The organism is Microbacterium sp. Marseille-Q6965 (genome assembly GCF_946151065.1).
In the GTDB taxonomy this organism is placed as follows: Bacteria; Actinomycetota; Actinomycetes; order Actinomycetales; family Microbacteriaceae; genus Microbacterium.
In genome coordinates this window covers 285,308-333,096 of record NZ_CAMGZA010000004.1, presented here as the reverse complement: position 1 = coordinate 333,096, position 47,789 = coordinate 285,308, and the positions used below count along the sequence as shown (strand labels likewise).

Below are 47,789 nucleotides of genomic sequence, written 5' to 3'. Positions count from 1 at the left end.
CTCGCGGGTTGCGCAACCATGGGGCCAACTACGAATACTCATCGACCCCTATGGATGTCGGTGACCGGCGACGGGACGTATATGCGTAGACACACCAGGCGGGTCGCGGCGGCGCGCGGATCCGGGGGGCGGCGAGCACCGGCGGGCCCCCCCGGCCCGGGCCCCCCCCCCGGGCCCCCCCCTCCCCCCCCCGGGGGGGGCGCCGCCCCCGCCGGCGCCGCCCCCCGCCCATGCATCCCCGCCCCCCCCCGCCCCGACGGGCCCCGCCTGCTCGGCCCTCAGGTGCTCGACCTCCTCGGTCGATTCCCCAACGTGATCGCCTGGGTCAACGGCCACAGTCACCGCAACACCATCACGGCGCGCCCCGGCCCCACGGCCGACCGCGGGTTCTGGGAGATCAACACCGCCTCGCACGTCGACGCCCCGCAGCTGGCCCGCGTCATCGAGCTGGCGCACAACCATGACGGCACGCTGTCGCTGTTCACCACGCTCATCGAATCGGACGCGCCCGCCCGCGTGGGATACGACGATCTCACGCCCGCGGGACTGGCCTCGCTCTACCGCGAGCTCGCGTTCAACGACCTGCACGCCCGCCCCGCCGCCGTCGGAGAGGCGGTGGACCGCAACGCCGAGCTGCTGCTCGTCGATCCGCGGCGCTGAGGGGCCCCTCAGCCGATCATGAGCTGGGCGACACGGGCGACCTCGGCGACGCAGTCGAGCTCGCGCTCGCGGTCGGGCGTGCGTGCGAGCACCGCCCGCGTCGCCGCCGCGTCCCACGTGGCCACGAGCAGGCGCGCGGCGCTGCGAGGGTCGATCCGCAGCGGCAGCCGGCGCACGCGCACCACGTCCTCGATGATCGCCGCGATCTCGTCGAGCAGCCGCGCCTCCTGCTCCACGAGCGCCGTCCCGAACGCCTCGTCGCGCATCCCGCGGATGCGGATCTCCGCGTGGAGCATGAGACCGTTCCGGTCCTGCACGAGCGAGTCGAGCACGCGCGTGAGCGAGGCGAAGTCGTCCTCCTCCCGGAAGGAGGGATCCTTCTCCAGCTCGGCCACGCGGCCGCGCACCTGGGCGATCTGCTGCCCGGCGAACTGTCCGGCCAGCTCGAGGAAGAGCTCGTCCTTACTGTCGAAGTTCGAGTAGAAGGCCCCCCGGGTGAATCCCGCGCGCTCGCAGATCGTCTCCACCGATGCCCCGCCGAGTCCCACCTCGGCGAACACCTGCGCCGCCGCGTCGAGGAGGCGCGCGCGGGTGTTCTCGCGGCTGCGCGCCGTGGGCTGCTGAGACTCCGTGGTCACGGCGGTCCTTTCCCGGGTGATGTTCAGACGCAGGTCCGATCGCGCCCACTACGATACACATACGTATCGGATACAGCGTTGTATCGAAGTCCCTGCTCCCCCCGTCCGGAGGCGCCTGTGTCCACTCTGCTCTACTCGCTCGGCCGCTGGTCTTTCCGCCACCCCTGGCGCGTCCTCGTGTCGTGGATCCTGCTGCTGCTCGCGGTCGGTGCGGGGGCGCTCGGGCTGAACAAGGGCTTCGACAACTCCTTCTCGATCCCGGGGACCGAGTCACAGGAGGGCTTGGAGCAGCTGAGCCGCACCTTCCCGCAGGTGGCGGGCACCTCCGCTCAGGGGATCGTCGTCGCCGCCGAGGGCGACGACATCCAGGACGATGCGTACCGCGGGCCGATCGAGGATCTCGTCGCCGAGATCGAGGAGATCGACGACGTCGCGGCCATCACCTCCCCGTACGACGACAACGTCGACGGCACGATCTCGGACGACGGCACGGCGGCGATCGTCCAGGTGCAGCTCGACGGCCAGGCCACGACGCTGGACGAATCCGTCAGCGAGGCGATCGAGCGGGCGTTCCACGACCTGCGCGGCGAGCTGCCCGAGGGCGCCACGGTGGCGCTCGGCGGCGAGCTGTACGCCACGGAGCTGCCCACCGTGACGATCACGGAGGCCTTCGGCGTGATCGTCGCCCTCATCGTGCTCATCGTCGCCTTCCGCGCGATCGCGATGGCCGGCGTGCCGCTCGGCGTCGCGCTGCTCGGCGTGGGCGTCTCGATGCTCGGTATCGTCGCGGCCACGGGCTTCGCCACGGTGAGCGCCACGACGCCCATGCTGGCCCTCATGCTGGGCCTGGCGGTCGGCATCGACTACTCCCTCTTCATCGGCGCGCGCCACCAGGATCAGGTGCGCGACGGCGTGCCCCTCGAGGAGTCCGCGGCGCGGGCCACGGGGACCGCCGGGTCCGCCGTCGTCTTCGCCGGCGTCACGGTGCTCATCGCGCTCATCGGCCTCGGCTTCGCCGGCATCCCGTTCCTCACGACGATGGGCATCGCGGCCGCCGTCGCCGTCGCGATCGCGGTGGCGATCGCCGTCACGCTCACCCCGGCGTTCCTCGGCTTCGTCGGCGCCCGCGCGGCCGGTCGCCCCCGGCGCGCCGCCAAGGGCGGCCCACGTGCCGGATTCTCGCGACGCTGGGTCGAGGCCGTCACGCGCCACCCCGTCGTCACCACCGTGGCGGTCGTGCTGGGCCTCGGCATCATCGCCGTCCCCGCGGCGCAGCTCCAGCTCGCGCTGCCCAACGCCGGCGTGCTGCCGGAGGAGAGCGAGGCCCGGCAGGCCTACGACCTCACCGGCGAGCACTTCGGCGAGGGGTTCAACGGCCCGCTGATCCTCACCGGCACCATCGTCACGTCCGACGATCCGCTCGCCCTCATGGAGGACCTCGGCGAGGAGGTCGAGAGGATCGACGGCGTCGCCGAGGTCGCGCTCGCGGCGCCGAACGAGACCATCGACACCGGCATCGTGCAGATCATCCCCGAGACCGGCCCGTCCGACCCGGCCACGGCCGACCTCGTCCGCGAGCTGCGCGCCCACCACGACGAGTGGCTCGACGAGTACGACATCGACCTGAAGGTCACCGGGTTCACGGCGGTGTCGATCGACATCTCCGACCAGCTGGCCGGCGCCCTGCTGCCGTTCGGGGTCTTCGTCGTCGGCCTGTCGTTCCTGCTGCTGATGGTCGTGTTCCGCTCGGTCTGGGTGCCCCTCAAGGCGGCGCTGGGCTACCTGCTGTCGATCCTGGCGGCGTTCGGCGTCGTGACGATGGTGTTCGAGTGGGGGTGGGGCGCCGACCTGCTGCACGTGGCCAAGACCGGCCCCGTGATCGCCTTCATGCCCATCGTCGTCATGGGCGTGCTGTTCGGCCTCGCGATGGACTACGAGGTGTTCCTCGTCTCGCGCATGCGCGAGGACTTCGTGCACGCCGCCAAGCGGCGCGGGCTGCTGGGCCGCGTCGCCCGCGCCGACGCGCGGGAGGCCGCGAACGAGACCGCGCTGGAGGCGGTGCGCAGCGGCTACACCGCCTCGGCGCGCGTCGTCACCGCGGCCGCCGTGATCATGTTCGCGGTCTTCGCGGCGTTCGTGCCGGAGGGTGACAGCAACATCAAGCCCATCGCGCTCGCGCTGGCCGTCGGCATCGCCGTGGACGCGTTCCTCATCCGCATGACGCTCGTGCCCGCGGTCATGGCGCTGCTGGGCCGCCACGCCTGGTGGATGCCGGCGTGGCTGGAGCGGATCCTGCCCCACTTCGACATCGAGGGGGAGGCCGTGGAGCGCGAGCGCGCGCTGGCCGACTGGCCGGAGCCCGGCTCCACCGCCGTCGTGGCTGCCGACGGCCTGGCGGTCGCCGCCGGCGACGTCGTGCTCGCCTCCGGCGTGGACCTGCGGGTGGAGCCCGGCGAGGCGATCGTGCTGAGCTCGAGCGACCCGCGCGCGTCGCGGGCCGTCGCCCTGGCCATCGCCGGCCGCGCCGCCCCCGCCGACGGGCTGCTGCGCGTGGCGGGGCACCTGCTGCCCGCACGCGCGGCGTGGGTGCGCACGCACGTGGGTCTCGGCCTGCTGTCCTCGGACGACGACCCGGTCGCGGCCGCGCGCCACGCGCTCGACGGCCGCCCCGCCGCCGCCGTCCTCGACGGGCTCGAGCGCCTTTCCGCCGCCGAGCGCGACCAGGTCGCCGCCGTGCTGCGCGACGCCGCGTACGTGTCCGATCCGGACCGCCCGCTCGCGCTCGTCGTCACGAGCGCCGATGCGGCGGCGGCCCGGTCCCTGCTCTCCGACGCCGGGTGGACCACCGTCCACCGCGTCGACGTGACCAACGAAATCCGCGAGGTGAACGCATGACGATCCTGGAATCCGCGCTCTCGCGCAAGCCCGTCGGCTGGCTGACGGTGCTGGGCGTGCTGCTGCTGCCCGCCGTGATCGGCGGTGTGCTCGTCGCGGCACTGTACAACCCGACCGAACGCCTCGAGAACATGTCGGCGGCCATCGTCAACCTCGACGAGCCCGTCACGATCGACGGACAGTACACGCCGCTGGGTCGTCAGCTGGCGGCCGGACTCGTGGACGGGTCGGACGACCTGGACAGCAATCTGACCTGGGTGCTGTCGAACGAGGACGACGCGAGCGAGGGCCTGCGTAACGGCACCTACCAGGCGGTCGTGACGATCCCCGAGGAGTTCTCGGCCGCGGCGACATCGTCCGGTCAGGCGCTCTCCGGCGCGCAGGAGACCGCCGAGCGGGCGACGATCGAGGTGACCACGGCGCCGGACGCGCTCGTCGTCGACCAGGCGATCACGACGCAGGTGGCCAACGTCGCCGCCGCCACCATGGGCGACATGCTGTCGGAGGCGACGCTGTCGAACCTGCTCATCGGCTTCACCACCATGGGCGATCAGCTCGGCGACGCGGCCGACGGCGCGCGACAGCTCGCGAGCGGCGCCGGTGAGGCCCGAACGGGTGCGGATCAGCTGGCCGACGGCGCCACCCAGGCCGCCGATGGCGTGGCCCAGCTGGGCGACGGCGTCTCGCAGCTTGCCACGGGCGCCGCGGCCTCCGCCGGCGGGGCACACCAGCTCGCGGGCGGCGCGACGGCGCTCGCCCAGGGCCTGCGCGGTGACGGCAGCGGCACCGGTCTGGCCGATGGGGCGCAGCAGCTGGCCGGCGGGGCACAGAGCCTCGCCGACGGTCTGCGGGCGGGCGCGGCGCAGGCGGAGCAGGGACTCGTTCCGGCGGAGCTGACGAATGCGACCGGCGGCGCGCTCCGCCGCTCGGCCGAACTGGCCACGCTCGTCGGGGACCAGTGCACCTACGATCCTGCTGACCCGCTCGACGTGCCCGATGCCGACCTCTGCTCGGCGCTGAGCTCGTTCGTCGACCCGGAGAACCAGAACTCGCTCCTCGTCCTCACCGGCACCGCCGACGGGTACGCCCAGGGCCTTGCCGAGAACCTGCCGGGCCAGGTCGCTGCGGGCTACCGCGACGCCGCGACCGGCGCGCAGTCCCTCGCGGACGGCGCCTCCGGCCTCGCGGACGGCGCCGCCCAGAGCGCCGCCGGCGCCGATGAACTCGCCGCGGGCGCGAGCGCGCTGGGCTCGGGGCTCGACCAGCTCGCCTCCGGTGCGCAGCAGGCCGCGGCGGGGGTGCCCCCGCTGCACGACGGCGTCTCGCAGCTCGCGACGGGGGTGGGCGCTCTCGGCGACGGGATCGGCGAGCTCGCGGGCGGTGCCAATGAGCTCGCGGGAGGCCTCGAGCAGGCCGTCGACGCGGTGCCCTCGTATGGCGAGCGCGAGGCGCAGGACCTCGCCTCGGTGGTGGCCGATCCGGTCGGCACGTCCGGCACCGAGGAGTCCCTCTTCGGCGCATCGGCCGTCCCGCTGCTGGCCACCGCGGTGCTGTGGTTCGGCGCGCTGGGCACGTTCCTCGCCCTGCGAGCGGTATCGGCCCGCGCCCTCACCTCGCGGCGCGCGTCGGTGCTGCTGGCCGGCGGCACCCTGCTCCCGGCCGCCGTCATCGGCGCCCTCCAGGGCGCCCTGGTCGCTGGCGTCCTGCAGCTGGCGGGCGGCTACGAGGCGGGCACGTTCTGGGGCCTGCTCGGGGTCTCGGTCCTCACGGGCGTGGCGTTCGCGGCGGTGCACCAGGCGCTCATGGCCGTCTTCGGCGGCGGTGGCCGTTGGGTCGCCGCGATCGTGGGCGCCGTCGCGATCGCGGCGAGCATCGTCTCGACGATCCCGCGGGAACTGACGGGGGTGAAGGCGGTGCTGCCGACCACGCCGGCGTTCGACGCCTTCCTCGCCGTCATCGCCGGCACAGGGGCCGGCGGCGCAGCGATCGCCGGTCTCGTGATCTGGGCGGTGCTGGCGTTCCTCGTCTCGACGCTCGCCGTGACGCGCCGCCGCTCGGTCTCGGCGAAGGAGCTCCTCGAACCGGCCCTCGCCTGACGCGGGCGAAGCCGGGGCCGCGGGTGACGCGCGGCCCCGGCGAAGCGGGCGCCCGCGCCTCGGAACCGCGGCGGCGCACCGCGCTGCAGAATGCGCTGTGTATCCGGGCGCGGCGGCCCCCGCCCGCCCCCGGACTCCTAGGCTCGGTGGATGGCTACCACCGAGATCACGAAGGACAACCTGAACGACACGATCGGCCAGGACGGCATCGTCCTGCTCGACTTCTGGGCCGACTGGTGCGGGCCGTGCAAGCAGTTCGCCCCCGTGTTCGAGAAGGCCTCCGAGGAGAACAGCGACATCACCTTCGGCAAGGTCGACACGGAGGACCAGCGAGAGCTCGCCGCCGCGTTCCAGATCACGTCGATCCCGACCATCATGGCCTTCCGCGACGGCATCGGCGTGTTCGCCCAGCCGGGCGCGCTGCCCGAGCAGAGCCTGAACCAGCTCATCACCGCCGTGCGCGGGCTCGACATGGACGACGTCCGCCGTCAGGTGGCGCAGCAGCAGGCGGCCGCCGAGGGCTGATCCCGCGAGGCCGACGCCGGCGCGGCGCCGCACCCGGCGCGGCGCCGCGCAAGCTGGGGAGAATCTGAGCATTCGGGCCAGCACGCGGCGGGATCGTGCGCGGACTGGCCCCTCCGGCATACGCTCCGGGACATGTTCCGTCGTTCTCTACGCCTCCCGTCGGGCGCGCAGTACGCCCTCACATGGGCCGTCGAGGACGAGTGGGGCGGCATGACGTCGGCGATGCTGCATCGCAGCGCGGCCTTCGCCCGCCTGACGGGAGAGCCGGTGACCGTGCTCACGCTCGACCCCGATCCGCACTACCCGGCGCGCATCGAACGCCTCCGGGCGGATGGCCGGCTCCCCGACGGCGTCACGCTGGTGAACATGTGGGACTGGCTGCGCGAGCATCCCCTCCCCCACGGCCGGCTGCGACTCGACCGTCACGCGTTCACCCCGCTCGCCGAACTGCCGCCCCAGCCTGCGGAACGCACCGAGGAGCGCGTGCGCGATGGGCGGGTGCTCAGCCGCGCCCGCCTGGCCGCCGACGGCGAGATCCTCCAGACCGACCACTTCCGGCGCGACGGCAGCCTGCTGCTGTCGGAGCGACGCGATACCGAGGAGCGCGGACGGCTGGGCGGCAAGTCGGTCGTCCTGTGTGACGAGAAGGGTGCGCCGGTGCGATCGTGGGGTCGCATCGCGCATCTGTACCACGCGTGGCTCGACGCGCTCACCGCGCGCAAGCGGTCGTTCGTCATCGTGGACAGCAAGACGACCGCGCGCTGGGCGATCGAGTACCGCCGGCGGCACGCGGTCATGATGCACGTCGTGCACGCGTCGCACCTCGTCGGCACCGAACGGCCGCACGGGCGCCTGCGCGAGTCCCGCCGGCGCGTCTTCGAGGACCTCGACGGCTTCGACGCCGTGGTGCTCCTCACACCGCGCCAGCGCGACGACGTCGTGGCGCTGCTCGGCCCGCATGCCGGCCTCGAGGTGATCCCGAACAGCCGCGACCTGCCCGCCGCGCCGCCGCTGCGCGGCCGCGCGCCCGGCCACGGCGTCGTGCTGGCGAGCCTGACGCGCCGCAAGCGCGTCGACCACGCCATGCGCGCCGTGATTGCGGCCGCCGCCCAGGGGGTCGACGTGACGCTCGACGTGTGGGGCGAGGGTGAGGAGCATGCCCGGCTGGCCGCTCTCACCGGCGACCGCGTGCGCCTGCGCGGCTACTCACCCGACGCGGCGAGAACGCTCGAGGAGGCGTCGTTCCTGCTCTCGACGTCGACGTCCGAGGGCTTTCCGCTCGTGCTCGTGGAGGCGATGGCGGCGGGTTGCCTGCCGATCGCGTACGACGTGCCCTACGGACCGGCCGACATCATCCGCGACGGGGAGAACGGCTTCCTCGTACCCGCCGGCGATGAGCGCTCCCTCGCCGCGGCGATCACGCGGCTCGCCGGCCTGCCCGAACGGGAGAGGGCGCGCATGCGGCGCGCCGCCGTCGCGACCGCCCGACGCTACTCCGACGAAGAGGTCACGCGCGCGTGGGCGCGGGCGATGCGCCGCGCCCGCCGCCGGAAGTCGGACTGAACAGCGCCGCCACGCGCGATCCCACCGCCCGGGCGGCGCGATGCGCCGGCCGCTCCACCACGTGGAAGAAGGCCCACGCGGCCGCGAGGCTCAGCGGCACACCGACGAGGGCCACGAGCATCCAGTGATCGTCGCCCCACGAGAACGCCAGAGTGGCGAGGATCGGGGCGTGCACGAGGTAGAGGCTGAACGACACGTCGCCGAGCCAGCGGGGCACGCGCGCCTCGAGCACCCGTGCCGCCAGGGGCGAGGCGATCGCCACGACGATGAGGCCGGCGGCACCCGCGCCCGCGAGCCCCCACAGGGCGTGCCCGAGGTCGCTCGTCGACGCGACGAAGGGCCGCGTCCACCACGCGGCGATGAGCACGAGCGCCGAACCCACCGTTGCCCCGAGCCACAGCAGCGGGCGACGGCGCTGACCGGCCCAGCGCTGCAGATCGGGCAACCGCACGGCGATGAGACAACCGATGAAGAACGTGGGCAGGTAGACGAGCGCCTCCAGGTCGAAGGGCCGCTCGTCGAACACGCGTCCCGCCACCATCGCGAGCACGCAGGCGACCGCGGCCGGCCACGCCCAACGGCGCAACAGCAGGGCCACCGCGACGAAGACCGGCAGGAGGATGCTGAACAACAGCTCCCAGCGCAGCGACCACAGCACGTTCACGGTGTCGTACGACGCGGGGATGAGCGTCGCCTCGCGCAGCGCGAGCTCCACGTCGGGGAAGAGGATGTTCGCGTTCACGATCCACGCGTCGGGAGTGACGTCGGCGGCCTCGCGCGGGAACACGATCACCAGGAGCAGGGCCAGCAGGATCGCCGCCCACACCGGCAGATACAGGCGAAGGAGGCGCGAGACGGCATAACCGGGCCACGAGAAGCCGTCGCGCAGCGCGGGCAGCGTGACCACGAGCCCCGAAAGGACGAAGAACACCTGCACCGCCTCGGTTCCCGCGAAACCCAGCTTCAGGGGGGTCTCGGTCGCGGTCTCCCACACGAGGCGCGCGGTGCCGTCGTCGGCGAACGGCTTCGCGATGAGGCTCGCGTGGTACAGCACGACGACGAGCGCCGCCACCCCGCGCACGCCGTCGAGCGCGCGCAGCCGGCGTGAGGCGGGTGCGGTCGGAGGCGCGCCCTGCGGGTCGCGAGGCGGATCCAGCGGCTTCACGGGCCTCAGCTCAGGCCGCTGTAGGCGTGCAGCCCGTCGAAGAAGGTGTTGACGATCGTGAAGTTGAACAGGACAGCGGCGAAGCCGACGATCGACAGCCACGCCGAGCGGCTGCCGCGCCAGCCGCGCGTCGCGCGCGCGTGGATGTAGCCGGCGTACAGCACCCAGACGATGAAGGTCCAGACCTCCTTCACGTCGAAGCCCCAGTAGCGCCCCCAGGCGTCCTGCGCCCAGATGGCGCCGGCGATGAGCGTGAAGGTCCAGAAGATGAAGCCGATGATCGCGAAGCGGTACGCCAGCCCCTCGAGCGCCTCGGACGAGGGGATGGTGCGCAGCATGGACCGACGGGGCGCCGCGTCGGGCGACTCGAGCGCCGTGCGCTCGCGGCGGCTCTGCAGCAGCTGCAGCACGCTGAGCGCGAAGGCGAGGGCGAGGAACGCGGTCGCCAGCGACGCGACGAAGACGTGGATGACGAGCCACACCGACTTGAGCGGGTCCATCAGCGGCACGATCTCGACGTAGAACGTCGACGAGGCGCCGAGCAGCACCGTGACGAGCCCGGTCATGAAGGTGCCGAGGAACCGCAGGTCGCGGAAGAACAGCACGCCCAGGTACACCGCCGTGATGAGGAGCGTGCCCGTCATGGCGAACTCCCACATGTTCGACCACGGCACGCGCTGCGCCGCGATGCCGCGCAGCACGGTGCCGCCCAGGTGGAAGAGGAACGCCAGAGCGGTGAGGACCGTGCCGATCCGTCCGAACACCGCGCGCTTTCCGGCCCCCGCCGGCACGTCGGCCTCGGGAGCCGTCTCGCCGTCGAGCGCGACCGAGCCGCCGCGCGCACCCGGCGCCGCGACGCCGACCGTCTCGCGCCGCCGCTCGGCGTCCTTCACCTCGATCGACTGCTGCGAGCGCTTCGCCAGGTCCACCGCGTACGCGATGAAGGCGAGGGCGTAGATCGCGATCGCGGTCCAGATCAGGATGACGGAGGAGGTGTCGAGCTGGGCGACGTCGGGCATGCGCTCATCCTACGTTTCGCCCCTCGGGGGCTGGCTGAGAGTCGCCGACCACCCTGGTCAGTCGGCGGCGCGCACCGCGGCGAGATGCTTCTCGGCGAGCTGGTCGACTGCGGCCCCCAGACCGGGGTCCTCCCCGCGGGCGAGGCCGGCGTACTCGAGCCGCACGGTGTCGCCCTCGACGGTGGCCTTGACCCACACGCGGCGTCGCGGCACGAACAGGGCGGTCAGCAGGCCCAGCACGGCGAGCACCGCGAAGACGAGCACCCACACCGCCGAGGCGTCGTGGTGGATCTGCAGCGAGGCGAACCGCTTGACCGATTCGGTCAGGCCCAGCGCCGGATCGAAGTCCTCGGGGGTCTCGTCGACGAACTCGATGGTGCCCCAGCCGTTCGGCAGCTCCTGCGTCTGGCCGGGCGTGAGCTGGATGGACTCCACGCCCGTGTCGCCGCCCGTCAGCCTGTCCATGCCGGTGGGGTCGAGCGTGTAGACGTTGCGGGGCGTGCCGTCGTCGATCCCGAGGTCGCCGGCGTAGACGTCGAGCGTGAGCACCGGGTTGAGCAGGTCACCGTAGATCGAGGTGAGGGCCCCCGTGGTGAGCTCCCCCACCGTGGGGTAGAAGAAGCCGACCATGCCGAGCTGCTCGGGCAGCCCGTCGGCGACCTTCACCACCCCCTGCGATGTGAGGTTGTTGTCCTGCGGCAGGAACGCCACGGAATCGTGGAACACGACCTCGCCGTCGGCGTTCGTGATCCGGATGGTCGGCGCGTAGCCGTTGCCCAGCAGGTAGACGCTGTCGCCGCCGACCTCGAGCGGGTCGTTCACCCGCACCGATCCCTCGGTCGCCTCGTCCTCGCCCGGGTAGCGCACCGAGACGTTGGCCGAGAAGTCGCCGGCCTGACCCGCGCCGTTCGTCCCCGGGGGCTGGTACGTGACGTCGAACGAGTCGAGCGTCATGGCGTAAGGGGTGAGCGCGTCGTCGGAGACCCAGCGGCCACGGTTCATGGACGAGTAGTCCAGCAGCGAGTTGACGAAGGTGGTGCCCTCGACCACGACGCGCTGGCCCGTGTAAGCGAAGCCGCCGCCCACGCCGACCGCCACGAGCACGCCGACGAGCGACGCGTGGAAGAGCAGGTTGCCGGTCTCGCGCAGGTAGCCGCGCTCGGCGGAGACCGACCGAGTGCCGCGTCGGTCGTCGTCGTACCGCTCCACCCGGTAGCCGGCGGCACGCAGCTGTCGCTCCGCGAGGGCGACCGCGTCGGCGGCGTCGGTCCCGGCGATCGTCTCGGCGCGGTGATCGGCGAGCCGCGACAGGCGTGCCGGCGTGCGGGGCGGCCGCGCGCGCAGCGCCTTGGCGTGATGCTTCGTGCGCGGCAGGATGCACCCGATCAGCGAGACGAACAGCAGCAGGTAGATCGCCGAGAACCAGGCCGACTGGTACACGTCGAACATCTGGATCGCGTCGAGCACGGGGAACAGATCGGGGTTCTCCGCCTCCCACTGCACGACGCCGTTGGGGTCGGCCATCCGCTGCGGGAAGATCGAGCCGGGCACGGCGGCGATCGCCAGCAGGAGCAGGAGCACGAGGGCCGTGCGCATGCTCGTGAGCTGTCGCCACCCCCAGCGCAGCCAGCCGACGGCGCCGAGCGCCGGCTGGTTCACCGGCTCGTCGGCGTCGACGTGATCGGCCGGGCGGAGCGGATCGGCCTGCACGTCAGAGCGGGAGCGGGACACTCGTCAGCACCCCCTGAAGTCGCGACATGATCGTGGTCCACACGCCGGTGACCATCAGCAGGCCGAGGATCACCAGCAGCACGCCGCCCACGATGTTCACCACGCGGATGTGGCGGCGCAGGAAAGCGAGCGAGCGCGTCGCCCAGCCGAGGCCGAGGGCGACGAGCAGGAACGGGATGCCGAGGCCCAGCGAATACGCCACGCCGAGCAGCGCGGCGCGCCCCGCATCGCCCGTGGTCCAGGCGATCGACATGATGGCCGACAGGGTCGGACCGATGCAGGGCGCCCACCCCAGGCCGAGCGCCACGCCCAGCAGCGGCGCGCCGACGAGACCGAGGCCGCTGCGCACCTGCGGGCGGGCGATCCGCTGCGCGAAACCGAAAAGGCCGATGAACACCAGGCCCATCGCGATGACCACGACACCGAGGATGCGCGTGATGAGGTCGCCCCACTGCAGGCTGAACCGTTGCATCGCGCCGCCCGCAAGGCCGCCGAGCACGATGACGGCCACGAACACGAGCGTGAAGCCGAGGATGAACAGCAGCACGCCGCCGACGAGCCGGCCGCGCGGCGCCTCCGCGGGCGCGGTGCCGCGCGGGGCCGACGCCGGCGAGACGGCGCCGGCGACGAAGCCGAGGTAGCCCGGCACGAGCGGCAACACGCAGGGCGAGAGGAAGGAGATCAGGCCCGCGAGCAGCGCGATCGGCAGCGCCGCCCACAGCGCGCCGTCGAAGACGAGGGAGCCGGCGTTCACGCGCGGCCCGATCCGGGCGCCGGGGTCACGATTCCGCCAGCGTGTCGCGGACGATGGTGGAGAGGATCGAGGCCCCCTCGAGCTGCCCGATGATGCGTGCCGCGACGCGCCCCTCACGGTCGAGGACGAGCGTGGTGGGCGTGGCCTGGATGGGCGTGGCGGCGGCGAACGCGAGCTTCACGTCACCGGTGTTCACGTCGATGATGCTCGGGTACGTCACGCCGTTGTCCGCGGCGAAGGCGCGCGCCGTGTCAGCCTGGTCGTACGTGTTCACGCCCACGAACGAGACGCCCTCGCCCTCGTACTCCTGCCAGACGGCCTCGAGGTCGGGCGCCTCCACGATGCACGGGCCGCACGCGGCGTACCAGAAGTTCACGACGACGACGTCGCCCGCGACGTCGTCGCTCGACAGCTCCTCGCCGGTCTCGGTCACTCCCGCCCACTCCACGGGCTCGCCGCGCTGGTCCGGCGCGATCTCCTCCACACGGAACTCGCTCGAGATGAAGCCCTTGTTCTCGCCGTTCAGCCAGTCCTCGGTGACGGGATCGGGCGCGCACGCCGCGAGAGTCGCGAGCGCCAGCAGGGCGGCTGCGGCGGCGGCGATCCGGCGGGGGCGAGTCACGCGACCATCCTACGTTTCGCCCTCTGGGCGGCCTGTGTGAAGCCCGAAAGCCCGCGCGCCGGCTACACCGCGCCCACGTCGACCGCGCGGTCGTGGGTCGCCGGCTCGGCGTAGTCGACCTCGCGCCAGACATCGCCCACCCGCTCGAACGACGTCACGCTCGACAGCGCACACCGGCGCGTGCGGGGGTCGTGCCGCAGGGGCAACCCCGCCACGGAGAGGTGAGCGATCCAGATCGGCGCCTGATGCGAGACGATCACGACGTCGTCGTCGTGCTCGTGCCAGAGCTCGTCCATGGCCTCGCGCATGCGCGCGGCGATCGCCGCGTACGGCTCGCCCCAGCTGGGCACGGAGGGCCGCATGAGGTGATGCCAGTTCCAGGGCCGCAGCACGGCCCGCCGCATCACCTTGCCGGCGAACGCGTTCCACGGTTCGACGACGCGCTCGTCGGGCTGCGCCACGAGGCCGAAGATCTCGGCGAACGGCTCGGCGGACTCCCGGGTGCGCTCGAGCGGTGAGCACACGAGGGCCGACACGGGGCGCCCGAGGGACTGGACGTGCTTGGCCGCGACGCGCGCCATCAGTCGCCCGGCCTCGCTGAGCCGGTACCCCGCGATGCGCTCGTAGAGCACCCGCTTCGGGTTGTGCACCTCGCCGTGGCGCACGAGGTGGATGCGCGCTGCCGTCACGCCCTCAGTCTAGGAGCCGCCGCGTCAGACGGGATCGACGCGGAACGTGCACGCGACGGCTTCGGGGCTGTTCGTCGCGTCGATCGCCGAGCGCTCAGACCCGGCGTACTTGCGCTTCACCTCGGCCGAGATCGCCGCCTGCACCGGATCGTCCGCCGGCACGGGCGTGAGGGTCACGCGCTCGCGCGGCAGCTCGAGGGCGCCCGCGCGGTCGCGCTCGGCGAGCGACCCGTCGCCCAGGACGAAGGCCACCGGCCGCCCGGCCACCACGTGCTTGTACCACCACGACCGCTCGCCGTAGGCCGAGCGGACATAGGGGACCCCGTCCACGACCATCGACCAGATCGCCGTCGCCGCCGGCTCACCGCCGCGCCGCGTCGTCACGATCGCCACGACCTGCGTCTCGTCGAGCACCGTCACCACGTCGTCGTACGCCATGGAACGACGCTATCGCGATCCGCCGCGGCGGGCACCGTACGCTCGAGGGATGATGCGTTACCCGTGGGCGGCCGCGTTCCTCATCGACGCGCTTCTCGTCATCGTGTTCTCGTGGATCGGGCTCGTGCAGCACCACGGCGGGGCGACGCTTCCGGCCCTGGCCGAGACGGCGTGGCCCTTCCTCGTCGCGATGGCCATCGGCTGGGTCGTCTCGCTCGCGTGGCGCGCGCCGGCGAAGCCGCTGCGCGTGGGGCTGCCGGTGTGGGCGATCACGGTCGCGGTCGGCATGGTGCTGCGCGCGCTCGCGGGGGGCGGCACCGCGGCGCCGTTCGTCATCGTCGCGGCGGTGACGCTGCTGCTGTTCCTCGTCGGCTGGCGCACGGTCGCCGCCCTGATCCGGCTTCGCGCCCGCCGCTCGTCCCGCCGCCCCTGACGGCGCCCGGCGGACCCGCGCGGGACGCCGCGGGACGCCGCGGGACGCCGCGGGACGCCGCGGGACGCCGCGGGACGCCGCGGGACGCCGCGGGACGCCGCGGGACGCCCGCCCCTCCGGGCGGGCGTCCCGCGGTCGAAGGGGACCGATCAGCCGGCGCGGAGGTCGACGTGGCCGGCCGCGACGCGCACCTCGACCGTCCGCGGCGCACCGAAGTCCCGCTGCAGGTTGTTCATGTCGACCTGTCCCGCCTCCTCCTCGGTCGTCACGGCGTAGGAGGAGTCGGGCAGCGTCAGGTCCAGGGCGCCGGCGCTCACGTCGACCTCGACGGTATCGGGGGCCTCCCCCGTGAGCGTGCCCGTGGCATGGCCGGCCGACAGGTCGAACGACACGTCCCGCACGTCGGCCAGCTCGACGATCGCCTGGCCCGCGCCCACGGTGACGTCGAGGGCGTCGGCCGTGCCCTCGATCTCGGCCACGCCCGCGCTGACGTCGAGCCCGACCTCGCCGAACACGCCCTCGGCCAGCACCTGTCCGGCGCCCAGGACCACATCGAGGTCGGTGCCCTCGAGACTCGCGGGCAGCGTCAGGGTGGCGGAGTTCTCCTGGCCGATCCAGTCCCAGCTCCATCCGATGCGCCAGTCGAACGGCGCCGAGTCGGAGATGACGAGCCGGTCGCCGTCGCGCTCGAGGCGCCACTCCGTGCCGGCGCTCGAGTGCGATTCGAGTTCCACCTCGTCGCCCTCGCCGAAGGTGATCCGCAGGTCACCGCGCGACGTGTCGACGTCGATACCCGCGATGCCGTCGACGTTGCCGAGCGACTGGATCACCGGGTCGGGGCGCGTGGCCTGTCGCACCGTCGAGATCGACGTGAAGATCGCCGACAGCACCAGTCCCAGCGCGCCGAGCACGGCGACCGTGATCGCGAGCGCGCGCGTGCCCGTCCGGGCCGTCTCGGACTGCGGCGCCGGACCCTGCGGCGTCACGGGAGGAGGGGTCAGTTGCGTGGTCATCGTTCCGTTCCTGTCCGTCCGCGCTCCGGGGCGGGTCCCACGGGACCGGTCGCTCCGTTCGCTTCGATGTGGGCGAGCACCGCCAACACGCGGCGGTTGCCCTGCTCGTCCTGGTCGAGGTCGAGCTTTTGGAAGATCGAGGTGATGTGCTTCTCGACCGCACCCGCGCTGATGAAGAGCAGGCGTGAGATGGCGGCGTTGTTGCGTCCCTCGGCGATGAGCGAGAGCACCTGGCGCTCGCGCTCGGTGAGACGCTGCATCTTCTCGTCGCGCGCCCGCCGCGTCAGCAGCTGCGCCACGACCTCGGGATCGAGCACGGTCGCGCCCTCGGCGATGCGATCGAGCGACTCGAGGAAGTCGGCCACGTCGGTGACGCGGTCCTTCAGCAGGTAGCCGACGGCGCCGCCGGGCTGGGCGATGAGGTCGCTCGCGTAGCGCTCCTCGACGTACTGCGAGAAGACGAGCACGGCGAGCTTCGGGTCGCGCCGCCGCAGGTCGAGCGCGGCGCGGATGCCCTCGTCCGTGAAGGTGGGCGGGAGCCGGACGTCGAGGATGCACAGGTCGGGTTCGGTCCGGTCCACCTCCTCCACGACGTCGCGGGCGTCGGTGAGCGCGGCGGCGACCTCGTGGCCGGCGTCCTCGAGCAGACGCACGAGGCCCTCGCGCAGCAGGACGGAGTCTTCGACGATCAGGATGCGCATGGCACGCTCACCTCCAGCGACGTGGGGCCGCCCTGCGGGCTGTCGAGCCGCGCGGTGCCGCCGAGTGCGGTGATCCGGTTGCTGATGCCGTCGAGACCGCCGCCGGGGACGACGCGTGCGCCGCCGATCCCGTTGTCCTCGACGCGCGCCCACAGCACGCCCTGCTCGGGACGGGAACGCACCACCACCCGGGCCTCCGTGGCGCGCGAGTGCTTCGCCGCGTTCGTGAGGCTTTCGGCGATGGCGAAGTACACGGCGGCCTCGGCGTCGCGCCCCGCGCGCACGTCCATGCGCACATCGAGGTGCACGGGGATGTGCGACCGCGACGCGAGGGCCGACAGCGCGGCGTCGAGACCGCGGTCGTCCAGGACCGAGGCGTGGATGCCGCGGGCGAGCTGGCGCAGCTCGGTGATGGCCGCCTTGGTGGAGGTGTGCGCCTCGGAGATGAGCTGCTTGGCCGCGTCCGGGTCGGTGTCGATCTTCGTCTGGGCCATGCCGAGGGTCATGCCCACGGACACGAGTCGCGGCTGGACGCCGTCGTGCAGGTCGCGCTCGATGCGGGTGCGCTCGAGCTCGCCCGCCCGGATCGCGCCCTGCCGCTGCGTGGCGGCGTCGCGTGCCTGCGCGGTGAGCTGCGCCTCCCGGATGGGGGCGATCAGCACTCGCGAGATCACGCCGTGCAAGAGGCCCAGACCCACGAGAATCGCGAGGGAGAGCAGCGCGAGCAGGATGCCGGCAAGCGGCGTCCAGGCGACGTCGAAGCTCCAGCGATCGATCTCGACGGCGCCGTCGGTCACGTATAGCGGCGCGAACGCTCCCGTCACGGCGGCGACGAGCAGCCCGAAGGCCGCCCACGTGATCCAGCCGAGGATCGAGGCGATGACGAGGTGGGCGATCGCGCGCCACATGCCACCGTCGATGAACTGCAGCCAGACGGTGTGCAGGAAGCCGCCGAAGCCGTGCTTGGGCGAGCGGCGGGACTTCAGCATGGGCAGCCCGAAGCCGTACAGGCCCTCCACCCTGGCCGTCTCGAGGAACGCCGCGGCATAGAGGCCGTACACGACGCCGAGCAGCAGCAGCGCGCCGACGAGGACGACGAGGGTCGCCACGCCGGCGGCGAGCAGGACCGAGAGCACGCTGAAGACGACCGCGCCCCAGAAGCCGATGAACGCGAGGTGGGTGATGGCGCCGAGGACGGCGAGCGGGGAGGCGATCGAGCGCGGCGCGGGGGCCGTCGGCACGGCGCCGGTGACCGGCGCGGGCGCCGGAGGGACGGGCGGCGCGGCGGGGGCGCCGGCGTCGCCGGATGGCGTGCTGGTGGAGATCATGGTTCCACGCTAGAGATCGCGAGGCCCCCGCACAGCGGGGCGCTCCGCCCGATGGGGCGGGGGATAACCCCCTTCGCGCCCCCGACCCGCGGCGGCGCGGCCTCAGACCTCGTCGACGGGGTGACGGGCGAGGAGCCGCGCCGCGAGTGCCAGCGTGTCACCCGCGGGGGCGTTCGCCCCCTCCCCGCCGCCCGTCCGGGTGCGCCACGCCTCCTCGATCCCGACGATCGTGCGTTGGAACGCCGCGGGATCCGGCTCGCCCCGGCCCTCCGCCACCTCCGCGAGCCATGCTGCCCACGCCTCCCATCGGGGCAGGTAGAGATCCCGGATGAGGCCCGACCAGTGGCGGCCCGAGTAATCGTGGAGCCCGCTGTGCTGATGACCCCACACCGACACCAGGCTGCGCGCGTCGCGCTCCATGACGTCCGCCTCCGCCGGCGTGCTCCCCCAGGCCCGCGCTGCCGCGATCCAGCCGGCGGCACGCGACTCGGGTCGCGTGGCGCACACTGCCTCCAGCTCGAGCAGGTCCCGCCGGAGTCGGGCCGCATGCGCGCGGATGCCCGGCGCGTCGCGTCGCCCGAACGCGGCGAGGATGCCGCGGATGTGATGGCGTGTTCCCTGCGCCAGCACGTGGCCCGTGATCTCCGCCACATCGTGCGCGAGCACGTCTCGACCGTGCGGGCTCGCCGCAGGGGCCGCGTCGACGAGCATGCTGCCGGCTGCCGCGAGGCGCGGCAGATCGCCGAGCACCGCCGGGTCGTTCTCGGCGTCGATGTTGGCCGAGATCCGCACGGGCTCCCCCGGGGCGGGCTGCGGCAGCGCCTCACCCGCGAGCCGCTGCGTCGCGAACGGCGCCGCAGCCTCCCACGGGCGGGCGATCACCGGGGAGGGGATGGAACGGGTGCGCCCCGGCGCATACAGGGTGTCGCCCAGGGTCCGCCAGGCATCGCGGTACGCAGGATGATCGCTCCCATAGCGCTGCGCCGCGAAACGGTCGAGCCAGTCCTCGGGGTCGACATCGCGCCACACGAGGTCGCCGAACAACTCCGCGAAGACGCTGTTGCTGCGGATCGCCTCCGGGGCGAGCCCGATGCCCTCCAGCCGCGAGCCGAGCGGTGAGCCGTCACGAGCGAGCGCACGCAGCTCCGCGACGTCGCGTGCGAGCCCCCGCAGGTCACCGAAAAGCGCGAACCGCCCGCCGAAGTCGTGGATGGCGGTCCAGATCCACCGGCGCCCGTGCATGCCGTCGCGCCACATGGGGGCATGCTCCCCCCACAGGTCGATGAGCAGCAGTCGCTCGTGCGGCACGCGCGAGAGGAAGGCAGCGACGCGCTCCTGCGTCCAGAAGTCGCGTTGATAGTGGAACGGCCACCCCTGCAGCAGCCAGGTCGCCTCCGGGTGCACGGCGGCGATCGCGTCGGAGATGCCCTGCCCGGCGGCCGCCAGGGCGGCGAGGTCACCGCTCGGCGGAATCGACTCGATGTACGGGTCGACGGCGTACACCGCAGAGGGCGGCGGATCGCCGAGGAGCTCTCGCTGCACGGCGAGGAAGTCGGCGGCGAACGACCGGTAGGCGGGACCGGCGAGGTCCATCACCGGCGTACGCCACCCCTGCCACTCGATCTCGGCGGCGCCGGGGCCGGCGAGGCGGGAGGGCACGTGGCCTCCCGTCATGGGCAGCACCGGTGTCATGCCGAGCTCGCGTGCGCGCGCGAGCACCGTGCGCGCGAGCCCGACCCGCCGGGGCCCCCAGTCGGCGGGCAACGGCCCTCCGAACGAGTGCATGCCGCCCATCGCGAGCCACGGCACATGCGCCGCGCTGCCGATCCACCGCCATGCCTCGTCGGCCGGCAGGCCGCGACGGATGAGCGTCTCGGCCAGCACGACCTCGTAGCCGATGGCGATGAGCGGATGGGTGATGCCGTGCAGTGCCATCCAGTCCAGCTCGGCGAGCCACTCCTCCTCGCCCCAGAACGGTGAGGTGTAGCCGATCGTGCAGAAGTTCAGGTCGTACCGGATCGCGAACGGCGTCTCGATCCGCACCGGCGAGGCGTCCGCCCACCCCTCCAGCGGCGGGTCGATGACGCGCGTCTCCCACGTGATCCGCCGGCCATGGGTCTGCAGGTAGCGATGCAGCGCGCTGGCCGCGGCCGGCGCATCCGTGGCGCGGATCACGAGCTCGCCGTCGCGCGCCCACGCCTCGGCAGCCACCCCGACGCTCTCCAGAGGCTCGACCCGCAGCCGCGGAGCGTCGCCCCCGAGTCGCGCGGCCAGCGCCTGTATCGCTCCGGCGAAGGCGGCCTCGCCCGTCACGCCGGCCCCGCAGCGGCGCCCTCGTCGGGCACGTCGAGGTCCAGACCGGCCACCCACTCGCCGAAATCGACGCGCGCACCGCTCACGCGCGACTGCTCTGCCGCGAACGCCATGAGGTGGGCGTCGAGCGCCGTCGAGAAGGAGAGCTGCCCGCGACCCACCGTCTCTTCGCGCACGGCGCGCACGAACGCCGCCATGAGCCCCGCATCCCCGCCGGCGTGACCGGCGTGGTCACCGAGATCCGTCGCCGGCGGCACCACCCTGACGCGGTGGCGCATGTGCCCGAGGGGCGGGAGGGCGGCGGTGTCGTGCTCGGCGAGCTCGAGGTCGGGTGGGAGCGTCGCGCCCGGCGAGAACAGGTCCACGGTGAGCGTGCCGCGTTCCATGTGCCCCGTCAGCTGCCCGGCGCTGCCGGTGATGCCGAGGGTGCGGGTGTTCTCCGCCGTGAAGGCCGATGCCGTGAGCGTGGCCGTGAGACCGTCGGGAAACTCCATCGTCGTCTGCTGGTGGTCGACGACGTCGTTGTCGCTGCGGTACACGCAGCGACCATAGTCGCCCGTGGCGAGCGCGCGCAGCCGCCCCTCTATCGAGGTGTCGGCGCCGAGCAGGGTCACGGGGTGTCCGTGCGTCTCGGCGAGCGCCTCGACGTAGTAGCGCGGGGCATAGAACGGGCACGTCGCGGCGGCGGGGCAGCCGTCGAGACAGAACGCGGGAGCGCCCGCGGGGGCGTTCTCCTCCCGGAACCAGCTGAGCGACCCGATGCTGTAGATCGTGGCCGGCGCCGATCCGGCGATCCACCGGATCAGGTCGAGGTCGTGGGAGGTCTTGGCGAGCACCATGGGGCTCGACTCCGCGGAGTTGCGCCAGTTCCCGCGCACGTACGAGTGGGCGAAGTGCCAGAACCCGATGTTCTCGCGCACTTCGATCGTCATGAGCCGTCCGATGGCGCCCGACTCGCAGATGCGCTTGATGGCGCGCCAGAACGGCGTGAACCGCAGCACGTGCCCAATCGCCAGCCGTGCCGAGACGCTGCCGACGTGCGCGGCCAGCCGCGCCAGCTCCGCGAGAGCGGGCGCGGCCGGCTTCTCGAGCAGGAACGGCAGGCCGGCGTCGGCGACGGCGATCGCGGCGTCCACGTGCAGCGCGTCGGGCAGGGCGATCACCACCGCGTCCGCCCCGATCACGCGCAGATCGGCGACGAGGGCGCGCCAGTCGTCGTACTCGCGCACGCCCGCGGCGCGTGCGGCGAGCACCGCGCGTCGGGCGGCGTCCGGATCGGCGACGGCGACGATCCGCGCGTCGTCGGGGTGCGCGATCGCCCAGCCGCCGTAGGCGTCTCGCCCCCGCCCGCCGGCGCCGAGGATCGCGATCCGTATCGGTGGGCGCGCCGCGCCCGCCGGAGCGTGCCCCGCATCGGCCATCATCGTCATTTCTCCGCTCCCGCCGTCAGGCCGTCTACGAGGTATCTCTGGGCGATGTAAAAGAGGACCACCACGGGCACGGTCACGGCGAGCGATCCGGCGAGCAGCGCGGTCACGGGCACGTTCATGTCGGTCAACTGGGAGATCCCCAGAGGCGCGGTCCACAGGGCGCGGTCGCGCACGAGGAACAGCAGGGCGTAGAAGTACTCGTTCCACGCGATCATGAACACGTAGATCGCCGTCGCGATGACGCCGGGCAGGGCCACCGGGAGGACGATGCTCCGCAGCATGCGCGGCAGCGACGCGCCGTCGATGAGCGCCGCCTCCTCGATGCTCTCGGGCAGGGCGAGGAAGTAGTTGCGCATCATGTACAGCGCCACCGGCACCGTCGTGGCCACGTAGACGAAGAACAGTCCGACCAGCGAGCCGGTCAGCCCCGCGCGCGCGAGGATGACGAACAGCGGCACCGACAGCACGATCCCCGGGAAGAGATAGATGCCGAGGATGATGGCGTTGACGACCGCGCGGCCCTTGTAGCGCAAGCGCGCGGCGGCGTAGGCGCCGAGCACCGACACGAGGATCGACAGCACGACCGTTCCGAGCGCGACGACGAGGGAGTTCACGACGAAGCGGCCGAGCCCGTACCCGCCCTGCGACGCATCGAGCATGGCGGTCGTATAGCCCGAGAAGTCCAGCTCTCCGAAGGCCGGGACGAGGTCGAGGGGGTTCTGGACCACCGAGGAGTACGGGCGCAGCGACACGAGGAGGCCGTACGCGACGGGGCCGACGGCGCAGACCAGTGCGACGGCGACGATCATCCACCGGCCGATCCTGGCGGGCAAGGACGGGGCGAGCGGCGATCTGCGGCTCATTCGACGTCCACCCTCTTCCGCGACAGCACGACGTAGACGACGAGGAGGGCCACGAGCACGACCGACATGAGCAGGCCGTACGCGGCGGCGCTGCCGATGTCGAGGCGCTGCACCAGCTCGGTGTAGACCTTCAGCGCCATCACCTGCGTGCCGCCGGCGCCCTCGGTGAGCAGGTACACCTCGTTGAAGCTCTGGAACGTCCAGATGAACCGGAGCAGGCACAGCAGCAGGATGACCCCGCGCAGCTGCGGCAGCACGATCTTCGTCAGCACCTGGCGTCCGCTGGCGCCGTCGAGCGCCGCCGCCTCCTCGATCGACGGCGCGACGCTCTGCAGACGCGCGGTGAGGAAAAGGAAGGACAGCGGCGCGCTCGTCCAGATCTCGAACAGCACGACGACGAGCAGAGACAGCGGGATGGGGATGCCCCACACGTCGAGGGTGGTGGTCGAGAGGAACCCGACGGCGCTGGGCCAGCCGAGGAACTGCGTCCCGATCGCGTTGACGATGCCGTATTGCGGGTTCAGCATCGTCTGCCAGATCGTCACGGCGGCGATGATCGGCAGCACGTAGGGCACGAGCAACAGGGCCCTGACGACGCCCCTCCCGGGGAACGGACGCCGCAGGGCGAGCGCGAGGACGAGACCCACGCCGACGGACCCGACCATCGTCAGGGTCGCGTACAGCACGGTGGTGCCCAGCGCCTGCCAGAACGACGCATTCGTCAGCGCGCGCTCGAAGTTGCCGAGGGACCAGTCGATCGGCTCGGCGAACAGCCGGGGGATGTCGACCAGCCGGACCTCGCTGAAGGCGAAGACGACGACGAGGACGAGCGGCAGGATCGAGGCCACGACGATGACGAGGAACGTCGGTGCCGTGAGCAGCAGTCCGTTGCGATTGTCACGGCCGGACCGGCTGAGCTGCCGACCGGTTCCCCGAGGGGACGTCCCGCTCGCGGGGGTCCCCTCGGAGATTGTCACGGGTGCGAGCGACGTCACAGTCCGGCCTGGACCTCCTCGACCGCCTGCTTCATGGCGGCCGTGACCTCCTCGGCGCTGGCGCCGTTGTAGAGCTGCTCGATCTGAGCGGCGAGCACGCCCTGGCTCGAGACGAGGCCCGCCAGCGTCGTGTCACCGGTGCCCATGCCCCACAGGTACACCGAGTTGATGCCCTCGCCCATCTCGGCCACGAACTCCTCGCCGTAGACCTCGGCCGTGGTGGCGGCGCCGTCGACGCCGATGCCGAGATCGCCCCACGCGTCGATGTACTCCGTCGGCGACTCCGCCGTGCCGTTGCGCAGCGGGATGCGCCCCTCGGCCGCGGCCGAGAGGGACTCGATGTAGCCGGAGCTCATCGCGTACTCGATGAACTGCTGGGCCGCCTCGCTCTGGGCGCCCGTCGGCACGACGTAGCTGAGGATGGCACCGTACTGACGCGGGTTGTCCTCGTCGATCACGGTGAGGAACTTCGAGTTCTTCGCGAGGAACTGCGGGTCGCCGGCACACTCGCCGCAGGTGACGGGCGTCGCCTCCGCCAGCCCGTTCAGCTCGTCCAGGATGTGGGTCGAGAACAGCAGCATCGCGGCGTCGCCGGCCAGGTAGGCGGCCTGCGCGGCGGGCACGTCCATGTCGCCCTGGGTCGACGAGTTGCGCAGCGTCAGGAAGTGCTCGGCGGCCTCGACACAGGCCGGCGAGTCGATCGTCACCGTGCCGTCCTCGACCAGCTCGCAGCCGGCGCTCTGGAAGATGGACTGGACGCCCTCCGTCGCGCTGGCGGTGCCGGGCTGGGTGCCGAAGGCGAGCCCGGTGATGCCCAGCTGCTCCTTGATCGTCGTGGCCGCCGCGGCCAGCTCGGCGACGCTCGTGGGTGCCTCGACACCCGCCTGCTCCAGGAGGTCCGCGCGGTAGGCGACGAGGTGCGTCCAACCGTCGCTCGGCACCGCGGAGACCGTGCCGTCGAGCGTCACGGCCTCGAGCGCGTGCTCGTTGAAGGTCTCGGCGCCGAGCGATTCGACGGCGGCGGCAGCGGCGGCGGTGTCGATGAGGCCCTGCGCGTTCCAGGCGCTCACCTGCGGGGAGGCCAGCAGGACCACGTCCGGGACATCGCCCGAGGCCGCGCCCGTCGCGATCGCCTGGTCGGCGTCGGCGCCGGCCATCGGAACGACCTCGACGGCGATTCCGGTCTCGTCCTCGAACGCCGCCGCGACCGATTCCTGCACGGCGAGCCGCTCGGGGGTGGTCTGCGGCGTCCAGAAGGTCAGCGACTCGGCCGACGCGCCGTCGCCTTGGCCGCTCCCGCCGGCGCCACAGCCGGCGAGCATGCTGATGGCGGCAAGCGCCGCCAGGGAGACCGCGATACGCGGCCGACTCATGTGACTCATCTCACTCCTCAGGGGACGTAGCGGGGTTCTGGGGATCCTCCCGTCGGCAAGCGATTCGCACACCGTAGGCGCACCGTATTGCAAGAAATCGACAAGCCCGGCACAGTACGAGAATGAATGCTCCCTTCGACGACCTCGATCTCCGGATCGTCGGCGCCCTCCTGGCACACCCGCGAGCGACGAATGCGCAGATCGCGGCGGCCGTGTTCACCTCGGAGGCGACGGTGTCACGACGCGTCGCCGCGCTGCTCGGGTCCGGGGCGGTGCGCGTCATCGGCGTGCTCGACGGCGAGGCCACGCGACGCGCGCGATCGGTGTTCGTGCGGCTGCGCTGCCGTCCCGGCCACGGGCAGCGCACCGCTCAAGCGCTCGCCGAGTGGCCCGAGACGGGCTCGGTGAAGCTCCTCACGGGCAGCGTGGACTGTGTCGCCGAGATCCAGTACACCTCTCCGGGCCACCTCCTCGCGCTCACCCGGGACCGGCTGCCGGCTCTCGACGGGGTGCTGGCGATCTGGAGCAATCAGGTCATCCGGCGATTCGCCACACCGCACCGCTGGCTCCCCGACCTCATCCCCGCGCATCTGGCCGCCGAACTGCGCGCGCTACGCACCGACTGGTGGGACGACCGCATCCCGACCGTGCCGATCCACTGCGACCCGCTCGACCGACGCATCGTCGACACCCTGAGCACCGACGGCCGCTCCTCCTGGCAGCAGATCGCCGACCGCTGCGGCGTGAGCGCCGTCACGGCCCGCCGCCGCGCGGAATCGCTGATGACGTCCGGCGCGCTGCGCATGCGCACCGTCGTGGAGCCGGACGCGCTGGGGCTGGAGATCGACGCCTTCGTGGCGCTCACCATCAACCCGACGCAGCTCGGTCGCGCGGGTGAGTTGCTCGCGAGCCACCCGGCGGTGCTCATGATGGCCGCGACGACGGGTGATCGCAATCTGTGCGGAGAGGTCGCGCTGCCTTCAGACGCCGCGCTCTACGAGTTCCTCTCGGACACGATCGGCGGATTGCCGGGCCTGCAGCTCGCCGATGTCGCGGTGAGCCTGCAGAGCGTCAAGCGCGGGGGGATGGTCGCCGCGGCGACCTAGCGCCCGTCACTCCTCGCGGGGCTGTCGCTCGCGCCGATCGCGGAGGATCTGACGCACGCGCAGCCAGACGAAGACCGCGACGGCCGCGACCACGACGACGATGACGACGTTCTGCGCGATGTCCATGTACTGCTCGACGACGTGCCACGACTCGCCCAGGAAGTAGCCGACCAACACGAAGATCGTGTTCCAGATGAGGCTGCCGCCCCCGGTGTACAGCGCGAACTTCCACAGCGGCATGCGCACGACGCCCGCCGGAATCGAGATGAGGCTGCGGAAGATCGGCACGAAACGCCCGAAGAAGACCGCCACCGGCCCGTGCTTCTCGAACCAGGCGACCGTACGATGCACATCGTCGGCGCGCAGCAGGGGCACCCGCTCCGCGATCCAGACGAGCCGCTTCACCCCGAACCACGCCCCGATGCCGTAGAGGAGGAGGGCTCCGGCCAGCGACCCGATGGTCGTCCACAGGATCGCCTCCCAGATGGCGAACGAGCCGCGGCTCGCGGCCAGGCCCGCCAGCGGCAGGATCGCCTCGCTGGGGATGGGCGGGAAGATGTTCTCCGCCGCGATGGCGATGCCGGCGCCCACGGGGCCGATGAGGTCCATGAGGCCGACGAGCCAGTCGACCAGTCCCGACAGCCACCCGTCGGATCCGGAGGTGGTCGTCGCCTGGAGAAGGTGCATGCAGGGCCTTTCGTCGCGCGGGTCCGCCCGCTCGACACTACCGACCCCATCCGCCATGTCCCTGGGGGCAGCCCCCGAATCCACGGCGGGAGGTTCGCGAGACCGCGTCAGCCGGTGATCTCGAACAGCGTCCCACGCCGGACGCACTCCTGCTGCAGGTGAGCGACGAGCGGTTCGACGGCTACCCACGGGCGCAGTCCGAGCCCGGTGTGGATGTAGCCGGCGAAGTCCATGACCGCGAGCTTCTGTGCCTTGGTGACGGCACGGGCCATGACGGCCTTCGCGTCGCGGAGGTGGATGTTGACGGTGACGTTGGCGCCGCCGAGGTCCGTCAGCCGCTTCGCGATGGCGTGGCCGGCGCGCTGCCCGACCGACACCCTCCCCTGCGGCGCGCTCGGGCGGGCGATCTTCGCCACCTCGACCTTGGCCACCTCCTCCCAGGCGGTGTAGAGGCCTCCCTGCGTGACGAACCCGGTCGGCACCACGATCAGGTCGATAAGGTCGTCGCCCGTGGCGTTCGCCGCCGTGCGCGCACCGAGATACATGACGCCCCAGATGACCACCCCCAGCGCCCCGATCACCGCGATGATCAGGAATGCCCACCATCCCTCGGGGATCGCGACCATGAGCACGAGCATGACCGCGGTGAGCACCGCCGCCACGAGCAGCGTGGTGAGCGACTTGCGCATGGTCCGGCGCTGCACGGACGGCTGCGAGACGTAGCGGAACAGCTCACCGTCTCGGACGGGCGGCTGGGGAACGGCGGGATCGACGGTGTCGGGCGCGAAGGTCATGCCTCATTCTGGCGTCGCCCCGGGTCGTGCGTCGAGGCACGATGGGCGGACCGGGCCGCGCCGGCGCCGCACGGCGCGAGGATGGACCTGTCTCGTATACACCTCTGACGCTGCCGGCGACCCGCCCGCGTGCGCCCCGACCTCTCGCTGCTGCCCGCCCTGCGCTCCCGCCGCCTCCCCCACGACCTCTGGTGGAAACGCGCGTCGGGGGTCGTCGTCTCCGGCTTGCTTCCCCTGCTCGTGCTCGCGCCGCTGGGGCGCCTCGACCTCGTCTCGTACACCCTCGCCGGGTCGATGGTCGCGCTGTTCACGCACGCCATGCCTTACCGCAGGCGCGCCGTCACCGCGGCGCTGTTCGCGCTCTGGTTGACGGTCGGTTGCGCCGTCGCGCTCACCGTGTCGGCCGCCGTGTCGAGCACGCCCGCGCTCATCCTCATCGCCGCGTTGCTGGCGGCCGTCACGAAGGTCGCACACGACGCGTCCCGGGTCGGCCCGCCGGGGCCGGTGATTCCGATCTTCCTGCTCACCGCGATGGTCTTCACCGGCCAGACCTGGGCCGGGCTTCCCCTGCACATCGGGCTCGTCGCCGCGACCGCCGCGCTGTCGTGGCTCGTCTGCATGGCTCCGGCGCTGGTGCGCCCGCACGGGCCGGAGCGCCGCGCGGTCGCGCTCGCGCTCGAGGCCGCGGCGACGCGAGCCGATCGCCCCACCGATCCGACCGCCCGCGAGGCGCTGGCCGCGGCGATCACCACCGCGTGGCGCGCGCTCGCCGATGCGGGCGACACCCGGCTGCGCGCACGCCTGGAGGCACACGTGCTCAGCGCGGAGCGGGTCCTGATCGACCCGTCGCTGGGGCGACCGGGAGGGATGCGGTCGGACGCGGGCGCCATCCGGGCAGCGCGGACCCCGCTCCCGCAGGCGCCGATCGACGAGGGCGAGCGCGCGCAGCTGCGCGGCATCGCCCTCGACCGCCCCGCCACCTTCGACGCGCGCCACCCCGTGCTCGCGGCCTTCCGCCCCGGCTCGTCGTCGTGGCCCTACTTCTGGCGCACCCTGATCCGCGGGGCGCTGGCCGCTCTGCTGTCGACCGCGCTCGGCGTCGGGCGGCCCTTCTGGGCGATCACGACCGCTGCCGTGATCATTCAGCCGAACCTGCTGCTGACGTGGCACCGCTGGCCCTCGCGCGCGGCCGGAACGATCGGCGGGGTGTTGCTGTTCGCCGCGCTCGCGCCGATCTCCCACGTCGACCCGCTCGTGGCCGCGCTCCTCGTGCTCGCGCTGAACGCGCTGGCCGAGCTGTTCGTGCCCCGCAACTACGCCATCGGGCAGCTGTTCGTCACACCGATGGCGCTGCTCATCGCCGAGTTCGCGGCGCCGCAGCCCACCGCGGGGCTCGTCGCGGACCGACTCATCGACACGGTGCTGGGGATCGTCATGGGCCTGGCCGCGGCGCTCGCGATCCGCAATGGGCACCTGCGCCGTCACGCCGAGTTGTGGACCCGGCGGGTGGAGGAGCTCACGACCGCGGCGCGCGCGGTGGACGCGAGGGACCCGGCCGCCCGCGAGCGGGCGCGGCGAGAGCTCATCGCGGGGCTGGCACGCCTGGCCGACGCGGTGCGCGGCGCCGACAGCGAGTGGTGGTCGCATCGGGTGGACGAGGCCCGCGTCGTGACCGCGCAGCGCGAGGCGCATCGCGCCATGGCGGCCCTCATGCCGCCGGGCTGACCCGCCGCTGCACCGCGACCGCCGGATCATCCGCCCGGTCCTCGCCCCCTCGGCGGAGCGCGCGCGGCTCCCGCCTAGACTTGGGTGGTCCGCGATCACAGGAGGAACCTGAAGTGCTCCGCACCCACACCGCCGGCTCGCTGCGAGCCGAGCACATCGGCCAGACCGTCACCCTGACCGGGTGGGTGGATCGCCGGCGCGATCACGGCGGTGTCGCCTTCATCGATCTGCGCGACGCGTCCGGCATCGCCCAGGTCGTCATCCGCGACGAGGAGGTGGCGCATCCCCTGCGCAGCGAGTTCGTGCTGCAGGTGACCGGCGAGGTCGCGAAGCGCCCAGCGGGCAACGAGAACCCCAACCTCCCCACGGGTGAGATCGAGCTCATCGCGGCCGACGTGATCGTCTTGAACGAGTCCGCTCCCCTGCCGTTCCAGGTCTCGTCCGGCCTGGCCGACGCCGACCCGATCGGCGAGGAGGTGCGCCTGCGGCACCGCTATCTCGACCTGCGCCGGCAGGGCCCCGCCGCCGCGATCCGCCTGCGCTCGCAGGTGTACAAGGCGATCCGCGACGTGCTGCACGAGCGCGAGTTCGTCGAGGTCGAGACGCCGACCCTGACGCGCTCGACCCCCGAGGGCGCGCGCGACTTCCTCGTGCCGGCGCGACTGCACCCCGGCAGCTGGTACGCCCTGCCCCAGTCGCCGCAGCTGTTCAAGCAGTTGCTCATGGTGGGCGGCGTGGAACGGTACTTCCAGATCGCGCGCTGCTACCGCGACGAGGACTTCCGGGCCGACCGCCAGCCGGAGTTCACGCAGCTCGACATCGAGATGAGCTTCGTCGACCAGGAGGACGTCATCCAGTTGACGGAGGCCGTGGTCAAGGCCATGTGGGCCACCATCGGCGTGGACGTGCCGACCCCGCTGCCGCGGATGACGTACGCCGACGCGATGGCGAAATACGGCTCGGACAAGCCCGACCTGCGCTTCGGGCTCGAGCTCGTCGAGGCCACCGAGTACTTCCGCGAGACGCCGTTCCGCGTGTTCCAGGCGGAGTATGTCGGCGCGGTGGTCATGCCCGGCGGCGCCAGCCAGCCGCGCAAGACGCTCGACGCCTGGCAGGAGTGGGCCAAGCAGCGCGGAGCGCGAGGCCTGGCCTACGTGCTGTTCAACGAGGACGGCACGCTCGGCGGCCCCGTCGCGAAGAACCTCTCGGAGAGCGAGCAGGCGGGTCTCAGGGAGCTCGTCGGTGCGGAGGCCGGCGACTGCGCCTTCTTCGCCGCCGGCTCGACGAAGGACTCGCGCGCGCTGCTCGGCGCCGCGCGCGTCGAGATCGGCCGCCGTCTCGGCCTGCTCGACCCCGACACGTTCGCGTTCACGTGGGTCGTCGACGCCCCGATGTTCGAGCCCGCGGGCGACGCGGTGGCGTCGGGCGATGTGGCGGTGGGCGCCGGCGAATGGACGGCCGTGCACCATGCGTTCACGGGCCCCAAGCCCGAGTTCGAGGACACGTTCGACACCGACCCGGGTTCGGCCCTCGCCTACGCATACGACATCGTCTGCAACGGCACCGAGCTGGGCGGCGGATCGATCCGCATCCACCGCGAGGACATCCAGAAGCGCGTCTTCAACGTCATGGGCATCTCCGACGAGCAGGCGCAGGAGAAGTTCGGCTTCCTCCTCGACGCCTTCAAGTTCGGCGCCCCGCCCCACGGCGGCATCGCGCTGGGCATGGACCGGATCCTGCAGCACCTGACGAAGACCGACTCGATCCGCGAGGTGATCGCGTTCCCGAAGTCCGGCGGCGGATTCGATCCGCTCACCGAGGCGCCGGCGCCCATCACGCCCGAGCAGCGCAAGGAGGCCGGGGTCGACGCGACGCCCGAGAAGGGCTGAGCCGTCTGAGGGCGCGAGCCGTCGCGCCCTACGATGACCCCATGGACTCCGACATCGTCGTCGTGGGGGCCGGGCTCTCCGGTCTCGTGGCCGCCGCCGAGGCCGCCGACGCGGGACGCCGCGTGCTCATCCTCGATCAGGAGGGCCCCCAGAGCCTCGGCGGCCAGGCGCACTGGAGCTTCGGCGGACTCTTCCTCGTCGACACCCCCGAACAGCGCCGTCTCGGCGTGCGCGACTCGCTAGAGCTCGCGCGGCAGGACTGGTTCGGCAGCGCTCAGTTCGACCGGGAGGAGGACCGCTGGCCGCGCGCATGGGCCGACGCGTTCCTCGACTTCGCGGCCGGGGAGATGCGGCCCTGGCTCCACGGGCAGGGCCTGCGCATCTTCCCGATCGTCGGCTGGGCCGAGCGCGGTGACGGCCGGGCGGCGGGGCACGGCAACTCCGTGCCGCGGTTTCACATCGCGTGGGGCACGGGGCCCGGCGTCGTGGAACCGTTCGCGCGCCGCGTGCAGGCGCACGTCGAGGCGGGCCGCATTCGCCTCGCCTTCCGGCACCGCGTCGACGGGCTGATCCTCGAGGGCGGGGCGGCCGTCGGCGTCCGCGGCACGCGCCTGGCGCCCGACGAGGCGCCGCGCGGCGCCGCGACCAACCGGGACGAAGCCGGCTCGTTCGAGGTGCGGTCGCAGGCGCTGATCGTCACGAGCGGTGGCATCGGCGGCGACCACGACCTCGTCCGGCGCGCCTGGCCGGCCCGCCTCGGCACACCGCCGGAGCACATGGTGTCGGGCGTGCCCGCGCACGTGGACGGGCGCATGCTGGGCATCGCCGAGCGCAGCGGGGCGCGCGTGATCAATCCCGACCGGATGTGGCACTACGTCGAGGGCCTTCGCAACTGGGACCCGATCTGGCCCGGTCACGGCATCCGGATCTTGCCCGGCCCCTCCTCGCTGTGGCTGGATGCCACCGGCCGTCGCCTGCCGGCGCCGTTCTTCCCCGGATTCGACACCCTCGGCACGCTCGCGGAGCTGCGCCGGACGGGGTACGACTACTCATGGTTCGTGCTGACCCGGGCGATCATCGAGAAGGAGTTCGCGCTGTCCGGGTCCGAGCAGAACCCGGATCTGACGGGCAAGGATCTGAAGCTCCTCAGCCAGCGGCTGCGCAAGGGCGCCCCCGCGCCGGTGCAGGCGTTCGTGGACCACGGTCCGGACTTCGTCACGGCCGGCACGGTCGAGGAGCTCGTCGTCGGGATGAACCGCCTCGCGGCGGAGCAGCCGGCCGGACCCGCGCTCGACGCCGCCGATGTGCGTCGCGTGGTGGAGGAACGCGACCGGGAGCTTGCGAACGGGTTCACAAAAGACGCGCAGATCACCGCACTGCGGGGCGCACGGAGATACCTCGGCGATCGGCTCGTGCGCGTCGCACGACCGCACCGCCTGCTCGACCCCCAGGCCGGTCCGCTGATCGCCGTCAAGCTGCACATCCTGTCGCGCAAGACGCTGGGAGGCCTCGAGACGGATCTGCAGGCCCGCTGCCTCACGGCAGATGGCTCGCCGCTGCCGGGGCTGTACGCGGCGGGCGAGGTCGCCGGCTTCGGCGGTGGCGGCATGATGGGCTACAACGCGCTCGAGGGCACCTTCCTCGGCGGCTGCCTCTTCTCCGGGCGCACCGCGGGCCGCGCCGCCGCGGCCGCCGTCGGCTGACTCAGATGTCGAAGTCGATGGCCGCGCGCGAGGTGCGGATCGTGCCGATGTACTCCGCGACCTCGACGTGTGCCGGGTGGGTCACGTAGCCCCGCAGCAACTCCTCATCCTCGAAGTCGGCCACCAGCGTGAAGTCGAAGTTGCCGGGTACGTCGATGGCGTTGGCGTAGACGTTCATGACGCGCAGTCCCGGGACGACGCCCACGAGCCCCTCCAGCCGGGTGGCCGCCTCGAGGATCTGCTGGTTCTTCTCGTCCTGGGTCTGTCCGTCGACCGTGAACATGACGATGTGGCGGATCATGCGCTCTCCTTCGCCGCGCCTACCAGCGCGTTCCTCAGGCGGTCGGGGGCGACACGCCAGTGTCCGTGCAGCTTGCCGTCGATGAGCACCACGGGGATCTTCTCCCACCACTGCGCGTAGAGCGCATCGTCGTCGAGGATCGACACCTCGGTGACCTCGACGGCATCGGCCACGTCGTCGGGCAGGTCCGCAAGGGTCTGCTCCACGATCTCGCGGGCGACGTCGCAGAGGTGGCAGTCGGGCTTGGTGAGGATCGTGAGGTCGGTCATGACATGCTCACCGCTCGAGGGGATAGCCCGCCGCGCGCCAGGCGCTCGTGCCGCCGGCGACGTTCGTGACCGGGTACCCGCGCGGCTCCAGCGCCGCACAGGCGCGTCCGGAGCGTCCGCCGACCTCGCAGATGAGGGCGAACGGCTCGGCGGGCAGCTCGTGCAGCCGTTCCCCGAGCTCGGAGAGCGGGATGTTCACCGCGCCGGGCACGTGCCCGGCGGCGAACTCATCGGCCTCCCGCACGTCGATGAGCGGCTGCTCCCCCGCGGCCGCATGAAGCTCCTGGACCGAGATCTCGTTCATGTGTCCATCCTCTCAGGTTCGCGGCCGTGCGGATCGGGAGGACGCGGAAACCAGAAACGCCGGCCCGTCGAGACGGGACCGGCGCTTTTGGACGTGCCGCTTACTTCTTGTTGCGGCGCTGGTGGCGAGTCTTGCGAAGCAGCTTGCGGTGCTTCTTCTTCGCCATGCGCTTGCGGCGCTTCTTGATGACAGAACCCACGGAAACCTCGCTAAGTCAAGGGTTGGATGCACGGCACCAGCTGGTGCCGGAGCCCGAAAAGGTCGCGGCAGGAAAAGTGCCTCAGAGCATCCTAACGCATGAGCCGCGCAACGCTTTCGGGAGGCACCCAGCGGAGCCGTCAGCCGGCGTCGGCCACGCGCTCCTCGGCGACGAACGGCTGCTGCAGCGCCGCGGTCACCGCCGTCTCCGGCACGCGGTAGCTGCGGCCGAAACGCACGGCCGGGAGCTCGCCCGAGTGCACGAGACGGTAGACCGTCATCTTCGACACACGCATGATGTCGGCGACTTCGGCCACCGTCAGAAAGCGCACATCCGGCAGCTCAGCCATCCCTGGAATCCCCTCCCGGTCCTTCGATCCCCTCACTTTAGGGGTTGCGAGGGATGCGTGTAAACCTGTGTGGTTCGTGTGGTCTCAGCGGGTCGCGCGAGAGCGACGTTCCCGCGCTTCCGCGAGCGCCTGACGCTGCGCCTTGCGCGCCTGCCGCAGCGCTTTCTCGGCCTGCAGCACCGCCTTCTGCGCGTCGGCGGCGGCCTTGGCGGCGGCGCGGTAGCGCTTGTCCTCGGCCACGTCGAGATCGTCGGCCGGTGCGGACGCATCGTCGAGTCGAGACGGCTCCCCGCGGTCGAGGCGGGCGATGTACGCCTCGATGCCGTCGAGCGTGCGCTCGAAGGACCAGCGGAACGGGTCGTACGGCGAGACGAAGACGCCCGCCTCGACGATCGAGCGCAGGTGGGGGTACGCCTCGGCCGTGATGACGGCGTCGTAGAAGGCCTGCTCTCGCGCCGCGACCTCCTCGTCGCTCCTGCCCGACTCGCGAGCCGTCTGCGCGTAGCCGGCGAAGACGATGCCGTTCCAGCGCGCCTGGCCCGTCACCGCCAGCACGGCCGCCATGCGCTCCTCCGCTCCGAGCGGCGTCTCGGCCAGGGCCGCCAGACCGGCCTCGATCCACGCGGAGCTGTTGGGAGTGACCGGCGAGCCCGTGATCGGGATGGACAGCAACCAGGGATGCCGCACATAGACGGCCAGCTGCTCGCGGAAGAGCACCAGCAGCTTCTGACGCCAGCCCTCCGCCTCGCGAGAGGCCTCACTGGGAAGCCCGGTCGCCTCCTCCTGCATGAGCAGGAGCAGATCGTCCTTGGCGCTCACGTAGCGATACAGCGACATCGGCGTGAAGCCGAGCCGCTTCGCGACCGCCGCCATCGAGACGGCCCCGAGGCCCTCGGCATCCGCGATCTCGACGGCCGCCTCCACGATCGATTCGACGCTCATCTCGCGCTTCGGGCCGCGTTGCGGCGAGGCGGCGACCCCCCAGGCGAGCGCGACCCCCCGCGGCAGTTCGACCGGCTCCGGCTCATCCATGCGCCCAGTCTAGGTCTTGTTTACGGCGTAAACAGTATGTTACCGTCATAAACAGTTTCGTTCGTACACAGTAGCCACACAGAGAAGGAGTGACGATGCCCACCGCCATCGACGTCCGGGGTCTTCGCAAGACCTACGGATCACGAGCCGTCCTCGACGGCGTCGACCTGAGCGTCGGCGACGGAGAGATCTTCGCCCTGCTGGGACCGAACGGTGCCGGCAAGACGACCACCATCCAGATCCTCACGACGCTCACGCGACCGGACGGGGGCAGCGTTCACGTCGCCGGCCACGACGTCCTGCGCTCCCCCCTGGCGGTCAAGCAGAGGATCGCGCTGACCGGGCAGTCGGCCGCCGTCGACGAGAGCCTCGGGGCCCACGAGAACCTCGTCATGTTCGGGCGCCTCTCCGGGCTGTCGCGCCCGGCCGCGCAGGAGCGGGCGGAGCAACTCTTGCGCCGCTTCGGCCTCGCCGACGCCGCACGACGCCGCGTCGCGACCTTCTCCGGCGGGATGCGTCGGCGCCTGGACCTGGCGCTCAGCTTCGTCGCGCGGCCGCAGGTGCTGTTTCTCGATGAGCCCACGACCGGACTCGACACCCGCAGCCGCCGCGAGCTGTGGGACGTCATCCGCTCGCTCGCGGGCGCGGGAACCACGGTGTTTCTCACGACGCAGTACCTCGAGGAGGCCGACGAGCTCGCCGACCGGGTGGCCGTGCTCCACGAGGGGCGGATCGTCGCCCTCGGCACCGCCGAGCAGCTGAAGGCGCGTGTGGGCGACGAGAGGCTCGAGCTGCGCGATGCCGACGGCACGGTGCGCCGCGCGGTCCCCACGGACGGCACGCTCGCCGGCCTGCGTGCGGCGGTCGATGCGCTGACCGCGGGCGGCGAAAGCGGCTCGGTCTCGCTGCGCCGACCGACCCTCGACGATGTGTTCCTGGCGCTGACCGACCGGCCAACCCCCGGGAGCGACCGCTCCCCCGCCCCCAAGGAGTACGCATGAGCACCACCGTCGCCGTCCGCCCGCCCCTGCGGGGCCTCACCGCCGAGTCCGTCTTCATCGGCCGGAGCCTTCGCCACTCGCTGCGTGACGTGGAGTCGCTGCTCATGTCGGTGCTGCTGCCCGTCCTCCTCATGCTGATGTTCACGTACGTGTTCGGAGGCGCGATCGATCGCACGGGCGACTACGTCAACTACATCGTCCCGGGCGCGATCCTCACCTGTGCCGGGTTCGGCGCCGCGACCACCGCCACGTTCGTCGCCAACGACATGCAGGGCGGGATCATCGACCGGTTCCGCACCATGCCGATCCGCGCGGGCGCCGTCCTCACCGGGCACGTCGTGGCGAGCCTGGCGCGCAACCTCGTCGCCACCGCCGTCGTGATCGGCGTTGCCCTCCTCATCGGCTTCCGCCCCGAGGGGGGCGTGGGCGGATGGATCGCGGCGGTCGGCATCGTGGCACTGTGGATCCTCGCCATCACCTACCTGTTCGCGGCGATCGGGCTCGCCGCGGGATCGGCGGAGGCGGCCACCGGCTACGGCTTCATCCTGCTGTTCCTGCCGTACATCTCGAGCGCCTTCGTGCCCATCGAGACGATGCCCGAATGGCTGCAGGCGGTGGCACTGTGGTCGCCGGTCACCCCGGTGATCGAATCCCTGCGCGGGCTCCTCATGGGGACCGAGGTCGGGCTTCATCCGCTGTGGGCCGCGGCGTGGTGCCTCAGCATCCTCGCGGCGGCCGCCGCGTGGGGTTCGTGGCTCTTCACCCGCCGCGGCGGACGGCGCTGAACCCGCCGCGACGTGGCGCCGGGAGCGCGGGTGGCCTCAGAGCCACCCGCGCTCCTGCGCGACGCGCGCGGCGGCCACGCGCCCGGAGGCCCCGGTCTTCGCGATCGCCGCGCTGAGGTAATTGCGCACCGTGCCCGGTGAAAGGTGCACGCGCGCCGCGATCGTTGCGACCGGCTGGCCGTCGAGGCAGTGCCGCAGCACCTCGCGCTCCCGATCGGTGAGCGGATTCGCGCCGCCGATGAGCGACTGCGTCGCGAGCGCCGGGTCGACGATCCGTTCCCCCGCCCGCACCCGCCGCACGATGTCGGCGAGCTCGTGCGCGGGCGTGTCCTTGACGACGAACGCCCAGGCCCCCGCATCGAGCGCGCGGCGCACGTAACCGGGGCGTCCGAACGTCGTCACGATCACCGAGCGCACCCACGGCAGCGCCTCGCGCAGCGCCGCGGTGGCCTCGATGCCGTCCGCGCCCGGCATCTCGATGTCGAGCAGGCAGATGTCGGCCGCAGACTCCCGCGCCGCAGCCACGACGCCGTCGCCGCGGTCGACCTCGGCCACGACCTCCAGGTCGGCCTCGAGGCTCAGCAGGGCGGCCAGGGCCCCCCGGACGAGAGCCTGGTCGTCGGCGAGCAGCAGCCGGATCACCAGCGCACCTCGATCCGCGTCCCGTCCGCCCCGGCCCTCGCGGCGGCGGATGCCCCGAGCTCGCGCGCCGGTCCGACCGTCAGCGTCGCGCCCGCGGCCTCCGCGCGCTCGCGGATGCCCCGCAGGCCCGTTGCGGCGACCTCGGCGGGCGTGCCGATGCCGTCGTCCTCCACGACGATCCCGCGCGGTGCCAATCGCACCGCGCAGCGCTCCGCGCGCGAGTGCCGCACGACGTTCGTGACGGCCTCCCGCAGCGTCCAGGCCACCACGATCCGGTGAGGCGGGTCGACCGTGTCGGCCTCGTCGGGCACGTCTGCGTCGATGCCCGCGTCGGCGAGCGCGGCCCTGGCCGCCTGCAGCTCATCGCCAAGCCGGGCGACGCGTAGACCCGCCACGGTGGCACGCAGCTCCGCGAGCGCCTCGCGCGTCAGACTGCGGATCTGCGCCAGCTCGGCCTTCGCCGCGACCGGGTCGCCGTCGATCAGGCGCTCGGCCAGCTCGGCCTTCACCGTCACGACGGTGAGGCTGTGGCCGAGCACGTCGTGCACGTCGCGAGCGACGCGCTCGCGCTCCTCGACGATCGCGAGTTGCCGGGCGAGCTCGTTGTGATCGTCCTGCGCACCGTCGATGGCGCGCACGAGCCCGCACGCGATCAGCACGAACGCGGTGGGCAGCAGCACCACCCACTGATGCTCCAGACCGCCGGACAGCACGAGCGCGGTCGCCAGCGCCACCGCGATCGCGGACGACATCGCGTACGACGCCGCACGCGGGCCCGAGAACATCGCGAGAGCGATGAGGAACGGTCCCGCCCCGAGCGCGCCCGGCCCCACGAGCACCGCCGCCGCGATCATGAGCGCGGCCATCACGGCGAGCGCGGGCAGCCCGCGGCGGGCCGCCTGCTCCCAGGACGCGGATCGGGTCAGCCACACGAACGTCGCGACGTACAGGACCGCGAAGGCGACGAGCAGGGCCACCGCGGTGACCTTCGCGACCGGCGCCGCATCCGATTCCAGCGCCGCCGCAAGGGGGAAGAACATGCAGACGATCCAGATGACGCCGAGCGCCCACGAGAACCGCGTCCACGGTCCGACATCCGGCCTCGTCACGTCCGCCATGCCTCCCATGCTCCCAGGACCGGGCCGGGGGTCCCGCATTCCCTCGGGCATGCGGGACCCCTCGGTGCGAATGTGCTCACTGCCGCGCCCGGCCGCGACGCGCGACGAGCAGCGTCGCCGCGATGAAGACCACCGCCCACAGGCCGAGATTGAGGGTGGGCACCCACAGCGGCTCGAGGACCGACTCGTCCTCGGGGCTCTGCCGCACCGTCCACCCGTCGGTGAGCGGGTACCGGGCGAGGGCCACGTATCCGTACAGCGGCGTGAAGCGCGCGATGTCGAGCAGCAGACCGGTCAAGGGGAAGTAGAGGTTGCCGAGGAAGGCGAAGATCACCAGCGACCCGCTGGCGGCGCTCACCGCGGCCTCGCTGCGGAACAGCAGCCCCGACAGCAGCCCGAAGAACGAGAACACCGCCGAGCCGAGCAGCACGACGAGCCCGCTGATCAGCCACACCTGCGGCTCCGCCTCGGCTCCGGTCACCGCGCCGAGCGCGTAGATCAGCCCCACGGGCACGATCGCGACGACGAACCCGACGGCGGCGCGGGTGACGACGCGCTGGGCGTCGCTCATGGGGGTGAGGCCCAGCTGCCGCCCCCAGCCCTGCATCTGCTCCACGGCGGCCATGCCGCCGACGCCCACGGTGGCGGTCACGGCGCCGTAGGCGGCCATGCCGATCATCACGTAGAAGGCCACGTTGCCGTTGCCGACGCTGTTGTCACCGTACGACTGGTTGGCTCCGAAGATGAGGTACAGCACCGCAGGCAGGATCGCCACGAAGAACATCGTCGTGACGTCGCGCACGATGCGCTTCAGCTCGATGGCGAAAAAGGTGGGGTTCATCGCACGGCTCCCATCGGGGCGGGAGTGTTCCCGGGGCGGTGGGCGCCGGTGAGCGCCTGAAACGCGTCGTCGAGGCTGCCGGCGGCGATCTCGAGGTCGTGCGCCCCGAGCTCGTTGAGGAGCAGGCGTGCGATCGCGTCGGAATCGGCCGTGCGCGCGAGCAGCCGCCCGGCGTCGGCCTCGACGTCGGCGCCCGCCTCGCGCAGGCGCGCCACGGCGGCGTCCTGTGCCGCCGGGTCGACGTATGCGGTGACGCGGCGTCCCGTCCCCGTGGCGCGGATCTCGGCGGTCGTGCCGTCGGCGATCACCCGCCCGCCGGCCATCATCACGATCCGCTGTGCGAAGGCGTCCGCCTCCTCGAGGTAGTGGGTGGCGAAGATGACGGTGCGCCCGGCGCGTGCGTCCTCGCGCATGGTGCCCCAGAACTCGTGGCGGGCCGACACATCCATGCCGGCTGTCGGCTCGTCCAGGATCAGCAGATCCGGATCGGGCAGCAGGGCCAGCGCGAAACGCAGGCGCTGCTGCTCGCCGCCCGAGCACTTCGACACGCGCCGGCCGGCGATGCGGCCCAGCCCCGCACGCTCGATCGCCTCGTCGACGGAGAGCGGCGCCGCGAACGTCGAGGCGATGAGGGTGATCGTCTCGCGCACCGTGAGGTCGCGCAGCAGGCCGCCCGACTGCAGCACGGCGGAGACGCGACCCGCGCGCACGGCGGCGCGCGGCGCCTGCCCGAAGACCGCCACGTCGCCGTCGGTGGGCCGGGTGAGCCCGAGCACCATGTCGAGGGTGGTCGTCTTGCCCGCCCCGTTCGGGCCCAGCAGGGCGACGATCTCGCCCTGGCGGATGTCGAGGTCGATCCCGTCGACGGCGCGGAAGACGCCGCCGGAACGGAACTCCTTCACGACGCGGCGCAGCGCGACCGCGGGAGGTGTCTGTGTATCCATGCCTCCACGTTCGCGCCCGCGCGCCCACCCCCGCGATCGGTGCGCGTCACGTTCTGCGCGTGACATCTGTCATCACACCGGCGCCCCGCCTCCGTGCCATCGAGGCGAGCGTGCGAGCGTTACGCGAGCGAGCCGAAGAGCCCGCGGGACCTCAGGCGCCGAGGCGCTTCAGGGCGGACTGGACGACGTTCTTGGCCGAGGCCGCTGCGCGCCCCACCGCCTCGGCCGCGCGCGCGGCGGGCTCGGGCAGGCTCGGCGCCGACAGCGACGCGACCTCGTCGGCCAGGTCTGCCTCATCGACGAAGAACGGCACGAGCCAGTCGTCGACCTCTTCGAGCGGCGCGGACGACAGGCTGTAGTAGCGGTGCTGCCCCTCCTCGCGGACCGACACCAGCTCGGCCTCGCGCAGCACCTTCAGGTGCTTCGACACGGTCGGCTGACTCACGCCGAGCGCGGCGACGATCTGAGACACGCTCGTGCCGCCGTTCCCCTCCGACGAGCGGCGCAGCAGCAGCTGCAGGATGTCGCGCCTGGTGCCGTCCGCGATCACGTCGAAGATGTCCGCCATGTGGTCGAGGGTAGCGGCAGCGCGGCGGGAGTACCATGAGGACGTTCTCGCTCGGAGGGGGATCGAATGTCGCAGGGCGCCTTCAGCGCGCGCGTCGATGCCCTTGGCGGCATAAAGCGCCAGTGGCGCCGATTCGGGCACTTCTTCCGCGAGTTCACGACGTCGTCGCCGGCACGGTTCGCGATCCTCGTCTTCCTGCTCCTCGTCACGCTGTGGACGACCCTGCTGGCGCTGCCGATCTCGTCGGCGGGACGCGAGGCGACACCCTTCGCCGACGCGCTGTTCACGGCCGTTTCGACCATCTGCGTCACCGGTCTGACCACGGTCGACATGGCGACGCACTGGTCCGCGTTCGGCAATGCCGTGATCTACATCGGCGTGAACATCGGCGGCATGGGCGCTCTGACGCTGGCGTCGATGCTGGGCCTGGTGATCTCGCGCCGCCTCGGGCTGCGCGCCAAGCTGATCGTCGCGGGCGACACCAACCCGCTGCGCGCGCACGGCGGAGCCGTGAGCGAGAGCCAGGCGGTGCGGCTCGGCGAGGTCGGCCAGCTGCTGCGCACCGTCGCCCTCTCGACGCTCGTGATCGAGGCCGGCGCCGCGATCCTGCTGTTCACGCCCATCATGTCGGCGGGCTACACCTGGCGGGAGGCGCTCTGGTACGCGCCGTACTACGCGGCGATGGCGTTCACGAACACCGGCTTCACGCCGAACCCCGGCGGGATCGCGGTGTTCGCCCACGACTACTTCTTCCTCACCGTGATCATGGCGGCGGTGTTCCTCGGCAGCATCGGCTTCCCCGTCATCTACGCGCTCTCGAAGCAGCTGCGGCAGCCGCGCCGATGGGCGCTCCACGTCAAGCTGACCCTCGTCACCACCGTCATCCTGTTCTTCGCCGGCGCGGCGGCATTCCTCGCGCTGGAGTACGAGAACCCCGGCACCTACGGGTCGATGAACGCGTGGGACACGGTCTTCCAGTCGTTCTTCATGTCGGCGATGACGCGATCCGGCGGCTTCGCGGTGGTCGACATCGGCGAGCTCTACGGATCGAGCATGGTGGTCGGCTCGATGCTGATGTTCGTCGGCGGCGGCTCGGCGTCGACCGCGGGCGGCATCAAGGTCACCACGCTCGCCGTGCTGGCCCTCAGCGTCTGGTCGGAGGCCAAGGGCCGCCGCAGCGTCGAGGCGTTCGGGCGGCGCATTCCGAGCGATGTGCAACGCGTGGCCGTCGCGGTGCTCGCGTGGGGGGCCACGATCGTCGCGCTGTCGACGATCATCATCGCGCAGATCACGCACGCCCCCATCGCCGAGGTGCTGTTCGACGTCATCTCGGGCTTCGCGACCGTCGGCCTGTCGACCGGGCTCACCGAGACGCTGCCCGACCCGGCGCTGTACGTGCTCGCGACGACGATCTTCATGGGCCGCGTTGGTACAGTCACTCTTGCCGCGGCGGTCGCGGCGACATCCCGCTCTCAGCTCTACTCTCTCCCCGTGGAAAGGCCGATCGTTGGTTGAGCAGATCCGCAACGACGCACCCGTGCTCGTGATCGGCCTCGGCCGCTTCGGCGCGGCCTGCGCCGGCGAGCTCGACCGGCTCAACCGCGACGTGCTGGCGATCGACGAGAACCTCGAGCTCGTGCAGAAGTGGTCCGAGCGGGTCACGCACGCCGTGCAGGCCGATGCCCGCAGCATCGACGCGCTCAAGCAGATCGGCGCCGCAGACTTCCAGGTGGCGGTCGTGGCGGTCGGCTCTTCGATCGAGGCGTCGGTGCTCATCACCGCCAACCTCGTCGACCTCAAGGTGCCGCAGATCTGGGCGAAGGCGGTCTCGCAGTCGCACGGCAAGATCCTGGCCCGCGTCGGCGCCAACCACGTCATCTATCCGGAGCGGGAGGCCGGTGAACGCGTCGCCCACCTCGTGGGCGGGCGGATGCTCGACTTCATCCGCTTCGACGACGACTTCGTGCTCACCAAGATGTACCCGCCGCGGTTCATCCGGGGAATCGGCCTGAACGAGTCGGGCGTTCGCACCAAGTACAACGTCACGGTGGTGGGCGTGAAGAGCCCCGGCAAGCCGTTCCGCTATGCCGAGGCGAACACCGTGGTGACCAACCACGATCTCATCATCGTCTCGGGCACGAGCGAGGACGTCGAGCGCTTCGCGTCCCTCGACCGCTGACCCGACCGGCGCGCGGTGCCCGGCTTTCACGCCAGCACCCCTCCGCCCGCACGGGCGCCACAGGGTACGGCCCTCGTGCCGCTCACGCAACGGGGGTTCGCGAGGCCGGGGTTCCGTCCTACCGTGGCGGCATGAGCCAGGGAACGCAGGACGGCCGGGACCGCGACGTCCCGCCCGTGGGCCGCGGGGTCCCGCCGGAAGGCGGGCGGGAACCGCTCGAGAACGACCCGGCATATCGTGCCGGCGTCGCCGACGCTCTCCGTCACGACGAGGCGGTGCGGCAGGACGCCGCGCGTCACGACGGCGAGACGCGCGTGCTGCATCAGGATGACACCCGTCGCGACGACGATCGCGACCGCCGCGATTCGCGTCACGACCGCCACGACTCGGGGGACGACCGTGGCGCGGACGACCGCGCCGACGGCGGAAGCCGCCTCGATGCGGTGCCGGGCGACCGCCGCGCGCTGCGCGAGGAGATCGTGGAGCGCGAGCGGGAGCGCTTCGGGGGATTCAAGTTCGGCTCGGCCTTCTTCGGCTGGCTCGCCGCCATGGGCACGGCCGTGCTGCTCACGGCCCTCGCTGCGGCCATCGGCGCGGGCGTGAGCTGGGGCACCGGCACCAGCGTCGGCGAGGCCGGCGAGGCGGCCACCGACAACCCCACGGGCGCGAGCATCCTCGGCGCGATCGTGCTGGCCGTGCTGCTGTTCGTGTCGTATTTCGCCGGCGGGTACGTCGCCGGTCGAATGGCACGCTTCAACGGCGCCAAGCAGGGACTCGCGGTGTGGCTGTGGGCCATCGTCGTCGCGGTCGTCGTTGCCGTGGTCACCGCGATCGCCGGCAGCCAGTGGGACATCCTCGCGATGTTCAACGGCTTCCCGCGCATCCCCGTGACTCCGGAGACGGCGACGACCACCGGCATTCTCACCGCCGTGGGCGCCGCGATCGTGACGCTCGTCGGCGCCGTGCTCGGCGGAATGACCGGGATGCGATACCACCGCAAGGTCGACCGCGTCGGCCTGGGCGGCTGAAAGACCGACACCGGCGGCGCGCGACGCCGCCTCTGAGAGGAAGGAGCGCCCTATGGGCATCGGAGACGACATGAAGCACAAGGCCGAGGAGCTGGGAGGCAAGGCCAAGGAGGGCACCGGAAAGGCGACCGACAACGAGTCGCTGGAGGCCGAGGGCCAGGGTGACCAGGTCAAGGCCAAGGCCAAGAAGCTCGGAGACGACGTGAAGGACGCCTTCACCGACCGGTGAGTCGGTCCTCACGCGACAGCATCGCGGCGGCCCGCGCGCATCATCGCGCGCGGGCCGCCGTTTGCCTACGATGGGGTCATGAGCGACACGCTGCCCTCGATCGCGTTCATCGGTGCCGGATCGATGGGAGGAGCGATCGTGCGGGGTCTCGTCGCCGGCGGGATCGGCGTGGACGGCGGCATCGTGGTCACGAATCGCACGGCCGCCCGCGCCGCCTCGCTGACCGGCCTCGACGGCGTGACGAGCGTCGCGTTGGAGGACCAGCCGAACGCCAATGCCGAGGCGGTCGCTGCGGCTCGCGTGGTCGTGCTGGGCGTCAAGCCCCAGCTCATGCCCGAGCTGCTGCTCGAGCTCGCGCCCCACGTGCGCGATGACGCGATCGTCGTGACGCTCGCGGCCGGAGTGCCGCTCTCGGCCTACGAGGTGAGGCTCCCCGGCACGTCCGTGGTCCGCGCCATGCCGAACACGCCGTCCACGGTCGGCCGCGGCGTCACGGGCATCGCGGCCGGAACGCACGCCACCGCCGACGATGTCGCGATCGTGCGGCGCCTGTTCGAGACCGTCGGCGAGGTGATCGAGGTGGACGGCGACGACGGCATCGACGCGATCTCCACGATCTCGGGATCGGGGCCCGCGTACGTCTACCTCTTCATCGAAAAGCTCGCCGAGGCGGCGCGGCACAGGGGCTTCTCCGACGAGGACGCTCTTCTTCTCGCCGCACGCACCTTCTCGGGCGCGACGGCGCTGCTCGATGCCGAGGGCGAGCCGCCCGCCGAGCTGCGGCGCCGGGTGACGAGCCCCCGGGGGACCACGGAGCGGGCGATCGCCGTGCTCGAAGACGCCGGCATCGGTCAGGTGCTGCGCGACGCGACCGACGCGGCCTTCGCGCGGGCCAAGGAGCTGGCAGGCACGATCGCCGCGCCCCCGACGGAGGCGATCATCCTCAAGTCCTCGGACTGATCCGGCGGCGCCGCGTCAGCCGGCGGTCGTCGCGCTCAGCTGGTCGAGGATCCACCCGATCCAGAACGACGCGCACGCCGCTCCGAGGATGCCGAGCCCGAGCCCCCACCACGCCTGCCCCCGACGCTCGTCACTGCGTCGCAGCGCGAGGATCGCGAGCAGCGCGCCCGCCACCGACACGGGCATGCCCCAGGGCACGAACCATGACAGCACCAGCCCGATCACCGATGCCGTGAGCGACACCCCCGCCAGCGGCCGCCGCGGTCGGTGCGGCCGGGCGCGACGCGCCGGCGTGCGCGCCGAGGGCGCGTCGTGCGCGAGGCTCTCGATGAGCTCGACCGGGTCGGTCGCGGCCCGTTCCAGCACGTCTCTCGGGCGCTCCCCCGCGTCGCGACGGCGCAACGGCTCGCTCATGGCGCGTCGCCTCCGGCGGACGCCGTGCGGTGAGCCTGGGCCACCGCGCCCGGCCCGGACTCGGCGACCTGGATCTCGGTGACGGGCAGCGTCGAGTCGGCTCCGAAGGCCAGCGTGGACGGTTGGCGCCCAGAGGCGATGAGCTCGGCCGCAAGGCCCGCGATCATCGCGCCGTTGTCGGTGCACAGGCTCAACGGCGGGATGCGCACGGTCACCCCTTGGGCCGCCGCCCTCGCCAGCGCGACGTCGCGCAGACGCCGGTTTGCGATGACGCCTCCGCCGAGCAGCAGCCGCGGCACACCGTGCGCGGCGCACGCATCCAGCGCCTTCGTCACCAGGACGTCGACGACGGCCTCCCGGAAGCTCGCGGCCACGTCGGCGAGCGGGATCTGCTCGCCCGCGGCCTCGCGCTGCTCGATCCAGCGTGCCACCGCCGTCTTCAGACCCGAGAACGAGAAGTCCCAGCGATGCCGGTCCCGATCGCTGGCGCGCGAGAGGCCCCGGGGGAAGCGGACCGCGTCGGGGTCGCCGCCCTCGGCGGCCCGATCGATCTGCGGGCCCCCGGGGTACGGCAGGCCCAGGATGCGCGCGACCTTGTCGAACGCCTCTCCCGCCGCGTCGTCCACCGTCTCGCCCAGCAGCTCCACATCGGTGGTGAGGTCACGCACCAGCAGCAACGACGTGTGCCCCCCGCTGACGAGCAGCGCCACGGTCGGATACTCCAGGGGCTCCGTGCCCTCGGTCAGGATGTCGGCCGCGATGTGGCCGACGAGGTGGTTGACCGCGTAGAGGGGCTTGTCGAGCGACACCGCCAGCGCCTTCGCCGCGCCGACGCCGACCATGAGCGCCCCGGCCAGGCCGGGCCCGCTCGTCACTGCGACGGCGTCCAGATCGCTCAGGCGGATGCCCGCCTCGGTCACGGCCCGCTCGATCGCGGGCTGCAACGCCTCCAGGTGCGCGCGGGCGGCCACCTCGGGCACGACGCCGCCGTAGCGGGCGTGCTCGTCCATGCTGCTGGCGATCGTGTTGCTCAGCAGGGTGCGGCCGCGGACGATGCCGATCCCGGTCTCGTCGCAGCTCGTCTCGATCCCCAGGACGAGCGGCTCCGTACGGTTCACGTGCATGCCCCTGCCTCCCGCGCGTCCGCGGTGCGAGCGGCGTCCCATGCCCGCACGTCGAGCCTCATGATGATCGCATCCACCCCGTCCGGCTGGTAGTAGCGCGGGCGCACGCCGATCTCCGAGAATCCCTCGGACGCGTACAGGCCCTGCGCCACCGGATTGTCGGCACGCACCTCGAGGAACAGCTCGCGAACCCGTCGGCGTGCGGCCTCCTCGATGAGGTGGCGCAGCAGCGCACGCCCCTGCCCCCGCCCGCGCGCCGACGCGTCGAGTGCGATGGTCTGAATGTCGCCGTCGGCGGCGTGGGGCAGCGCGCGCAGACCGGCGTAGCCCACGACCCGCTCCGCCTGTTCGACG

At 72.2% G+C, this 47,789-nt stretch carries 49 protein-coding genes (1 of these 49 cut by a window edge); 17 read left to right on the top strand and 32 right to left on the bottom strand.

Going from position 1 to position 47,789, the window contains the following annotated elements; translation table 11 throughout:
• Positions 1-312: 312 nt before the first annotated feature.
• Positions 313-660, top strand: coding sequence for a hypothetical protein (locus N8N77_RS12265; RefSeq protein WP_261167144.1), 348 nt, complete (start codon positions 313-315; stop codon positions 658-660).
• An 8-nt stretch (positions 661-668) separates the two neighbouring features.
• Here the strand turns inward: N8N77_RS12265 and N8N77_RS12260 are convergent, their stop codons facing one another.
• Positions 669-1,298: a TetR/AcrR family transcriptional regulator gene (locus N8N77_RS12260; protein WP_261167143.1), complete on the bottom strand. Its 630-nt coding sequence runs from the start codon at positions 1,296-1,298 to the stop codon at positions 669-671.
• A 117-nt stretch (positions 1,299-1,415) separates the two neighbouring features.
• Here N8N77_RS12260 and N8N77_RS12255 point away from each other — a divergent pair, with 117 nt between their 5' ends.
• The 4 genes from N8N77_RS12255 (at position 1,416) to N8N77_RS12240 (ending at position 8,377) form a co-directional block, all read left to right on the top strand.
• On the top strand, positions 1,416-4,193 hold the full coding sequence (locus N8N77_RS12255; RefSeq protein WP_261167142.1) for an MMPL family transporter: 2,778 nt from the start codon (positions 1,416-1,418) through the stop codon (positions 4,191-4,193).
• Positions 4,190-6,289: a YhgE/Pip domain-containing protein gene (locus N8N77_RS12250; RefSeq protein WP_261167141.1), complete on the top strand. Its 2,100-nt coding sequence runs from the start codon at positions 4,190-4,192 to the stop codon at positions 6,287-6,289. The genes N8N77_RS12255 and N8N77_RS12250 overlap by 4 nt, the downstream gene beginning before the upstream one ends.
• 150 nt (positions 6,290-6,439) lie before the next feature.
• A complete protein-coding gene (trxA, locus tag N8N77_RS12245; RefSeq protein ID WP_261167140.1) occupies positions 6,440-6,814 on the top strand; it encodes a thioredoxin in 375 nt (124 codons plus the stop codon).
• A 132-nt stretch (positions 6,815-6,946) separates the two neighbouring features.
• Positions 6,947-8,377, top strand: a complete 1,431-nt coding sequence (locus N8N77_RS12240; protein ID WP_261167139.1) for a glycosyltransferase — start codon at positions 6,947-6,949, stop codon at positions 8,375-8,377.
• Here N8N77_RS12240 and N8N77_RS12235 read toward each other — a convergent pair.
• The 7 genes from N8N77_RS12235 to N8N77_RS12205 all read right to left on the bottom strand — a co-directional run bounded on the left by N8N77_RS12235 (position 8,322) and on the right by N8N77_RS12205 (position 14,795).
• Entirely contained in the window at positions 8,322-9,542 is a 1,221-nt protein-coding gene (locus N8N77_RS12235) for an acyltransferase (RefSeq protein WP_261167138.1), read from the bottom strand. The genes N8N77_RS12240 and N8N77_RS12235 overlap by 56 nt on opposite strands.
• A gap of 5 nt (positions 9,543-9,547) precedes the next feature.
• Entirely contained in the window at positions 9,548-10,561 is a 1,014-nt protein-coding gene (gene ccsB / locus N8N77_RS12230) for a c-type cytochrome biogenesis protein CcsB (protein WP_261167137.1), read from the bottom strand.
• A 57-nt stretch (positions 10,562-10,618) separates the two neighbouring features.
• The gene (locus N8N77_RS12225; RefSeq protein ID WP_261167136.1) at positions 10,619-12,292 is read right to left on the bottom strand and encodes a cytochrome c biogenesis protein ResB; all 1,674 of its coding nucleotides are present in this window, start codon (positions 12,290-12,292) and stop codon (positions 10,619-10,621) included.
• Entirely contained in the window at positions 12,273-13,046 is a 774-nt protein-coding gene (locus tag N8N77_RS12220; RefSeq protein ID WP_261167135.1) for a cytochrome c biogenesis CcdA family protein, read from the bottom strand. The genes N8N77_RS12225 and N8N77_RS12220 overlap by 20 nt, the downstream gene beginning before the upstream one ends.
• Positions 13,047-13,071: 25 nt before the next feature.
• Positions 13,072-13,668 (bottom strand): TlpA disulfide reductase family protein, encoded by a 597-nt coding sequence (locus N8N77_RS12215; RefSeq protein WP_261167134.1) that lies wholly within the window; start codon positions 13,666-13,668, stop codon positions 13,072-13,074.
• A gap of 62 nt (positions 13,669-13,730) precedes the next feature.
• Positions 13,731-14,357: a histidine phosphatase family protein gene (locus N8N77_RS12210; RefSeq protein WP_261167133.1), complete on the bottom strand. Its 627-nt coding sequence runs from the start codon at positions 14,355-14,357 to the stop codon at positions 13,731-13,733.
• Positions 14,358-14,381: 24 nt separating this feature from the next.
• Complete coding sequence (locus N8N77_RS12205) at positions 14,382-14,795, bottom strand: DUF2255 family protein (protein WP_261167132.1); 414 nt, start codon at positions 14,793-14,795, stop codon at positions 14,382-14,384.
• A 49-nt stretch (positions 14,796-14,844) separates the two neighbouring features.
• On the opposite strand from N8N77_RS12205, the gene N8N77_RS12200 reads away from it, so the two are divergent.
• On the top strand, positions 14,845-15,228 hold the full coding sequence (locus N8N77_RS12200) for a DUF3054 domain-containing protein (RefSeq protein WP_261167131.1): 384 nt from the start codon (positions 14,845-14,847) through the stop codon (positions 15,226-15,228).
• A 149-nt stretch (positions 15,229-15,377) separates the two neighbouring features.
• Here the strand turns inward: N8N77_RS12200 and N8N77_RS12195 are convergent, their stop codons facing one another.
• The 8 genes from N8N77_RS12195 to N8N77_RS12160 form a co-directional block, all read right to left on the bottom strand.
• Entirely contained in the window at positions 15,378-16,241 is an 864-nt protein-coding gene (locus N8N77_RS12195; protein WP_261167130.1) for a DUF4097 domain-containing protein, read from the bottom strand.
• Positions 16,238-16,942, bottom strand: coding sequence for a response regulator transcription factor (locus tag N8N77_RS12190; RefSeq protein WP_261167129.1), 705 nt, complete (start codon positions 16,940-16,942; stop codon positions 16,238-16,240). Before N8N77_RS12190 ends, N8N77_RS12195 begins: the two co-directional genes overlap by 4 nt.
• Positions 16,930-18,267, bottom strand: coding sequence for a histidine kinase (locus tag N8N77_RS12185; RefSeq protein WP_396652838.1), 1,338 nt, complete (start codon positions 18,265-18,267; stop codon positions 16,930-16,932). Before N8N77_RS12185 ends, N8N77_RS12190 begins: the two co-directional genes overlap by 13 nt.
• A 105-nt stretch (positions 18,268-18,372) precedes the next feature.
• A complete protein-coding gene (locus tag N8N77_RS12180) occupies positions 18,373-20,583 on the bottom strand; it encodes an alpha-N-acetylglucosaminidase (protein ID WP_261167127.1) in 2,211 nt (736 codons plus the stop codon).
• Positions 20,580-22,013 (bottom strand): Gfo/Idh/MocA family protein, encoded by a 1,434-nt coding sequence (locus N8N77_RS12175; RefSeq protein ID WP_261167126.1) that lies wholly within the window; start codon positions 22,011-22,013, stop codon positions 20,580-20,582. Before N8N77_RS12175 ends, N8N77_RS12180 begins: the two co-directional genes overlap by 4 nt.
• Positions 22,010-22,822, bottom strand: a complete 813-nt coding sequence (locus N8N77_RS12170) for a carbohydrate ABC transporter permease (protein ID WP_261167125.1) — start codon at positions 22,820-22,822, stop codon at positions 22,010-22,012. The genes N8N77_RS12175 and N8N77_RS12170 overlap by 4 nt, the downstream gene beginning before the upstream one ends.
• Positions 22,823-22,872: 50 nt before the next feature.
• Positions 22,873-23,853: a carbohydrate ABC transporter permease gene (locus tag N8N77_RS12165; protein ID WP_261167124.1), complete on the bottom strand. Its 981-nt coding sequence runs from the start codon at positions 23,851-23,853 to the stop codon at positions 22,873-22,875.
• 14 nt (positions 23,854-23,867) lie between these two features.
• Positions 23,868-25,244 (bottom strand): ABC transporter substrate-binding protein, encoded by a 1,377-nt coding sequence (locus N8N77_RS12160; protein WP_261167123.1) that lies wholly within the window; start codon positions 25,242-25,244, stop codon positions 23,868-23,870.
• Between the two features lie 122 nt (positions 25,245-25,366).
• Here N8N77_RS12160 and N8N77_RS12155 point away from each other — a divergent pair, with 122 nt between their 5' ends.
• Complete coding sequence (locus N8N77_RS12155) at positions 25,367-26,350, top strand: Lrp/AsnC family transcriptional regulator (protein WP_261167122.1); 984 nt, start codon at positions 25,367-25,369, stop codon at positions 26,348-26,350.
• Between the two features lie 6 nt (positions 26,351-26,356).
• Here the strand turns inward: N8N77_RS12155 and N8N77_RS12150 are convergent, their stop codons facing one another.
• Complete coding sequence (locus tag N8N77_RS12150; protein ID WP_261167121.1) at positions 26,357-27,037, bottom strand: DedA family protein; 681 nt, start codon at positions 27,035-27,037, stop codon at positions 26,357-26,359.
• Between the two features lie 107 nt (positions 27,038-27,144).
• Positions 27,145-27,831: a hypothetical protein gene (locus N8N77_RS12145; protein ID WP_261167120.1), complete on the bottom strand. Its 687-nt coding sequence runs from the start codon at positions 27,829-27,831 to the stop codon at positions 27,145-27,147.
• Positions 27,832-27,960: 129 nt separating this feature from the next.
• On the opposite strand from N8N77_RS12145, the gene N8N77_RS12140 reads away from it, so the two are divergent.
• The 3 genes from N8N77_RS12140 (at position 27,961) to N8N77_RS12130 (ending at position 33,148) form a co-directional block, all read left to right on the top strand.
• Positions 27,961-29,556 (top strand): FUSC family protein, encoded by a 1,596-nt coding sequence (locus N8N77_RS12140; RefSeq protein WP_261167119.1) that lies wholly within the window; start codon positions 27,961-27,963, stop codon positions 29,554-29,556.
• Between the two features lie 113 nt (positions 29,557-29,669).
• On the top strand, positions 29,670-31,445 hold the full coding sequence (aspS, locus tag N8N77_RS12135; protein WP_261167118.1) for an aspartate--tRNA ligase: 1,776 nt from the start codon (positions 29,670-29,672) through the stop codon (positions 31,443-31,445).
• A 41-nt stretch (positions 31,446-31,486) separates the two neighbouring features.
• On the top strand, positions 31,487-33,148 hold the full coding sequence (locus N8N77_RS12130) for an FAD-binding dehydrogenase (protein ID WP_261167117.1): 1,662 nt from the start codon (positions 31,487-31,489) through the stop codon (positions 33,146-33,148).
• Between the two features lies 1 nt (position 33,149).
• On the opposite strand, the gene N8N77_RS12125 is transcribed toward N8N77_RS12130, so the two are convergent.
• The 6 genes from N8N77_RS12125 to N8N77_RS12100 form a co-directional block, all read right to left on the bottom strand.
• Complete coding sequence (locus N8N77_RS12125; RefSeq protein WP_261167116.1) at positions 33,150-33,449, bottom strand: Dabb family protein; 300 nt, start codon at positions 33,447-33,449, stop codon at positions 33,150-33,152.
• Positions 33,446-33,718 carry a glutaredoxin family protein gene (locus tag N8N77_RS12120; protein WP_261167115.1) on the bottom strand — a complete coding sequence of 91 codons (273 nt, stop codon included), beginning with the start codon at positions 33,716-33,718 and terminating at the stop codon, positions 33,446-33,448. The genes N8N77_RS12125 and N8N77_RS12120 overlap by 4 nt, the downstream gene beginning before the upstream one ends.
• Before the next feature lie 7 nt (positions 33,719-33,725).
• Positions 33,726-34,022, bottom strand: a complete 297-nt coding sequence (locus tag N8N77_RS12115) for a rhodanese-like domain-containing protein (RefSeq protein ID WP_261167114.1) — start codon at positions 34,020-34,022, stop codon at positions 33,726-33,728.
• Between the two features lie 100 nt (positions 34,023-34,122).
• A complete protein-coding gene (locus N8N77_RS12110; protein ID WP_003792170.1) occupies positions 34,123-34,221 on the bottom strand; it encodes a 30S ribosomal protein bS22 in 99 nt (32 codons plus the stop codon).
• A 139-nt stretch (positions 34,222-34,360) separates the two neighbouring features.
• On the bottom strand, positions 34,361-34,570 hold the full coding sequence (locus N8N77_RS12105) for a helix-turn-helix domain-containing protein (RefSeq protein WP_261167113.1): 210 nt from the start codon (positions 34,568-34,570) through the stop codon (positions 34,361-34,363).
• Between the two features lie 84 nt (positions 34,571-34,654).
• Complete coding sequence (locus N8N77_RS12100; protein ID WP_261167112.1) at positions 34,655-35,602, bottom strand: TetR/AcrR family transcriptional regulator; 948 nt, start codon at positions 35,600-35,602, stop codon at positions 34,655-34,657.
• Positions 35,603-35,697: 95 nt separating this feature from the next.
• Between N8N77_RS12100 and N8N77_RS12095 the strand changes: the two genes are divergently transcribed.
• The gene (locus N8N77_RS12095; RefSeq protein WP_261167111.1) at positions 35,698-36,603 is read left to right on the top strand and encodes an ATP-binding cassette domain-containing protein; all 906 of its coding nucleotides are present in this window, start codon (positions 35,698-35,700) and stop codon (positions 36,601-36,603) included.
• A complete protein-coding gene (locus tag N8N77_RS12090) occupies positions 36,600-37,388 on the top strand; it encodes an ABC transporter permease (protein ID WP_261167110.1) in 789 nt (262 codons plus the stop codon). The genes N8N77_RS12095 and N8N77_RS12090 overlap by 4 nt, the downstream gene beginning before the upstream one ends.
• A gap of 36 nt (positions 37,389-37,424) precedes the next feature.
• Here the strand turns inward: N8N77_RS12090 and N8N77_RS12085 are convergent, their stop codons facing one another.
• From N8N77_RS12085 to N8N77_RS12065, 5 genes are all read right to left on the bottom strand, one after another.
• Positions 37,425-38,030, bottom strand: coding sequence for a DNA-binding response regulator (locus N8N77_RS12085; RefSeq protein ID WP_261167109.1), 606 nt, complete (start codon positions 38,028-38,030; stop codon positions 37,425-37,427).
• Positions 38,027-39,148, bottom strand: coding sequence for a histidine kinase (locus N8N77_RS12080; RefSeq protein ID WP_261167108.1), 1,122 nt, complete (start codon positions 39,146-39,148; stop codon positions 38,027-38,029). The genes N8N77_RS12085 and N8N77_RS12080 overlap by 4 nt, the downstream gene beginning before the upstream one ends.
• Positions 39,149-39,224: 76 nt before the next feature.
• Positions 39,225-39,989, bottom strand: coding sequence for an ABC transporter permease (locus N8N77_RS12075; protein ID WP_261167107.1), 765 nt, complete (start codon positions 39,987-39,989; stop codon positions 39,225-39,227).
• The gene (locus tag N8N77_RS12070; RefSeq protein ID WP_261167106.1) at positions 39,986-40,933 is read right to left on the bottom strand and encodes an ABC transporter ATP-binding protein; all 948 of its coding nucleotides are present in this window, start codon (positions 40,931-40,933) and stop codon (positions 39,986-39,988) included. Before N8N77_RS12070 ends, N8N77_RS12075 begins: the two co-directional genes overlap by 4 nt.
• A 151-nt stretch (positions 40,934-41,084) precedes the next feature.
• Positions 41,085-41,501, bottom strand: a complete 417-nt coding sequence (locus N8N77_RS12065) for a helix-turn-helix transcriptional regulator (RefSeq protein ID WP_261167105.1) — start codon at positions 41,499-41,501, stop codon at positions 41,085-41,087.
• Between the two features lie 66 nt (positions 41,502-41,567).
• On the opposite strand from N8N77_RS12065, the gene N8N77_RS12060 reads away from it, so the two are divergent.
• The 5 genes from N8N77_RS12060 (at position 41,568) to proC (ending at position 45,897) form a co-directional block, all read left to right on the top strand.
• Positions 41,568-43,016, top strand: coding sequence for a TrkH family potassium uptake protein (locus tag N8N77_RS12060; RefSeq protein ID WP_261167104.1), 1,449 nt, complete (start codon positions 41,568-41,570; stop codon positions 43,014-43,016).
• Positions 43,009-43,680 (top strand): TrkA family potassium uptake protein, encoded by a 672-nt coding sequence (locus tag N8N77_RS12055; RefSeq protein WP_261167103.1) that lies wholly within the window; start codon positions 43,009-43,011, stop codon positions 43,678-43,680. The genes N8N77_RS12060 and N8N77_RS12055 overlap by 8 nt, the downstream gene beginning before the upstream one ends.
• Before the next feature lie 131 nt (positions 43,681-43,811).
• Positions 43,812-44,708: a hypothetical protein gene (locus N8N77_RS12050; RefSeq protein WP_261167102.1), complete on the top strand. Its 897-nt coding sequence runs from the start codon at positions 43,812-43,814 to the stop codon at positions 44,706-44,708.
• 52 nt (positions 44,709-44,760) lie between these two features.
• The gene (locus N8N77_RS12045) at positions 44,761-44,937 is read left to right on the top strand and encodes a CsbD family protein (protein WP_261167101.1); all 177 of its coding nucleotides are present in this window, start codon (positions 44,761-44,763) and stop codon (positions 44,935-44,937) included.
• Between the two features lie 78 nt (positions 44,938-45,015).
• A complete protein-coding gene (proC, locus tag N8N77_RS12040) occupies positions 45,016-45,897 on the top strand; it encodes a pyrroline-5-carboxylate reductase (RefSeq protein WP_261167100.1) in 882 nt (293 codons plus the stop codon).
• Between the two features lie 15 nt (positions 45,898-45,912).
• Here proC and N8N77_RS12035 read toward each other — a convergent pair whose 3' ends face one another.
• The 3 genes in view from N8N77_RS12035 to rimI are tightly spaced (each overlapping or abutting the next) and all read right to left on the bottom strand, a layout consistent with a single transcriptional unit that may run on beyond the window.
• Entirely contained in the window at positions 45,913-46,311 is a 399-nt protein-coding gene (locus tag N8N77_RS12035; protein ID WP_261167099.1) for a hypothetical protein, read from the bottom strand.
• Positions 46,308-47,435, bottom strand: a complete 1,128-nt coding sequence (gene tsaD / locus N8N77_RS12030) for a tRNA (adenosine(37)-N6)-threonylcarbamoyltransferase complex transferase subunit TsaD (RefSeq protein ID WP_261167098.1) — start codon at positions 47,433-47,435, stop codon at positions 46,308-46,310. The genes N8N77_RS12035 and tsaD overlap by 4 nt, the downstream gene beginning before the upstream one ends.
• Positions 47,426-47,789, bottom strand: partial view of a ribosomal protein S18-alanine N-acetyltransferase gene (rimI, locus tag N8N77_RS12025; protein WP_396652835.1) — the 3' portion only. 146 nt of this gene lie beyond the right edge of the window; the window shows 364 of its 510 coding nt (coding positions 147-510); the start codon falls outside the window, past its right edge; the stop codon is at positions 47,426-47,428. The genes tsaD and rimI overlap by 10 nt, the downstream gene beginning before the upstream one ends.

What these genes read in the sequence shown, in the direction of transcription:
- N8N77_RS12250 (WP_261167141.1), top strand. Translation starts at nt 4,190, where the DNA reads ATGACGATCCTGGAATCCGCGCTCTCGCGCAAGCCCGTCGGCTGGCTG.
- trxA (WP_261167140.1), top strand. Translation starts at nt 6,440, where the DNA reads ATGGCTACCACCGAGATCACGAAGGACAACCTGAACGACACGATCGGC.
- N8N77_RS12240 (WP_261167139.1), top strand. Translation starts at nt 6,947, where the DNA reads ATGTTCCGTCGTTCTCTACGCCTCCCGTCGGGCGCGCAGTACGCCCTC.
- ccsB (WP_261167137.1), bottom strand. Translation starts at nt 10,561, where the DNA reads ATGCCCGACGTCGCCCAGCTCGACACCTCCTCCGTCATCCTGATCTGG.
- N8N77_RS12205 (WP_261167132.1), bottom strand. Translation starts at nt 14,795, where the DNA reads ATGGCGTACGACGACGTGGTGACGGTGCTCGACGAGACGCAGGTCGTG.
- N8N77_RS12200 (WP_261167131.1), top strand. Translation starts at nt 14,845, where the DNA reads ATGATGCGTTACCCGTGGGCGGCCGCGTTCCTCATCGACGCGCTTCTC.
- N8N77_RS12195 (WP_261167130.1), bottom strand. Translation starts at nt 16,241, where the DNA reads ATGACCACGCAACTGACCCCTCCTCCCGTGACGCCGCAGGGTCCGGCG.
- N8N77_RS12190 (WP_261167129.1), bottom strand. Translation starts at nt 16,942, where the DNA reads ATGCGCATCCTGATCGTCGAAGACTCCGTCCTGCTGCGCGAGGGCCTC.
- N8N77_RS12175 (WP_261167126.1), bottom strand. Translation starts at nt 22,013, where the DNA reads ATGACGATGATGGCCGATGCGGGGCACGCTCCGGCGGGCGCGGCGCGC.
- N8N77_RS12170 (WP_261167125.1), bottom strand. Translation starts at nt 22,822, where the DNA reads ATGATCGTCGCCGTCGCACTGGTCTGCGCCGTCGGCCCCGTCGCGTAC.
- N8N77_RS12160 (WP_261167123.1), bottom strand. Translation starts at nt 25,244, where the DNA reads ATGAGTCGGCCGCGTATCGCGGTCTCCCTGGCGGCGCTTGCCGCCATC.
- N8N77_RS12155 (WP_261167122.1), top strand. Translation starts at nt 25,367, where the DNA reads ATGAATGCTCCCTTCGACGACCTCGATCTCCGGATCGTCGGCGCCCTC.
- N8N77_RS12150 (WP_261167121.1), bottom strand. Translation starts at nt 27,037, where the DNA reads ATGCACCTTCTCCAGGCGACGACCACCTCCGGATCCGACGGGTGGCTG.
- N8N77_RS12145 (WP_261167120.1), bottom strand. Translation starts at nt 27,831, where the DNA reads ATGACCTTCGCGCCCGACACCGTCGATCCCGCCGTTCCCCAGCCGCCC.
- N8N77_RS12130 (WP_261167117.1), top strand. Translation starts at nt 31,487, where the DNA reads ATGGACTCCGACATCGTCGTCGTGGGGGCCGGGCTCTCCGGTCTCGTG.
- N8N77_RS12125 (WP_261167116.1), bottom strand. Translation starts at nt 33,449, where the DNA reads ATGATCCGCCACATCGTCATGTTCACGGTCGACGGACAGACCCAGGAC.
- N8N77_RS12120 (WP_261167115.1), bottom strand. Translation starts at nt 33,718, where the DNA reads ATGACCGACCTCACGATCCTCACCAAGCCCGACTGCCACCTCTGCGAC.
- N8N77_RS12115 (WP_261167114.1), bottom strand. Translation starts at nt 34,022, where the DNA reads ATGAACGAGATCTCGGTCCAGGAGCTTCATGCGGCCGCGGGGGAGCAG.
- N8N77_RS12105 (WP_261167113.1), bottom strand. Translation starts at nt 34,570, where the DNA reads ATGGCTGAGCTGCCGGATGTGCGCTTTCTGACGGTGGCCGAAGTCGCC.
- N8N77_RS12100 (WP_261167112.1), bottom strand. Translation starts at nt 35,602, where the DNA reads ATGGATGAGCCGGAGCCGGTCGAACTGCCGCGGGGGGTCGCGCTCGCC.
- N8N77_RS12095 (WP_261167111.1), top strand. Translation starts at nt 35,698, where the DNA reads ATGCCCACCGCCATCGACGTCCGGGGTCTTCGCAAGACCTACGGATCA.
- N8N77_RS12090 (WP_261167110.1), top strand. Translation starts at nt 36,600, where the DNA reads ATGAGCACCACCGTCGCCGTCCGCCCGCCCCTGCGGGGCCTCACCGCC.
- N8N77_RS12080 (WP_261167108.1), bottom strand. Translation starts at nt 39,148, where the DNA reads ATGGCGGACGTGACGAGGCCGGATGTCGGACCGTGGACGCGGTTCTCG.
- N8N77_RS12075 (WP_261167107.1), bottom strand. Translation starts at nt 39,989, where the DNA reads ATGAACCCCACCTTTTTCGCCATCGAGCTGAAGCGCATCGTGCGCGAC.
- N8N77_RS12070 (WP_261167106.1), bottom strand. Translation starts at nt 40,933, where the DNA reads ATGGATACACAGACACCTCCCGCGGTCGCGCTGCGCCGCGTCGTGAAG.
- N8N77_RS12065 (WP_261167105.1), bottom strand. Translation starts at nt 41,501, where the DNA reads ATGGCGGACATCTTCGACGTGATCGCGGACGGCACCAGGCGCGACATC.
- N8N77_RS12060 (WP_261167104.1), top strand. Translation starts at nt 41,568, where the DNA reads ATGTCGCAGGGCGCCTTCAGCGCGCGCGTCGATGCCCTTGGCGGCATA.
- N8N77_RS12050 (WP_261167102.1), top strand. Translation starts at nt 43,812, where the DNA reads ATGAGCCAGGGAACGCAGGACGGCCGGGACCGCGACGTCCCGCCCGTG.
- N8N77_RS12045 (WP_261167101.1), top strand. Translation starts at nt 44,761, where the DNA reads ATGGGCATCGGAGACGACATGAAGCACAAGGCCGAGGAGCTGGGAGGC.
- proC (WP_261167100.1), top strand. Translation starts at nt 45,016, where the DNA reads ATGAGCGACACGCTGCCCTCGATCGCGTTCATCGGTGCCGGATCGATG.
- N8N77_RS12035 (WP_261167099.1), bottom strand. Translation starts at nt 46,311, where the DNA reads ATGAGCGAGCCGTTGCGCCGTCGCGACGCGGGGGAGCGCCCGAGAGAC.
- tsaD (WP_261167098.1), bottom strand. Translation starts at nt 47,435, where the DNA reads ATGCACGTGAACCGTACGGAGCCGCTCGTCCTGGGGATCGAGACGAGC.